Genomic DNA, 56,844 nt, shown 5'->3' with positions numbered 1-56,844 from the left:
CCGGTGCGGCATCGACCAGATGGTCGCGTCCACTCCTACAGACTCCGCAGAACGTCGATGAGTTGCAGCTTTTGGAACACTAATTGGAACTATCTGCGATCTCTGCTCGACTAATGAGGAGCCGTTTGATCAGCGGGCGGATCGTACCCTTACGGAGGGGTTCATGGGGGGCAGGGTTACACGTACGGTGCGGGTCATGCCAGTGGTGCTCGGCGTGGCGTTCGGTGTGTCGTTTCTGGTGCCGGCGACACCAGCCGCCGCCCACAACGAGCTGACCGGCAGCGACCCGCGCAACGGCGCCCGCGTGGCGACGGCACCTGCCCGGATCGAACTGCGGTTCCTCGCCAAGCCGTCACCGGCTTCGACGAAGATCACAATAACCGGACCGGACAATGTGGTCGCTGGCGGGACTCCCGCCTTCGACGGCAGCCGGGTGCGGGTGCCGTTCAAGCCGGCCGCCGCGGGGCTCTACATCGTCGGCTACCAGCTCGCGTCGTCCGACGGGCATCCGGTGAAGGGCGAGGTGCGGTTCACCCTGACCAGCGGCACCGCGGCGGACCCGTCCGCCTCGCCGTCGGCCGCCGCCAGCACCAGCCCGGTCGGGTCGCCCTCGGCTGGCGCGCCCGCCGTCGGCGCACCCTCCGCAGGGCCTACGTCGGCGACGTCCGGCAGTTCGACGGTGCCGGCGGCGTCGGAGCGGTCCGACTCCGGCAGTCGTTGGTGGCCCTGGGCGCTTGGCGGTTTGGTGCTGCTCGCTGCCCTCGCGGCCGGCCTCGTGTTCCGCCGCCGCCGACGGGTTCAGTGACCCTCTGCTACTCACCGCTCCTGGTGGTCAGGCGTGCGGGTCATCCTTTGCTCTGCACCCGCGGATGCGACGGCTACGGTCTGCGACCGGCGCCTATTGGGGTGCAGAGCAAAGGACAGGGCGATGCGGAGTTAGGTCGGCGACGCGCTCGTGAGGCGTCGACGAGCGACAATCAGACCAGGCGCAGGCGGGCGGCGCGGATCCGGGTCAGGGTGCGCTCGCGACCGAGCACCTCCAGCGACTCGAACAGCGGCAGGCCCACGGTGCGGCCGGTGACCGCGACCCGCACCGGCGCCTGCGTCTTGCCGAGCTTGAGGCCCCGCTCGGCGCCGACCGCCTCCAGCGTCGACTTCAGCGACTCGGCGTCCCACGACTCCAGTGCCTCGAACGCTGCGACCGCGTCGTCCAGCAGCTCGGCGGAGCCGTCCTTCATGGTCTTGGTCCAGGCGGCCTCGTCGATCAGCGGCGAGGCCAGGAAGAGGAAGTCGACGTTCGGCACGATCTCGCTGAGCACCGCGATGCGCGTCTGGGCCAGCGGCGCCACGGCGGCGAACGCGTCGGCGTCGAACTCCTCTGGCTGCCACGGCGGTGGCGGGATGGTCCCGGTGCCGGTCAGCCACGGCTGGCAGGCGTCGACGAACTCGGCCACCGGCAGCGCGCGAATGTACTCACCGTTGAACGCCCGCAGCTTCTTCTCGTCGAAGAACGCCGAGGAGAGGTTGACCTCGTCCAGCCGGAACTCGTCCTCGATCACCGACCAGGGGACGATCTCCCGGTCGCCGGAGGGGGCCCAGCCGAGCAGCATGAGGTAGTTGCGCATCGCGCCGGCGAGGTAACCCTCGTCGCGGTACGCCTCCAGGGCGACCTTGTCCCGGCGCTTGGAGAGCTTCTGCCGCTTCTCGTTGACCACCACCGGCACGTGCGCCCAGACCGGCGGCTTGACCCCGAGGGCTTCCCAGAGCAGCTGCTGCTTGGGGGTGTTGGGCAGGTGCTCCTCGGCCCGGATCACGTGGGTGATCCCCATGGTCATGTCGTCGACGACGTTGGCCAGCAGGAAGACCGGCGAGCCGTCGCCCCGGGCGATGACGAAGTCCTCGATGAGCTTGTTCTCGAAGGTGGGCTCACCGCGGATCAGGTCGACCACCACTGTCGTGCCCTCGTCCGGCGTACGGAAGCGCAGCGCGTGCCCCGGGCCCGGGCCGAGGCCACGGTCGCGGTGGTAGCCGTCGTAGCCCTGGTACTGCGAGCCGGTGCGGGCCTGCACGTCCTCGCGGGTGCAGTCGCAGTAGTAGGCGCGGCCCGACTCGTACAGGCGCGCGGCGGCGGCCCGGTGCTCGCCCGCATTCGCCGACTGGAAGTACGGGCCCTCGTAGCTGCCCCGGGAGATCCCGATCCAGTCCAGCGCGGAGAGGATGCCCTCGGTCCACTCGGGCTTGTTGCGCGCCGCGTCGGTGTCCTCGATGCGCAGCACGAACACGCCGCCCTGCTGCTTGGCGAAGATCCAGTTCTGCAGCGCCGAGCGGGCGCCGCCGACGTGGAACATACCGGTCGGGGAGGGGGCGAATCGCACACGTACTGTCACGTCCCCCAGCCTACGGCGGTACGCGACTGCTTTCCGCCACCGCCCCCAGGCTCACGGCACCGAGCGGATCTTGACGACCAGGGCGCTGCCGAGCACTGTGACCACGGCGGTGACCGCGTAGAGCGTGGGATAGCCACCCAGGTAGACCACGAGCGGGGCGGAGAGCGCCGGGCCGAGCACCTGCGGCGCCGAGTTGGCGATGTTGATGACTCCCAGGTCCTTGGCCCGGTCGGTGGCCCGGGGCAGCACCTGCGTGATCAACGCGGCGTCCACCGAGAGGTAGATGCCGTAGCCGGCGCCGAGCAGCAGCGCCGCGACGATGGCCATCGGCCAGACCGGCGCGACAGCGAGCAGCAGCGCCGCCACTGCCATGATCAGCCCGGAGACGATCACGTAGATCTTGCGCCGGCCGGACCGGTCGGACATCCGGCCGGCGACCACAGCGGTCAGCATCATCCCGAGCGTGTAGAGCAGGATCAGCACCAGCAGGCCGCCCTCGGGGTCGGGGTGGCGCACCCCGTCGCTGAGGAAGTACAGCAGGTAGAGGGTGCCCAGCGCGTTGCCCAACTGGACCAGGAACCGGGTGATCCAGGCCCAGGCGAAATCCGGGTGCCGGCGGGGGCTGATCCACATCGAGGCCAGCAGCGCCCGCGTCCGGATCGCCGGCCGATGCGTACGCGGCAGCGGCTCGTCGGGGGTGAGCAGCGCGAACGGCAGCGACAACAGCAGGATGGCCACGGCGATGGCCAGGTAGCCGGCGGTGTTGCCGGTGACCACTGCGGTGACCAGCACCGCGCCGAGCACCAACCCGAGCGCCTGCGGGATGCCCACCCAACCCGAGACCCCGCCGCGCTGACGCACCGGAACCCGGTCCGGGATGGCCGCGCTGAGGCTGGCCAGCATCGCGTTGAAGCAGACCTGCGCGGCGACCCAGCCGAGGGCGACCCCGAGGATGGTCCGCTGCTGGGCCAGCAGCACCAGGGCCGCCGCGCCCAGCACGGCCCCGCCCGCCGTCCAGATGTGCCGCCGACCGAACTCGCGGCCGGCGATGCGCAGGCAGGTCCGGTCGGAGAGTGCGCCAGCGAGGGGGTTGGCCAGCACCGCGGCCAGCGCACCGAGGCCGGTGACCACGGCCAGCATGTTCTCCTTGTCGCCGGGCGCGATCTGCTCGATCTGCTGCGGCAGCAGCACCTGGATGGGCGTGAAGAACGCCATCCACACGCCGAGGTTGGCCGCGAAGATCAAACCGATCCAGCTGCGCCGCACCGGCACCGTCGGTTCGGCGAGCGACGCCGGCAGCGACGCCGGCGTCGGGTCGAGGGTGGTCACCGCGTCGACCCCGGCCGGCTGGCCGCGATCACGTCCCGCAACCAGGTGTACGACGACTTCGGCGTACGGGTCTGGGTGGCGTAGTCGACGTGCACCAGACCGAAGCGCTTGGTGAACCCCTCGGCCCACTCCCAGTTGTCCAGCAACGACCAGACGAAGTACCCGCGGACGTCCACCCCGTCGTCGACGGCGGCCCGCACCGCGCGCAGGTGCCCGTCGAGGTACGCGATCCGCTCCGTGTCGGTCACCTGCCCGTCGGCGTCGGGTACGTCGTCGTACGCGCAGCCGCTCTCGGTGATCTCGATGGGTGGCAGCTCGTCGCCGTACGTGTCGCGCAGCCAGCCGAGCAGTTCGCGTAGCCCGTCGGGGGCCACCGGCCAGTCGAAGGCGGTACGTGGGTAGCCGTCCAGCGGCACGAGGTCGAACGGCAGGGGCGAGCCCTCCTCGGCAGCACGTACCCCGGTGGGGTTGTAGTAGTTGACCCCGAGCACGTCGAGCGGCGCGGCGATCGTGTCGAGGTCGCCGGGGTGGATGACGCTCGGGTCGAAGCCGGGCAGTTCCGGGTAGCCGCGGCCGAGCAGCGGGTCGGTGAAGAGCCGGTTGTGCAGCGCCTCGTACGCGGCCCCGGCGGCCCGGTCGGCGTCGCGGTCGCCGAGCACCCGCACCGGCGAGTAGTTGTTGGCGATCGCCACAGGGCTGGCGGTATGCGCCCGCAGCGCGGCGACCGCGAGTCCGTGCCCGAGCAGTTGGTGGTGGGCGACCGGGAAGGCGTCGAACAGCAGCATGCGGCCGGGGGCGTGCACGCCCATGCCGTAGCCGAGGCTCATGTGGATGAACGGCTCGTTCAGGGTGATCCAGAGCCGGACCCGGTCGCCGAGCCGGGCGGCGGTCTTCTCGGCGTACTCGGCGAACCGGGCGGCGGTGTCGCGGTGCAGCCAGCCGCCGGCGTCTTCGAGGGGTTGCGGCAGGTCCCAGTGGTAGAGGGTGGCGACCGGGTCGACGCCGGCGGCCAGCAACTCGTCCACCAGCCGGTCGTAGAAGTCCAGGCCGGCCGGGTTGGCCGGGCCGGCGCCGGTGGGCTGGACCCGGGGCCAGGCGATGGAGAACCGGTACGCGGAGACGCCCAGGCCGGCCAGCAGCGCCACGTCCTCGGTGCGCCGGTGGTAGTGGTCGCAGGCCACCTCGCCGCTGCTGCCGTCGCTGATCCGCCCGGGGGAGCGCGCGAAGGTGTCCCAGATGGACGGGGCTCGGCCGTCGGCAGTGGTGGCGCCCTCGATCTGGTGGGCCGATGTGGAGACGCCCCAGCGGAAGCCGGTGGGGAACTGGGGCAACGGTGCGGTCGACATGCGCCCTCCCGGTCAACGTGAAACGTGCTCGGGACTTTAGGGCGCTGTCGATGAATGCGCCATAGGCCGGCCTGGCGCATTCCGCAATGGTTGATCGGCGTGTCTTTTTCCGAACCCGTCCAGGTAAGTCCGATTTAACGCATAGAGTGCCGATATCGTGGGATGTCCTCACCGGAGGAAAGACGGAAATGATCCTCGTGGAACGCAGTGCGCACGTGGCGGCGCCAATTGAAGTGGTCTGGGATGTCGTGCAGCGGGCCGAGCAGTTGCCGGCCTGGCTGGCCGGGGTCCGCGCGGCCGAAGTGCTCTCGGGAGAGGGCTTCGGGCGGCGACAACTGGTCCAGGCGGGGCGCGGCTCGGCGCATGAGGCCGAGGTGATCGCCTACCAGGAGCCGACGCTGATCGGCTGGCGGGAACGGGCCAAGGGAGCGGGATCTCGCGCGGAGGCGCGCACCGAGATCTACGTCCAGCTCACCGGAGACGAGGAGGAGGGCGGGACCATCGTGCGCCTCATCGTGGTCCGCTGGCCGGCCGGCCCGGTCAAGGCGGCCCTGCTGCGCCTCGGACTGCGTCGGGTCGGCGCCGACCTGGAGGACTCGCTGGCCCGGCTCACCGACCTGGCCGCCGTCGGCTGACGAGAGCCCATCCTCCCGGCGTCACCCGCGACGGCGGTGGTCCGGATCCCCGCCAGGGCCCCCGGACCACCGCCGCTCCGTACACCGAAAGGGCCCGGCGCGGATGCGCCGGGCCCTCCTCAGTGGTGCTGGGTCAGCTGTCGCCGCCGGTCTCGCCGACCGGGGCGGCGTTGACGTCGTCGATCGCGTACTTCTTGGCGGCCTCGGCCGGAACCGTGGTCGCCACCGCGCCGCTGCGGGCGAGCTGCCGCAGCGTGGCCACCACGATCGACTCCGCGTCGACGTGGAAGTGCCGGCGCAGCGCGTGCCGGGTGTCCGACATGCCGAAACCGTCGGTGCCGAGCGACGTGTAGTCGCCGGGTACCCAGCGGGCGATCAGATCCGGTACCGCACGCATGAAGTCGCTGACCGCGACCTTCGGGCCGTCCGCGTCGGCCAGCTTCTGCTGGATGTACGGAACCTTCGCCTCGGCGCCCGGGTTGAGCAGGTTGTACTCCTCGGTCTCCACCGCGTCGCGGCGCAGCTCGGTCCACGAGGTCACCGACCAGACGTCCGCGCCCACACCCCAGTCCTGGGCGAGCAGCTGCTGGGCCTTGAGCGCCCACTGCATCCCCGTGCCCGAGGCGAGCAGGTTGGCCTTCGGGCCGTCGACCTGCGGTGCCGGCGAGTAGCGGTAGATGCCCTTGAGCAGGCCCTCCACGTCCACGTCGGCCGGCTCGGCCGGCTGGAGCGTCGGCTCGTTGTAGACAGTCAGGTAGTAGAAGACGTTTTCCTGCGCGTCCCCGTACATCCGGTGCAGACCCTGCTCCAGGATGTGCGCGATCTCGTACGCGAACGCCGGGTCGTACGCCACCACTGCCGGGTTGGTGGCCGCGATCAGCAGCGAGTGCCCGTCCTCGTGCTGAAGGCCCTCACCGTTGAGCGTGGTCCGACCCGCTGTGGCGCCGAGCAGGAAGCCCCGGGCCATCTGGTCGGCCGCAGCCCACAGCCCGTCGGCGGTCCGCTGGAACCCGAACATCGAGTAGAAGATGTACATCGGGATCATCGGCTCGTCGTGCGTGGCGTACGCCGAGCCGGCCGCGGTGAACGAGGCCACCGAACCGGCCTCGTTGATCCCCTCGTGCAGGATCTGCCCGGAGGTCGACTCCTTGTACGACAGGAACAGCTCGCGGTCGACCGAGGTGTAGCGCTGGCCGTGCGGCGAGTAGATCTTCGCGGTCGGGAAGATCGAGTCCAGACCGAAGGTGCGGGCCTCGTCCGGGATGATCGGCACCCAGCGCTTGCCGAACTCCTTGTCCTTCATCACGTCCTTGAGCAGACGGACGAAGGCCTGCGTGGTGGCCACCTTCTGCTTGCCCGAGCCGCGCTTGATGTCGGCGAACCGCTCCGGGCCGGGGATGGCCAGCCGCTTCGTGCTGGTCCGCCGGGACGGCAGGTACCCGCCGAGCTGCTCGCGCCGCTCCTTGAGGTACGTCAGCTCCTCGGACTTCTCGCCCGGGTGGAAGTACGGCGGCAGGTAGGGGTTGTCCTCCAGCGCCTTGTCCGGGATGTCCAGGTAGAGCCGGTCGCGGAAGGTCTTCAAGTCCTCCAGCGTCAGCTTCTTCATCTGGTGGGTCGCGTTGCGGCCCTCGAAGTGCGAGCCGAGGGTCCAGCCCTTGATCGTCTTCGCCAGGATGACGGTGGGCTGACCGGTGTGCTCGGTGGCCGCCTTGTAGGCCGCGTAGAGCTTGCGGTAGTCGTGCCCACCCCGCTTGAGGTTCCAGATCTCGTCGTCGCTGAGCGGCTCGACCATCTTGCGGGTCCGGGAGTCCCGGCCGAAGAAGTGCTCCCGCACGTACGCGCCGGACTCCGCCTTGTAGGTCTGGTAGTCGCCGTCGGTGGTGGTGTTCATCAGGTTGACCAACGCGCCGTCGGTGTCCGCGGCGAGCAGCGGGTCCCACTCACGACCCCAGACGACCTTGATGACGTTCCAGCCGGCACCCCGGAAGAACGCCTCCAGCTCCTGCATGACCTTGCCGTTGCCCCGGACCGGGCCGTCCAGCCGCTGCAGGTTGCAGTTGATCACGAAGGTGAGGTTGTCCAGCTCCTCGCGGGCGGCCACACCGATGGCGCCGAGCGTCTCCGGCTCGTCCATCTCGCCGTCGCCGAGGAACGCCCAGACGTGCTGCTGGGAGGTGTCCTTGATGCCGCGGTGCTGCAGGTACCTGTTGAACCGGGCCTGGTAGATCGCGTTCAGACCGCCGAGGCCCATCGAGACGGTGGGGAACTCCCAGAAGTCCGGCATCAGCCGAGGGTGCGGGTACGAGGGCAGCCCACCGCCGGGGTGCGACAGCTCCTGGCGGAACCCGTCGAGCTGGTGCTCGCTGAGCCGCCCCTCCAGGAACGCCCGCGCGTACATGCCGGGGGAGGCGTGGCCCTGGTAGAAGATCTGGTCGCCACCGCCCGGGTGGTTCTTGCCCCGGAAGAAGTGGTTGAAGCCCACCTCGTAGAGCGACGCCGAGCTGGCGAAGGTGGAGATGTGCCCGCCGACGCCGATCTCCGGGCGCTGCGCCCGGTGCACCAGCATGGCGGCGTTCCACCGGACGTACGCCCGGATCCGCCGCTCGACGTGCTCGTCACCCGGGAACCAGGGCTCGCGCTCGGACGGGATGGTGTTGATGTAATCGGTGGTGGTCAGGGGCGGAACCCCGACCTGGCGCTCACGGGCCCGCTCCAGCAGGCGCAGCATGACGTAGCGGGCGCGTTTGGCGCCGCGTTCGTCGATGACACCGTCAAGCGACTCGACCCATTCGCTTGTCTCTTCAGGGTCGATGTCCGGAAGCTGGCTCGGTAGGCCGTCGCTGATCACCGGGCGCTTGCGTTCCGTAGCCACAGGCGTTCCCTCGGTTGTGTGTGGGATAGGTCTCTAGCGCCATCCTGCCCCCTGGTGGCACCCCTCGTCACGTCTAGGTGCCCCCGACGCGATGCTGAACACAGGTACTCGCCGGTAACTTAGCGCGACGACCGGGTGGAACCTGAGGGGTTTGACCGCCACTCCTACCGTTGCCGACATGAACGGACGCCGTGTCGCGGTCGCCGCGAGCATGATCGTTGTCGGAGTGATCGGCCTGGTCGTCGGCGCGGTCGCCCTCGCCTCCGGCAGCCTGCCGATGGTCGGACTGGTGGCCGTCGGCGCCCTGGTGGCCGTGCTCGGCGTGGGCCTGCTGCGGGACGCGATCCGCGCGGCCCGTCTGAGCGGCCAGTCCGGAGGTCGTCGCCGTCGTCCGGACTCGGACGGCGGCGGGTACGGCTTCTACCCGGTGCCTGCCGGGGATGCCGGGAGCGGGCACGTCGGCCGCCAGCGGGACGGCGACCACGACAGCTCCGACGATACGGAGCCAGCCGGCAGCAGCGGCGATTCCGGGGGCGGCGATTCCGGGGGCGGCTGGTCCGGCTGGGGCTGGTCCGGCGGTGACTCCGGCGGCGGCTGGTCCGGCGGCGGCGACTCTGGCGGCGGCGGCGGTGGCGGCAGTTCCTGACCGCACCCTGCGGCAGAATGCGACGTATGCGCAGCGACGTGATCACCGTCCAGACCGGGTCCCGGCCGACCGTCCGGGACATCACCGCCGAGGCCCAGCAGTTCGTCTCGGGCGAGAGTGACGGCCTGCTGCACGTCTTCGTGCCGCACGCCACCGCCGGCCTGGCGATCATCGAGACCGGGTCGGGCTCCGACGACGACCTGCTCAGAGCCCTGGACGACCTGCTCCCCACCGACGGCCGCTGGCGGCACCGCCACGGCTCGCCCGGCCACGGCCGCGACCATGTGCTGCCGGCGTTCATCCCCCCGTACGCCACAGTGCCGGTGCTCGGCGGCCGGCTGGCGCTCGGCACCTGGCAGTCGATCTGCCTCGTCGACACCAACGGCGACAACCCGACCCGCCAGGTCCGCTTCTCCTTCCTCCCGGCCTGACCGCCGTCCCGGTCCGTCGTCCCGCGCCGCCCTATGCCTCAAGATCCGCACAACTTCCCCGAAACTGCTGCCTCAGCCCGTGGCGAGGCAACAAGTTCCCTCATGTTGCGCGGATCTTGAGGCGTCGGGCGGGTTACGGGCGAACTGTCTCCTGCTGGACGGTCTGCTGGCCAGGGTCCGTGGATGGCGTGGCAGTGCGGGCCGCTGACGGGAGCGGGTTGTCCGCCGTCTGGTGCAGGCCGGGCACGCGGTCCTCGATCACGAACGAGGCCCGTGTGTACGCGGGCGCGTCCGGCCGAGTGACGTACGGCAGCACGTCGAAGTCGGCCGTGAGCTGCCCCGGAGTGATCGTCGTGCGGACGTACCCCCGCAGGTTGTTCTGGAAGCGCAGGTGCGGGTTGAACGCGAACCACGGGTGCGAGCCGGAGACCGAGTCCGCGCCGTCGCCGGTCGAGGTGATCGACGAGCAGACCAGCTCGGTGCCGACCGTGCGTGAGGTCGGGTCGGAGTAATCCAGCTTGAGGTCGCTGGCCCAGTGGGCGTGCACGTCGCCGGTCAGCACCACCGGGTTGCGTACCCCGGCGCCGAGCCAGCCCCGGGTGATCCGGTCCCGGGAGGCGACGTAGCCGTCCCAGGCGTCCATGCTGGTAACGGTGAGCGGGCCCGCGTTGTTGTCCCGCTGGGCGAAGAAGACCTGCTGGCCCAGGATGTCCCACCGGGCGTCCGACCGGCGGAAGCCGTCCAGCAGCCACGCCTCCTGCTCCGCACCGGTGATGGAACGGGCCGGGTCCGACGCCGCCGCGCAGTCCCGGTAGCCGTCGCCGCAGGCCTGGTCGTCGCGGTACTGCCGGGTGTCGAGCATGTGGAACGTGGCCAGCCGCCCCCAGCGCACCCGCCGGTAGAGCTGCATGTCGATGCCCCGGGGGATCGAGGTGCGTCGTAGCGGCATGTTCTCGTAGTACGCCTGGAACGCCGCCGCCCGACGCGTGGGAAACTCGGGGTCCGGCGCCTCGGGCACCTCGTCGGCCCAGTTGTTCTCCACCTCGTGGTCGTCGAACACCACCACCCAGGGCGCCACCGCGTGCGCGGCCTGCAGGTCGGTGTCGGTCTTGTACTGGGCGTGCCGCTGCCGGTAGTTGGCCAGCGTCCGCGTCTCCGGTCCCTCATGGTCACGCGGGTTGCCACCCGGGATGTTGTACGTGTCCGGGGCGTATTCGTACTGGTAGTCGCCCAGGTGCAGGATCAGCTCCGGCTCGGTCTCGGCGAGGCGGCGGTAGGCGGTGAAGTAGCCGTGCTCGTACTGGGAGCAGGACGCGAAGCCCATCGCCAGGGCGGCCGGCATGCTCGACGGCGAGGGAGCGGTGCGAGTGCGCCCGATCGGCGAGAGGTGTCGCTCGGCGCGGAACCGGTAGAAGTATTCGCGCCCGGGCAGCAGGCCGGCCAGCTCCACGTGCACGCTGTGCGCCGAGCGGGTGCGGGCGACCGAAACCCCACGGCGCACCACGTGCCGGAACCGCTCGTCAGCGGCCAGCTCCCAGTGGACCGGTATGTCGCGGTCCGGCATGCCGCCGAGGCCGTCCTCGGCCAGTGGTTGCGGGGCCAGGCGGGTCCACAGCACGAACCCGTCGTGGTCGGGATCGCCGGAGGCCACACCGAGGGTGAACGGATAGGACAGCGGCCGGTGGGCCGCCGCCGCGCCGGCCGGCACCGGCAGCCCGGTGACCGCGCCCGCGGCGCCGAGTGCGGCGCCGGACAGCAGGATGGTACGTCGGGACAGTGACACGAAATCCTCCCCAGAATCCGATCTCTCGTGACCAGGGCGTGTTTCAGAAGGGCGGTCGAGCCGAGGGGGAGTCCAGGCGGCGGTCCGGCAAGGCGCGGTTTTGTTCGGATACCGGTGTTGTATCCGGACGAAACCGCAACGCCGCCGGTCGTCGCCTGGGCCCGCCGCAGGCCGGCTAATTCTTCTGAAACACGCCCTAGGGGAGCCTCGCGAGCGTTGGTGGCCGGGAGGTGACGACGAGGGCCCCGGCCCGTCGCCGGCAGTCGAACACCGATGATCGCGGTCGATCCGTCAGTGCCGGGCTTCAGTCCTCGCCGAGGAGTTTGATCGATGACCCGGCGGCGAGATGGCGTGCGTACGATGTGGCGGTGGCGCAGCAGGTCGTTCCCGCAACAGGTGAGCCGGTGGATCGGGCCGGTCTCGCCGCCGACGTGGTGCGGCGGATGGCGCACGTCACCGACGCTCTGCGACACCGGCAGGGCTCCGCGTTCGCCGAGTTGGGGCTCACCCCGGCGGCGGCCCGGGCGCTGCGGGAGTTGGACCCGGACCACCCGCTGCCGGCCCGTGATCTCGCCGGTCAGCTGGGTTGCGACCGGTCGAACGTGACGGTGCTGGTCGACAAGCTGGAGCAGGCCGGGCTGGTCGAGCGCCGCACCGACCCGACGGACCGGCGGCAGAAGACGCTGCTGGTGACCGGGGAGGGCCGGGTCGTGCGGGCCCGGGTGATCGAGGTAATGTCCGACTCCCGACTCCTGTCCGGGATGAGCGACGAGGAGCTTGGCACCCTTCGTGACCTGGTCTGGAAGGTGTCCGACGACGGCTGTCCGGAGTCCTGCGGGTCGGAGTGAGCGCACCCCCGCCGGCCGTGTCCCACTGGGCGAGCAGGGCTTCCGTCGGTAATGCTGTCCGACGTGACCACCCCGCAAGATCTCGACGACCGGTTCCGGGAGACGCTGGCGGCGCTGCCTGCCGCCGAGCGGCGGCGTGACCCCGCCGACCCGGTCACCGACGACGCCCCACTGACCGGCGCGCAGGTGCTGGACCTGTTCGACGCGCAGGTGACCAGCCGGCAGCTCGACCTGGCCGGCCGCTGGTTGCGCAGCTTCGGGGAGGGTTTCTACACGATCGGCTCGGCCGGGCACGAGGGCAACGCCGCGGTCGCCGCCGCGCTGCGTCCCACCGATCCGGCGCTGCTGCACTACCGCTCGGGCGCCTTCTACTGCCTCCGCACCTCCCAGGCCGCCGCTGACCCAGCGTTGGCCGCCGACCGAGCCCTGGCCGCTGACCCGTCGCGGGCCGCTGACCCGTCGCGGACCGTCGACTCCGGGCCGCCCGCCGGCCCCGAGTCGACAGTCGACGGGGGGCCGAACCCTGGCCCCGAGTCGACCGCCGATCGGGAGCTGTCCGAATCGGAGTCGCCCGGGACCGAACCGACCGTGGCCGCCAACGGGTTCGCGGCGTACGCCGACGCGGCCCGGGACGTGCTGCGCGGGATGGTCGCGTCCAGCCTTGAGCCGATCGCCGGGGGCCGGCACAAGGTGTTCGGCCGGGCCGACCTGGCCATCGTGCCGACCACCTCCACCATCGCCTCGCACCTGCCCCGCGCGGTCGGGATGGGACTGGCCGTGGAGCGGCTGCGCCGGCTGGACAGCGCCGGTCGGCGTACCGGCGCCGGGGTGCGGGTGGGCAGCGGCGCGGGCGCCGCGCACGCCCCCTGGCCACCGGACGCGATTGTGGTCTGCTCCTTCGGTGACGCCTCGGTCAACCACGCCAGCGCCACCGCCGCCTTCAACACCGCCGGGTGGTACGACCACGCCGGGCTGCGGATTCCGGTGCTCTTCGTCTGCGAGGACAACGGGCTGGGCATCAGCGTCCGCTCGCCGGAGGGCTGGGTCGAGGCGACCCTGCGGGCCAAGCCGGGCATCCGCTACTTCAGCGCCGACGGGGCCGACCCGGTGCGGACGTACGAGGTGGCGGCGGAGGCCGCGGCCTGGGTACGCCGCAACCGGCGGCCGGCCGTGCTGCACCTGCGCACCGTACGGCTGATGGGGCACGCCGGCGCGGACGCGGAGTCGGCGTACCGGAGCCCCGCCGAGCTGGCCGAGGACCTGGACCGGGACCCGGTGGCCGCCACCGCGCGGCTGCTGGTCGACGCCGGCGTGGCGACCGGCGAGGAGCTGCTGGCCCGGTACGACGAGACCGGCTGGCAGGTACGCCGGCTGGCCGAGGAGGTGCTGGGCGAGCCGAAGCTGGCCTCCGCGGCCGACGTGGTGTCGACGCTGGCACCCCGCCGTCCGGTGCGGGTGGCGCGGGCGGTGGCCGACGCCGCGGCGCGGGCCAGCGGACCGGGGGCGGGCGCCCGGGCCGAGGCGTTCGGCGGCAAGCCGCCGGAGCTGGCCGGGCCGATGACGCTGGCGCAGAGCATCAACGCCGCGCTCGCCGACGGGATGCTCGACCACCCGCAGATGGCGATCTTCGGGGAGGACGTGGCCGCGAAGGGCGGCGTGTACGGGGTGACGAAGGGGCTGCGCGACCGGTTCGGGGCGGCCCGGGTCTTCGACACCCTGCTCGACGAGACGTCGGTGCTCGGGCTGGGCCTGGGTGCCGGGCTGGCCGGGATGCTGCCGGTGCCGGAGATCCAGTACCTGGCGTACCTGCACAACGCCGAGGACCAGCTGCGCGGTGAGGCGGCCACGATGCGGTTCTTCTCGCAGGGGGCGTTCCGCAACCCGATGGTGGTGCGGGTGGCGGGCCTGGCGTACCAGGAGGGGTTCGGCGGGCACTTCCACAACGACAACTCGGTGGCCGTACTCCGGGATGTGCCCGGTCTGGTGATCGCGGTGCCGGCACGGCCGGACGATGCCGCGCCCATGCTGCGGACCTGTCTGGCGAGCGCGGCGGTGGACGGCAGTGTCTGCGTGTTCCTGGAACCGATCGCGCTCTACCACACCCGCGACCTGTACGCGGAAGGTGACGGAGAGTGGCTGGCCGGCTATCCGGAGCCGGGTGGGTGGGTGGCCGGGCACGTGCCGATCGGGCGGGCCCGGGTCTACCGGGTGGGCTCGGCGGACGACCTCACCATCATCACTTTCGGTAACGGGGTACGGATGTCGCTGCGGGCCGCGGCCGTCCTCGCCGAGGAGGGGGTGGGCACCCGCGTGGTGGATCTGCGCTGGCTCGCCCCGCTGCCGGTGGCCGACATCATCAGGGAGTCCTCGGCGACCGGCCGGGTGCTGGTGGTGGACGAGACGCGCCGCTCCGGCGGGGTGGGCGAGGGGGTGATCGCCGCGCTGGTCGACGCCGGATATGTCGGTGCCGCGCGTCGAGTGGCGGGAGTTGACTCGTTTGTACCATTAGGTCCGGCAGCACGTCACGTACTGGTCTCCGCGGAAGCCATTACCGACGGTGCCCGTACGCTGCTGGCACGGTAAATTCCGTTCCACCCGGTGCGCCACTTGCGCGCAGACCAACAACTGTGTGGACTTTGCCTGACGGCGTCGCAGCGACGCCGCGAGCAGGGACGAGATGAGGAGGCACGCGACAGTGAGCGCGACCGCTGGTCAGGCCGCCGACGGGGTACGCAGCCTGGCGGACCGGTTCGGAATCGAACCGGGGATGGTCGTCATGGAGATGGGGTACGACGACGACGTCGACCAGAATCTCCGAGACGCCCTGACCGACCGCTGTGGAGATCTGGTCGACGAGGACACCGACGAGGTGGTCGACGCGGTGCTGGTCTGGTACCGGGACGGCGACGGTGACCTCTTCGAGCTGCTCGTCGATGCCCTCGGCCCGCTGGCCGACAACGGCGTCGTGTGGCTGCTCACCCCGAAGGCAGGGCGCGAGGGGCACGTCGAGCCGAGCGAGGTCGCGGAGTCCGCGCCCACCGCCGGCCTTCAGCAGACCTCGACCGTCAACGCCGGCCGGGACTGGAGCGGCGCACGCCTGGTGCTGCGCCGAGGGGCCAAGGCCAAGAAGTAGCCGCCGCCGCTCTCGCTCGCCCGACGGTCCGCCCACCGCCGGGTAGCCGGCTGGTGCCGTTCACCCGACTCGACGCGAGGAGAGTTCGCATGCCCATCGAGGTTGGTGCCGAGGCACCGGACTTCGTGCTCAAGGACCAGAACAACCAGGAAGTCCGACTCTCGGACTTCCGGGGCAGGCGCAGCGTCCTGCTGGTCTTCTACCCGCTCGCCTTCACCGGCACCTGCCAGGGCGAGCTGGGCGAGGTGCGGGACAACCTCGGCGAGTACGTGAACGACGACGTCCAGGTGCTGACCATCAGCGTCGACTCGGCCTACAGCCACAAGATCTGGGCCGACCGTGAGGGCTACCAGTTCCCGATGCTGGCCGACTTCTGGCCGCACGGCGCCGTCGCCCAGGCGTACGGGGTCTTCAACGACGTGGCCGGCTTCGCCAACCGGGGCACCTTCGTCATCGACAGGACCGGCGTGGTCCGCTTCGCCGAGATGAACGGCCCGGGCGAGGCCCGCGACCAGCAGGGCTGGCGCAAGGCCATCGCTGAAGCGACCAGCTGACCGGGGTACGCCGTGCGCCCGGGTCGGTGGCGGGCAGGTAAGCTTGCCAGCCACCGGCCCGCCACACGGGCGATCCGGGCGCGTAGCTCAGTGGGAGAGCACCCGCCTTACAAGCGGGGGGTCGCAGGTTCGAAACCTGCCGCGCCCACACTCCGACCAGTAAGCGAAGAGGGCCACCGGATCACCGGTGGCCCTCTTCGTCTCAGTTGTCGTCTCAGTCGGCCTTCCAGAGCAGCCCGGCGACCTGTGCAGCCATGCCCTCGACCTGGACACCCCATGAAACTGAACGCCGTCCCCGCCGCTGCGCTGCCAAGGCATTTGACCAGTTCCCGAGCGGTTCGGAGCACATCAGGGCAGTCCTTTCGGGCGTCAACGCGACGCGGGGCGGGGCGACCTGAGATCGACTCGACGGCCAGTCCGCGGAGCAGGTGCGGCGACAGCGCCGCTCGCCCTCGGACCTCGGCGCCTGAACACTTTCTCGCCTGATCGGCAATGACAGGTTGAAGCGCCGACTTTGCCGAGGAGGGCCATGGCTTCGGATGCGGATTTGATAGGCCGGTCGCTGGATGGCGATGTCGACGCCTTCGTGGAGGTGGTCGAGCGTCATGAGGTCGCCGTCGGTTCTTACCTCGTTCGCCGGGCGGGGCGGGATGCGGCTGAGGACCTCCTGGGCGAGGTGTGGGTTGCGGCGTTCGAGTCGCGGCGGTTGTACGACCGGTCGTACAACGATGCGCGGCCGTGGCTGTACGGGGTGGCATTGAATCGCTTGCGGCGCTACTGGCGGTCCCGGCCGGCCGAGGACCTGGTCGCGGACGTACCGGACGTGGCTACTGAATGGGATCCGTGGTCGGCGGTGGACCTCGGCGTGGACGCCCGGGCGGTGCTCCGGTCGGCCCTGACGCGGCTCAAACCCGAAGAGCGGGAGGTCCTGAGGCTCGTCGCCTGGGAGGACCTGACCGCAGCCGACGCCGCGCGGGCACTCGGCATACCGGCCGGCACCGCGCGGCGGCTGCTGAGCCAGGCCAGGACGGCATTGCGCGACGCGCCGGGAGTGTCCGCGCTTCTGAAGGACCGCAACAGCGCGAAGGAGAGACACCGATGACAGACGAGCTCGATCTGGTCGGTGCGTTGGGCAGCGCAGAACCACTTCGCCCGGAGGCGTATCAGCGGGCGCGGGCGGTGCTGCGGGCGGCTATGGCCGACCCCGGAACCGTGCGGCTGCTGGGCGCGATATCAGCGGAGGACACGACTATGGAGGCGACTTCAACCATGGAAACGACGACAACCACGCGGGACCACGAATCCAGCCCGGCGATTCAGCGCCGCCGCCGGATCGGTATCGCGGGCCGACTGGGCATCGGCGCCGGGGTGGGGGTTGCCGCCGCGGCGGCAGTCGTCGCTGTGGTGCTCAACTCGCCGGCGACCGGGGGCTTGGAGGCCGGCAAGGATTCGTCGGCCGCCACCTCGGCTTCGACCACCGTCGACGGGTCCGCCGAGCGCGCACCGCTGATGACCCTGGCCGGCTCCATCACGACGATCACCCCGTCGGCGGGCGACGCGTGGCTGGTGAAGGCGACGCAGGTCCACGGCACCAAGACCATGCAGGTCGTCTACACGCTGTACACCGACGGTCACGCGATCTATACGGGCAACAGCGTGCAGGACATCAAGCGTGCGATCGCCCGTAACCAGGATCAGATGACGGACGGCGGGTACGCTCCGCTCCTCAAGGCAGCCGTCGCCGCGGCGGACATCAGCCCGGCCGACGGCCGGACCCAGATGCTCAAGGCGGCCAAGGATCCGCTGGTGGGCCTCGACCCCGCAGCGCAGAAGGCGGTGTGGGACAAGCAGCAGGCCGCCGCCCAGGTGATTATCAAGCAGAAGGGCGGCAACGCCGAGCCGAAGCCGTACAGCCCCCAGGCCGTTCAGCGGCACCTCGACAACGCCCTGTGGACGTTCAGCACCCAAGCGCTGTCCGCTGGCGACGGCAACACGCAGGTCCGGGCCGGTGTGTTGCGTCTGCTGTCCACCATCTCCGCGGTCAGCGTCAAGAACTCGACCACCCACGGCAAGGCCACGCTGACGATCACCGCTGGCCCCGAGGTGTTCGGCGGCGGGGTCAGCGAGGTGCTGACCATCGACGCCAAGACCGGCATGCTGGTCAAGGACGTCTCCACCGTGCCGGGCCTCCCCCAGTCCTCCACGACGTACGAATCCTCCCGCGTGACGAAGGCCGACCTGTAGGCCGGGAACTCCCACCCGCCAGCATTCCGGCAGACGGGCGTAACGCGCCCGGCGTTCGATAACGGTGCGGGCCGCCCAGAGGCGGCCCGCACCGTCCTTTTGGTTGTTCGCGCGGCCGAGGGTTGTGTGCACCTGGCAGAAGGCTGCTCACCATCCGGCTGGAGGGTCACCGTAGGAGGCGACCACCTCGGCCTCCGCCCGTTGGTCGGCCACCTCGCACACGATTATTCGGGGCGCAGCAGCCTGGCCAGGACGGTACGCAGCGCGTCGGCGGCCTCGCTCCGGGGCATCCGGCCGGCGTCGACTTCCTCGCCCGCGGCGTGGCCGATCTTGATAGTGATCGCGGCCAGCCAGGCGGCCGGGAGTCCTTTGTCGAACTCGCCGCTCGCCTGACCGCGCTGGATCACTCGGTTGATCCGGGCGGCGACCGGCGCGTGGCGTTCTTCGTCGACGTGCGGGCTTACCGGAATTGACGCGATCTGCTGGATGAGGGCCGGGTAGCGCCCGGCGGTCTGGGCGCCGGCCTCGAGGACGCGGATCAGCGCGTCCATAGCGGATCCGTTGTCTGGCTCGGCGGCGTCCATCGCGGCGACGGCCTCGTCGGTGATCCGTCGGACGACGGCTGCCATCAGGTGCTCGCGGGACGGGAAGTGGGCGTAGACAGTCTGCCGGGTCACCCCGGCGGCGCCGGCGATGGCGTCGAGGCTCGCGTCGGGTTGCGCGTCGAGCAGTCGGACCGCCGCGTCGAGGATCGTGCTGTTGTTGCGGCGGGCGTCGGCGCGTCGGTTGCGGTCTGCTGAGCCACTCATCTCTTACACCTTGCCAAAGTTCTCGGAGGTCGATATTTTACAAGCCGTAAAGGTTTGCCGAATCCCGAGCTGACGGTGGTGACATGGGCGTTTTCGCCGACATCGACCCGAAGGAGTTCATCGCCAACTTCTTCACCTCCTTCATGGGCGAGCTGGTTCACGGCGACGAGGATCCGGCAGTGGTCGTCGACCGGTACCACACGCCCGACATTGTGCAGGTCGCCGACGGCAACCTGATGGACCGCGCCAAGCTCATCGCGCACACCCGCCCGGCGCGGAAGCACCAGACCGACGCCCGGTGGGAGGTGCACGAGGCGATAGCGGACGGGGACCGGATCGCTGCCCGCTACACGCTGCATTTCCAGACCTCCAAGCGCGAGGGCAGTGTGGACGTCCACTTCTTCGGGCAGTTCGCGGTCGACGGGCGGATGCGCCGGGCGCACATGCTCACCCGCTCGGTCCCGGTAAAGGCCAACGGTGTCACCCCAGCCGAGGTCAGCTCGGAGCCCTCGCCACCGGAGGCGCCCGACCGAAGGCAGTCGCCGGCATGACCGTGAGCAGCTACCGGGTGATCGGGATGGCTTGCGGACACTGCGCAGGCTTCGTCACCGAGGAGATCGAACGGATTCCCGGTGTCACCGCCGTGGCGGTGGACGTCGAACGCGACACCGCCACGGTGACGAGCGATCGACCTCTCGACATCGCCGAGGTACGTGCCGCAGTCGAGGAAGCCGGCTACGAACTGCCCTGACGTCCGGCGGTACCGCAACTCCAGCCACCCCGGCGCATGCGATCCCCGGCAGCTCAGCAGTTAGGTTCTGGGTTGTGAAGACGACGTTCACGTCGGCCACCGCCATGATGGGCGGGTGCAGGACACCGTCGCAGTCGCGCTGATCACCTCACTGTCCACCCTGGCCGCCGCCGCCCTGACCGGGCTGGTCGGAGCGCTCAGCACCCGTCGGCAACTGGCCCACCAGCTCACCGTGGCCCGACAGGAGAGTGTCGAGCGCCGGGCGACGCGTCGGGGCGAGCTGCGGCGGGACGCGTACGTCGGGTTCCTGAGCGCCTGCGACCAGGCGTACCGGCAGTTGGACCGGCGGTGGCTCGACGTCGGCGGGGGTGAGCCGGTGCCCGGCTACGACGAGGCGTACGCGGCGATGCGCGCCGTGGACGAGGCGTACAACCTGGTGTTGCTGGAGGGCCCGGCGGAGGTCGCCGAGGCTGGCCGGGCCGTGTTGACCAGCCTCACCACTGAGTACGCCGACCAGCGGCGGTTCGGCGACGAGCCGGGCGACGGGAGCGCGCCACTGCGGGACCGGCACCGGGAGCGCTGGCTCGCGGCGATCGAGGTACGGACGAAGCGCCGGATCTCGTTCGTCGACGCCGTACGCCCGGTGCTGGATCCCGACGCCGCTCAGTAGCCGGTGGCCGGCGTGCGGCGGCCGTCGAGCCACCGTCGGGTCCGTCTGCGGGTGCCGTAGAGGACGGCCCCGGCGACGAGCACCGTCACCAGCCCCGTCCAGAGCCAGAACCGCCCGCCCACCCCGCCCGGTGGTTCTGCGTCGCGGACCCGTCCGCCGCGGATCACCTGATCGGCGATGTCGACGGCGTTCACCTGGGCGGGCGCGGTCAGCACGGTCCGTGGCGCGGTGGCACCGGGCGTGAGCGCCAACACCCGTACGCTGCTCACCTGCTCGGCCGTCGCGGGCGGCCCGGTCTGCTCCTCCAGTGGACGCTCGGGCGCGTCAGGGTCCTGCTGGTAGGCGGCCACCAGCGCGGAACCGTCCGGTGCCCAGCCGAGCAACCGGACGGAGACCGCCCCGGTCACCGCGGGCAGCCGTAGTGCCTTGCCGTCGCGCCCGGTGCGGGGGTCGACCTGGCGCAGGGTCCACTCGCCGGTGTCCGCCCGACGGGTGGCCAGCGTCAGCGTGGCACCGTCGGGGCTCCACGCACCCTTGCCGGCCAGCCAGGATTCGTCGGGCAGGGGGAACGAGGAGAGTTCCCGACCCTGCGCGTCGGCCACCGTGACAGTGCGGCCGTACTGGTAGGCGAGTCGGCCCGGGGCGGCGGCGACTGTCGACCCGAAGCGCGCCTCCTGCGCGCCGGACGCCAACGCCGTCCAGCGCCCACCGTCCAGGGGGACGATGCTCAGCACCGACGTGTAGGTGGCACCGTCGAAGGCGACGGGCACCTCGTCCCGGACGACCAGCGACGAGCCGTCGGCGGACCAGCCGACCGGCGTGCTCGCCACCGTGTCGGTGACGCTGGACCTGAGGTGCCGGGTCCGGCCGGTGCCCAGGTCGACGACGTCGACGCCGGGCTCGTCCTCTTCGCCGTCGGGTCGAGCGACGTGCTGGCCGTCGGGGGAGAGGTGCACCGTCTCGCCGGCCGCCGCCTCCCCACCCACACGCATGATCCGATAGTTGTCGGAGTCCGCGCCGACCAGCCCGACGATGCTCGTGTTGTTCCACCCGCGCAGGCGTGGCGCGGGGCCGGTGAAGACAACTGAGGCGGACCCGAGCCGGGGACGGTCGGTGACGTACAGCGTGCCGATCGGCGGCAGGCCGAGCCGGTCGGGCAGCGCGGCGTCCGCGGCGGCCGGGTCGAGGGCAGGTGTACGGGTCAGCGGCACCGTCACCCCGGCCAGCGCGAGCAGCACCACCGCCCCGGCGGCAGCGGCCAACCGGCGGCGGCGGGAACGACGGGCGGTGGCGAGAGCGCGCTCGTACACCGGGTAGGTGGGCACGTCCTCGGCGGTGGACCGCAGCGCCTCGCGGAGTCGGACGGTCATCGGGTGCTCCTCTCCGCGGTGTCCTGCACCAACTCCGGAGCGACGGCTCGTAGCCGGCGCAGGCCGTCGTGGCCGTGTCGCTTCACGGCACCGACCGAGCAGCCCAGCACCTCGGCGACCTGGGCCTCCGTCAGGTCCTCGTAGTAGCGCAGCACGATCACCGCCCGCTGCCGGGGGCTGAGCTGACGCAGCGCCGCGTTCAGGGTCAGCCGCAGTGTGGTGGCCTCGCTGTGATCCACGTCGGCCCGCTCGGTGGGCGTCGGCTCCAGCCGCTCGACCAGTCGACGGCGTCGCCACCAGGAGATCTGCTGGTGGTACATGGCGCGCCGCACGTACGCCTCCGGGTTGCCGTCGCGGACACGCCGCCAGTGCCGGTAGGTCCGGGCGAGGGCTGTCTGCACCAGATCCTCGGCGAGCTGGTGGTCACCGGTGAGCAGGTACGCGGTCCGGCACAACGCCGGCGAACGATGCACCACGAACTCGTGGAACGACTCGACCATGCCCACCCCCTCGCACAGGAGAAACGCCTCCCGTCCAGGAGATGGTTGAGGCCGGGCGGCGCCGGATGTGCGCGACGACGCCGCCCGGGTTCCTCAGCTGGTGAAGCCGCCGTCCACGTTCACCACCGCACCGGTCACGTAGCCGGCCTCGGGGCTGGCCAGGTGCGCGACAGTGGCGGCGATGTCGGCGGGGCGAGCGTACCGGCCGACGGCGGTGAATCCGCTGATCGCCGCCGCGTTCGGTCCGTCCGCCGGGTTGGCGTCGGTGTCCGTCGGCCCGGGGTTGACCAGGTTGACGGTGATGGCCCGTGGGCCCAGTTCACGGGCCAGGCCCCGGGTCAGCCCGACCAGAGCGGTCTTGCTCATCGCGTAGAGCGTCAACCCGGGAAAGACCGCCCGTTCACCGACGTTGCTGCCGATGCTGATGATCCGTCCACCGTCGCCAAGGTGCCGCAGTGCCGCCCGCGCGGCGACGTACGGTGCCCGGACGTTGACCGCGATCGTCTGCTCCACCTCTGCCGAGCCGAGCTCGTCCAGGGCGCCGACCAGGAACACCGCGGCATTGTTCACCAGGATGTCCAACCGACCCAGTTCGGCGGCCGTCCGGTCGACAGCGCCCTCCACGGCGACCGGGTCGGCGCCGTCCGCCTGGATCGCCAGCGCTCTGCGGCCCAGCGCCTCGATCTGCTTCACCACCATCGCGGCCCGCTCGGCGTCCTGCCGGTAGGTCAGCGCCACGTCGGCCCCGTCCTGTGCCAGGCGCAGGGCGATGCCGGCCCCGATGCCTCGGGAACCCCCGGTCACCAGGGCGACCTTGTCGTTGAGTGTCGTCGTCATGCAAACGATCATGTGGCCGAGCCGACCTCCTGTCTGGCGGTCATCGGACGCCTCGCTCCGACCGCCAGGTCCGATACCCGCGATCCTCGACGGCTTGCAACCCGGCGGGCGCCCACGGTCTTCGCAACTTCACGGATCCTGCTGCCTCGGCGGCCGGGCAGGCGGCAGGATCACCGAAGTTGCGCGGATCTTGCGAGGTGGGGGAGGGTGGGGCGGGGGATTCGGGGAGCGTGGTCGTGGAACTGGTAGGCATTGTCGCGGTGCTGTTCGACATGGATGGCACCCTTGTCGACTCCGACGCCGCCGTCGAGCGGGCCTGGGAACGGTGGGCCGCCGAGTACGCCGTCGACCCGGCGGCGGCGCTGGCGATCGCGCACGGCAGCCCCGCCGACCGGACCATCCGTCGGCTGCTGCCCGCGCTGGACGAGGCGGCGATCGCCGCTGCGGCGGCCCGGCAGTTGGCGTTGCAGTACGACGACCTGTCCGACGTGACTGCCACCCCCGGAGCGCACGAACTGCTGGACGCGTTGGCCCGGTTGGGTTTGCCCTGGGCGGTGGTGACCAGCGCCGACAGGCGGCTCGCCGAGGCCCGGCTCGGCGCCGCCGGCATCAAGGCGCCGGTGCTCGTCACGGTGGAGGACGTCAGCGTCGGCAAGCCGGACCCGGAGGGCTATCTGCGGGGCGCGGCGCTGCTGGGCGTACCCGTGGGGCGGTGCCTGGTCGTCGAGGACGCCGAGGTCGGCCTGCGGGCCGGGCGGGCGGCCGGGGCGATGACCGCCGCACTGAAGGGCCTCGACGGCGACCTGCGCCTGCCCGACCTGGCCCAACTGGCCCGCCAGTTGGAGTCCACGCCGACGGCACCCTGACCACTGTCAACCAGTGCGCCGTTGAGTCAGCGGCGGCGACCATCACCGCGGTTGCTCACCCGCAGGACCCGGTCGGCCATCGGCGGACGCTACCACCGCCGCATCGATGAACGCCACGACGGCCGCTGTGCCCGACGCCGGTTTACGGCGGCAGCGACGCGTACAGCTTGACCAGCTCCGCCAGGTAGTGCTCGGCGGACCAGCCCGTCGCCGCCGCCCGGCCGTCCCGGATCACGCCCGCGCGTAGCTCCCGCCCGGTCAGCAGCCGGGTGAGCAGCGCCCCGAACGCCACCGGGGTGGGCTCGGTGACCGGCCTGGTGGTGCCGGTGCCGGGCCGTTCGGCCAGCCGGGTGTCCACCATGGCCACCGGTAGTCCGTACGCCTCGGCCTCGGCGAGCACCAGACCCTGCGTGTCGGTGGTGGAGGCGAACGCCAGCACGTCCGCCGCCCGGTAGTGGGCGCCGACCCGGTGGCGTGGCACCGGTCGAAGCAGGTGCAGCGCGTCGCTGACGCCGTACCGGCGTGCCATCCGGCGGATCGCGAGCCGGTGCCGCCGGGCACCGAGCAGCACCAGCCGGGCGGCCGGCAACTCGCGGCGGACCTGGGCGAACGCGGCCAGCAGCAGATCCGGGTTCTTCTCCGGTGTGGCCCGGCCCACCGACAGCAGTACCGGCGCGTCCGCCGGGATGCCCAGCCGGGCCCGCAGTCGCCGCCGGTCGTCGGCGTCGGGATGCGGCGCGGCGGCCGGGGTCGGCAGGACCACGATCGGGGTACGCCCCGCCATCGCCGCCATCATCGTCGCGGTCTTCGCCGAAGGGGCGATCAGGACAGTGGTGTGGGCCAGCAGGGTTCGCCCGAGCGCCACCAGTCGGGCCTGTCGACCCGGCCCGGGGTGGGCGAGCGCCCACAGGTCCCGGGCCCGCCAACGCAGGCCCAGCCGCAGCCCGGCGTACGCGGCCCCGATCGGGATCTCCGGGTAGTGCGCGGCGTACGCGACGAGGTCGGTGTGCCAGGTCAGCACGGTCGGTACGCCCCGGGTGGCGGCCCAGCGCAGGCCGGCGACGCCGAGCGGACCGGTGGTGTGCACGTGCACCACGTCGGCCGGTGCGTGGGGTGGCCGGGGCAGCGCCAGCCGGTACGGCCGGGTCGGCACCGACAGCGAGGGCACCTCGCCCGGTTGGCGGCGATGCCGGGACAGTGGGCCGGGGCAGTACAGCACGACCCGGTACCCGGCGGCGCGCAGCAGCGCCACTGTGGTGCCGACCGAGGTGGCCACCCCCTCCGGGTTGGTGAGGTGGCTGTCGCTGACGTGGGCGATCCGCACTGTGCCATCGTGGCCGGGCCGCGCACCCCCGCCCACCCGTCCGCCCCGGGCGGGGAAACGGTTGGCGTGGCCGGGCGTGTTCTGCTGCACTACCCGCTGGCGACGACGAGGGGGAGACGCGGTGGAGTTGACGTTGACGCCGATGACGGCCCAGGAGCTGGACCGCCTGCTGGGGTCACTGGAGCAGGGGTACGCCGAGGACCTGGTGGCGCACCGGGGGATGACCCCGGAGGCGGCCCTGGAACGGTCGGTCAGCAAGATTCGGGAGTCGCTGCCGGCGGGCGCGGCCACCGACGGGGCGCTGCTGCGGGTGGGCCGGATCGGTGACACCGAGGTCGGCTGGATCTGGGTGACAGTGCCGACGGCCGCTGCCCCGGAACAGGCGTGGATCCACAACATCGAGGTGCACGAGGAACACCGGGGACACGGGTACGCGCGGCGGATGATCCAGCTCATCGAGGCCGAACTCACCCAGCTCGGCGTGCCCGAGCTGGGGCTGAACGTCTTCGGTACGAACGCCGTGGCGATCGGCCTCTACCGCAGTCTGGGCTTCGAGGTCACCTCGCAGCAGATGGCGAAGCGCCTCACCCCGGCGAGCTGAACCGGTCGGCGCCGACCCCGGGGGACGGGTCCCTTCGGCAGGACTGTTCACCTGCCCAGCGGGAAACCGGCGCGGACCGCACCTGGGGAGGAGCGACGGATGACGCACGGCGCCGGACTGACCATCGGTGTGCTGGGCTCGTACGGTGGGCGAAACCTCGGCGACGAGGCGATCCTCACCGGCCTGCTCACCGATCTGCGTACACAGGAACCGAACGCCCGGATCATCGTCTTCTCCCGGAACCCGGAGCACACCCGAGCCGCCCACCCGGATGTCGAAGCGGTGCCCTGGGAGGGCGTGAGCCGTACCGACTCGGCCCTGGTCCTGGCCCAGCTCGACCTGCTCATCCTGGGCGGCGGTGGCATCCTCTACGACCGGGAGGCCCGCCGCTACCTGCGGGTGGTCCGGGTCGCCCAGGAGCGGGGCCTGCCCCTGATCACGTACGCGGTGGGGGTCGGGCCGCTCAGCGACGGGGTGGACACCGGCATGGTCCGGGAGACGCTCTCCAGCGCGATCCAGGTGACCGTCCGGGACCAGGAGTCCCGGATGGTGCTGGAGGAGGCCGGCCTGCTGAACCCCATCACCGTCACCGCGGACCCGGCGTTCCTCCTGCAACCCGAGGAGTTCCCGGCCCACCTGCTGGCCGAGGAGGGTGTGCCGGTCGGCAAGCGGTTGGTCGGGATCAGCGTGCGGGAGCCGGGCCGCGCCGCCGAACGCCTCGACGTGGACGGTTACCACCGGCTGCTGGCCCAGATCGGTGACTTCCTGGTGCACCGGATCGACGCGTACGTGCTGTTCGTGCCGATGGAGCGCGACGACATTCGACATGCCCACGGGGTGCTGTCGCACATGGTCGCCGCCGAGCGGGGTCGAATCCTGCACGGCACCTACTCTCCGCAGCAGGTGCTGGGGTTGATGCGCCACTTCGACCTGGCCGTCGGCATGCGCCTGCACTTCCTGATCTTCGCGGCGATGGTCGGTACGCCGTTCCTGCCCCTGCCGTACGCCGGCAAGGTCTTCGACCTTGCCCAACGGCTCGGTGTGCCGGCGCTACGCGGCGTGGAACGCGAGGTCGAGGGGCCGCTGCTGGCCGAGGTCGACCGACTGTGGGACGAGCGGGAGCAACGCGCCGAGGCCACCGCACGGCGGGTGGCTGAGGTGTGCGATCAGGCGCGGGGCACCTCGGAGGTCACCCGCGGCGTGTTGGAGAGCCTGCGCAGCCAGTCCTTCACCCGGGTCTGAGCGGGGCGGGTCACACCGCCGGGCCGGTCCACCGGTAGCGCCACTCGCGGGCCTCCTCGCGGGCGGTCTCCAACTCGTAGATCTGCGCGTCGGCCAGCCCACCGGAGCCGAGGTGGTGGTGGGTCAGCGGCGGACGGCCGTTGCTGTCCAGTTCGACGGTGATGGTCTCCCCGTCCGCCGTGCCGCCGACGAGAAGGATCTGCACGGATGAAGCCATGCGCCCATCCTGCCCGGCGTGACGCCTGCCCGCAGCGGATAGCGGGGCAGCGGGGGATCCCGGCCCGTGACTAGGGTCGGTGGATGGAGCAGACGATCGATCCCACGCTCGGTCCGGTGCTCGCCCGCACCGGCGACGAGCGCGCCGTCCTGACCTCGTTCCTCGACTTCCACCGGGCCGTGCTGCTGCGCAAACTGCGCGGTCTCTCCGACGCCGACGCCCGCCGCCGGCTGGTGCCCTCGGCGACCACGCTCGTCGGGCTGGTCAAGCACCTGACCCTGGTCGAGCGGAACTGGTTCCCGACCCTGCTTGCCCCCGAGCCCGGCGACGTCTACCTGACCTCGGAGGAGGACGCCGTCGCCAGCTTCACGCTCGACGAGCAGGAGACCATCGTCGGGCTCACCGAGGCGTACGAGCGGGCCTGCGCCCGTTCCCGGGAGGTCGCCGCGAGCGTCGACCTCGACCACGTGGTGCCGCACCCGCAGCTCGGCGAGGTGTCGGTGCGCTGGATCCTGGTGCACATGATCGAGGAGACGGCCCGGCACGCGGGCCACGCCGACATCCTGCGCGAGCTGACCGACGGCGAGTGCGGCGCACTCTGAACCCGGGGTGGGCGCAGGCCGTCGGCGGTCAACCGGTGGGCAACAGGCCCGGCGGGTACTCCATCCCGTCATGCGTGCAGGCCGCAGCGGCAACCCGCGCCGCATACCGGGCGGCACGCGGCAGTGGCTCGCCGCGCAACCGGGCGGCGATCAGGCCGGCCGCGAAGGCGTCGCCGGCCCCGTTGCTGTCCACCACCGGCTTTTCCGGGGCGGCGGGCGGCACGGGCACCGCCGTTCCGTCGCCCGGGTACAGTTCGGCGCCGTCCGCGCCGCGGGTCACCACCACCGTCCGGGGCGCCAGCGTGCCGGCGAGCGACGCGGCCCGGTCGCCCAACCGCACCGTGCTCAGCAGCACCAGGTCGGCGACCTCGGCGAACGGCCGATGGTAGGTGTTCTCGCCGTCCCAGTCGTGCAGGTCGGTGGAGAGGGCCACGCCCGCCGGAGCGGCGGCCCGCACGGCGGGCAGCAACGGCACCACCCAATCCATGATCGAAAGGTGTACGTGCCGGGCGTCGCGGACCAGCGCGGCCAGCTCGGTGGCGGGAAACGGTGGAACGCCCTGCCATGGGCGCGGGTCGTACAACGACGTGCGCCGCCCGCCCGGGTCCACCAGGTTCACCGATCGGCGGGTGCCGCCCCGGTGCTCGGCCAGCAGCGCCGGCACCTCGGCCCGGGTCAACGCCGCCCGGACCAGCTCACCGGCCGGGTCCGCACCGAGGGTGTCGACAACCAGTACGCGCAGGCCGAGCGCCCGGGCGGCCAGCGCCACCCCGGCCCCGGTGTTGCCGATCCGCAGCTCGATCGGCTCGACGGTGTGGGAATCGGCAGCCGGCAGCGGCAGCGCGGGCACCCGCACCCGCACGTCCACCCCGAGCCCGCCAAGAACCAGCAGATCGATCACGAAGCCGACGCTAGCCCGTTACCGCTCGCACCTCCAGCGCCCCGCGATCTTGCGGTTTCTGTTGCGACAAAAGGCGCATCGTTCGCAGAACGCCAACACGAACTGCAAGATCGCGCAGGTGGGGGGCGTCGGTCCGGTCAGCGGGGCCGCCTATCCTGGGGGCGGGCGGCGACTAGGGGGAGCAGGTGCTGGTCATCCACGGGCTGTGGTTGCCCGGCGAGAGCTCGACCGGCGGCCTCGCCGTCTGGGCCGAGGACAGCACCGCACCGATTCCCGCTGCGCGTTCGGGCCGACCGGCCCGGGAACGCCAGCACCCCTTCGCCGCCGGGCACACCGACCTCGCCGCCGCCCTCGCCGACACCGCCGAGCCGACCCGGCCGGACACCGCGCTGCTCACCCTGCCCACCCTGGCGGGCGCGCCGACCGACTCACCCGAGCTGATCCGGGCCACCGTCGCACCCGCGGCCCGCGGCCGGCTCACAGTGGCCGGGTGGCGGGTCCCCATCCTGGTGTACGCCCCGGACGACGCCCTGTCGCTGCTACAAGCCCTGGACGACATCCCGGCGGTGCCCGGTGCCACCCTGCGGCACCTCGCCGAGCTGGCCGACTTCGCCGCCGACCTGGTGACCCGTGGCCGCGTCCTCCCCGGCGTGCGCACGACGACGGGCGACCAGCCGCCCGGCGGGGCCGCGATGTCGGGCGACCAGACGGCAGGCCGCCAGACGGCCGGCGCCGGCGTCACGGCGGCGTCGGGTGCTGCCGAGCAGGTGCCCGCGCAGGCGGTGTGGCGTCCGCTGCTGACCGGCACCGACGCCGCCTGGGCGCGGGCGCTGGCGCTGGCCCTGCCACCCGCCGCCCGAGCCGCAGTCCTGCCGCCCGCTACCGAGCTGACCGCCGCCGCGCTGGTCGCGGATGCGCTCGACGCGCTGACCGACGCCGCCGCGCGGGCTGCGCTGGCGACCACCACGCTGGCCCGAGGGCTGCGCCCGGGCGGCCCGGCACCGGCCTGGTTGGCCGCGCTCGCCGGCCCGCAGCGGGACTTCACCATCGACCCGGCCGGGTTGGCCGCCCTCGCCGCCGAACTGGACGCGTGGCAGCGCGACGCCGCCGGTGGCCCGGTGCGGGCCAGTTTCCGCCTGGTGGAACCGGCCCCCGACGAGGTCACCGAACCGATCCTGGCCACCCGGGCGGTGCCCGCCGACAGCGCGCCGGTGCCGGTGCCCGCCGAGAACGTGCCGGTGCCGGTCGGGTCGGCCGGCGGCGGGCGCTGGCGGCTGGAGTTCGGGTTGCAGGCCGCGGACGAGCCCGGCCTGCACGTCGACGCCGCGGAGATCTGGCGGGCGCCGCACACGCTCGGCGGCCTGGCCGGCCGGACCGCCAGCCCGCAGGAGACGCTCCTCGCCGAGCTGGGCCGGGCCAGCCGGCTCTGGCCGGACCTGGACGCCGCGCTGCGGACCGCCGCCCCGGAGGCGATGGAACTGGACGTCGAGGGGGCGCACCGGTTCCTCAGCGCGGGCGCCCCGGTGCTGCACGCTGCCGGTTTCGGGGTGCTGCTGCCGTCGTGGTGGCAGCGTCCGTCGGCGCGCCTGGGTGCTCGACTGAAGGCGCGCAGCCGTACCGCGCCGGGCACTGTGGGTGGCGCCGATGCCGGGGTCGGTCTGGACGCCCTGGTCGACTACCGCTGGGAGATCGCGCTCGGGGACCAGCCGCTCTCCGCCGAGGAGTTGGCAACGCTGGCCGAGATGAAGACCCCGCTGGTACGGCTGCGCGGCCGGTGGGTGGAACTGGACCCGGGGCGGCTCGCCGCCGGCCTCCGCCTGCTCCGCTCCTCGGGCGAGTTGACAGTCGCCGACCTGCTCCGGCTCGGGCTGGCCGACGGCGACGCCACCGGCGCGCTGCCGGTGCTGGAGGTGACAGCCGACGGGGCGCTGGGCGACCTGCTCGCCGGCGCGGTCGAGCGGCGGCTCACCCCGCTGGACCCGCCGCCGGGCTTTCAGGGAACGCTGCGGCCGTACCAGCAGCGCGGGCTGGCCTGGCTGGCCTTCCTGCGCTCGCTCGGCCTGGGTGGTGTGCTCGCCGACGACATGGGGCTGGGCAAGACTGTGCAACTGCTCGCGCTGCTCGCCGGGGACCCGCCGGAGGCCGGGCCGACCCTGCTGGTCTGTCCGATGTCGCTGGTCGGCAACTGGCAGCGGGAGGCGGCGCGGTTCACCCCGGGGCTGCGGGTGCACGTACACCATGGTGCCGAGCGGGCGCGGGGGGCGGAGTTCACAGCGGCCGCGCACGGCGCGGACCTGGTCCTCACCACCTACTCGGTGGCTGCCCGCGACGCCGCCGACCTGGCCGGCATCGACTGGCACCGGGTGGTGGTGGACGAGGCGCAGGCGATCAAGAACGCGTCGACCCGGCAGGCCGAGGCGGTTCGCGCGCTGCCCGCCCGGCAACGGGTGGCGGTGACCGGTACGCCGGTGGAGAACCGCCTCGCCGACCTCTGGTCGATCATGCAGTTCGCCAACCCGGGCCTGCTCGGGCCGGCCGCGACGTTCCGCAAGCGGTTCGCCGAGCCGATCGAGCGGCACGGCGACGCCGAGGCCGCGGAGCGGCTACGCCGGATCACCGGCCCGTTCGTGTTGCGCCGGCTCAAGACCGACTCGTCGATCATCTCGGACCTGCCGGAGAAGCTGGAGATGGAGGTGCTCTGCAACCTCACCGCCGAGCAGGCCGCGCTGTACCGGGTGGTGGTCGACGACATGCTCGCCCGGATCGAGACCAGCGACGGCATCGAGCGTCGCGGCCTGGTGCTGGCCACCATGACCCGGCTCAAGCAGGTCTGCAACCACCCCGCCCAGCTGCTGCGCGACGGCTCGCCGCTGGAGGGCCGCTCCGGAAAGCTGGCCCGGCTCACCGAGATCCTGGAGGAGGTGTTGGCGGCGGGGGAGCGGGCGCTGCTCTTCACCCAGTACGCCGAGTTCGGTGCGATGTTGCGCGGTCACCTGTCGGCGCGGTTCGGCCGGGAGGTGCTGTTCCTGCACGGTGGTCTCGGCAAGGCCGAGCGGGACGCCCTGGTGCAGCGTTTCCAGTCGGCGGAGGGTCCGCCGCTGTTCGTCCTGTCACTCAAGGCCGGCGGCACCGGGTTGACCCTGACCGCCGCGAACCACGTCGTGCACGTGGACCGGTGGTGGAACCCGGCGGTCGAGGACCAGGCCACCGACCGGGCGTTCCGGATCGGGCAGCGCCGACGTGTGCAGGTCCGCAAGTTCGTCTGCGCCGGCACGGTCGAGGAGAAGGTGGCCGCGCTGATCGCCGACAAGCGCAGCCTCGCCGAGCGGGTGGTCGGCACCGGCGAACAGTGGATCACCGAGCTGTCCACCGGCCAGCTGCGGGACCTGTTCGCCCTGGAAGCCGGCGCGGTGGTGGAGTGAGCGAGCGGAGCGAGCGAACCATCAGGCACAGCAGCGTTCTGTCGCACGTCGGCGCGGAGCGCAGCGGAGCGCTGGCGTGAGCACGGACCGGTTCGCCGACTACGGACGTCCGCGTCGGGTCGACGGGGGCCTGCGGGCGCGCAGCGCCCGGGGCGCGATCGGCCGGTCCTGGTGGTCGCGGCGTTTCCTGGAGGTGTTGGAGTCGTTCGCGCTCGGCACCCGGCTGACCCGGGGCCGGTCGTACGCGAGGGCCGGTCAGGTGCTCACCCTCGACATCGGACCCGGGCGGGTCAGCGCGGTGGTGCAGGGTTCCCGGCCGCAGCCGTACCAGGTGTCGATCGCGCTGGAGCCGTTCCCGGCGGCGCTCTGGTCCCGAATCGAGGACGAGCTGGCCGGGCAGGCGTTCTTCAGCGCCCGGCTGCTCGCCGGGGACCTCCCCGACGAGTTGGAGGAGCTGTTCGCCGCCGTCGGCGCGCCGCTCTTCCCGACCGCCGTGGACGAGTTGACCCAGCGCTGCAACTGCCCCGACTTCGCGGTGCCGTGCAAGCACCTCGCGGCGACGTTCTACCTGTTGGCCGAGGCGTTCGACGCCGACCCGTTCGAGCTGCTGCACTGGCGCGGCCGGTCCCGCGCGGAGTTGCTCGACGCACTCCGCGCCCGGCGGGCCGCGACCACCGGTGCCGCCCTGCCAGCCGACCCACCGTCCGAACCGGATGGTGTCGTGTCGACAGTGGAGTCCCCGGCGCCGGTCGGCGCCGCCCGCGCGCTCGCCGGGCTGTCGGCGACGCCGCTGGCGGAGACGGCGGATCGCTTCTGGTCGGCGCCGGTGCCGCTGCCGGATCGGCCGCCCCGACTGGTGACCGGCACCGACCTGCTGCTGCGCCAGCTCGGCGCCCCGGCCCCGGCCATCGGTGGGCCGGGACTGCTCGAACGGTTGCGACGCGCGTACCGGGCGTTCGGCCCGGCCGACCGGTGAGCCGTCACGTCCACCGGCGGCGGAACCGCCACATGATCGCCGCGTTGGCCACCAGCACCACCGCGCAGATCGCGCCGGTCAGTCGACCGGCGAACACGGCTATCGCCGGCAGCGACGCCCACAGCACGATGGTCAACAACATCAGATAGCGGCCCCTGCGGGCCCGGGCCCGATGGTCCAGCCGGTTGAAGAAGGCCGGGTCACTTTCCCGGAGCTGACGGGTGATCTGGTCGAATCTGCGCTGATCCTCTTTGCTGAGCATGGCGCTGCCTTCCCCTCACGCGTTCAGCGGTTCGGCGGCATACCCGCTGCGGTGGCGGCTCACGCTCACCCGCTGTTGCTACTTTTCCTCCACGCGAGCGCGCTTCACGTCCGGCTTACCTGAACCTTAAGTTTGCCTGTGGTGGTGAACGGTGCCGAAAGTGTCGGGTACGGCGGTGTGGTCCGGTCCGTGCACGGCTGCCGCGCGTACGCCCTGCTGGGAAGGTCTGCGAACCGGTACGCCCCACCGCGCGCCGCCGCTGTCGCACTGAGCGCTGTCTTAAGTGCCCTCACGAGTGGGTTCCGGCCGCCTTGAAGGGCCCTGGGGCCTTGGTTACCTTGCCGTAGCAACCCCCCTCAGGCAACAGTCGCCGCACCTGCCGCACCTGCCCGGTAGCAGCTTTCGGCGCTCATCAGAAATCGGGATTGGTACATGGCCGACCAGAATGTGCCACCACGTCGACCGCGGGACGACCGCGGTTGGGACGGACATCAGCACCCCAGCGCTGACGGCTACGGCGACCCCCACCCGCCCGCGCCCTACGGCTACGACTCGCCCAACCCCTACCAGGGCGGCTACGCCGCGCAGGCCGACCCGCGTGAGCAGTACGCCGGGCAGCCCGCGCCCGCCCCGCGGGGTCCGCAGTGGGTCGGCCCGGAGGGCCTGGGCCGCCCGGCCCCGGCGCGACCGGCCGGCACCGGACTGCCCACCCTCGACGATGACGACGAGTCGGGCCGCAAGGTCGGCCGACGTAAGGCGATGGTGGCCCTCGGCGGTACCGCCGCCGTCGTCGCCGGTGGCGCGGCGCTCGCCATGACCCCGCAGATCCGTGGCCTCTTCGGCGACGAGGCGGCGGCTGGCGACGCGACCGGCAGCACGGTGACCGATGGCACCGCGGCGCGGCCCAGCGGCCAGCAGCCCAGCACTGTGCGTACCTACACCGAGCAGAACGAGAGCTACATGGGCTCCCGGGCCGGTGAGGCGCTGAAGAAGAACGCGCCCGCCGGTGGGCGGACCTTCTCCGGCCCCGCCGCCGCCGCGGCGGCGACCAAGGTGACAGTGAAGACGGTGCTGTCCAAGGACCCGATCCTGCACCTGGCCCGGCGCGCCACCTTCGGCGTGACGCCCGGGGTGGTCGCCGACATCAAGCGCGAGGGCATGGACGCCTGGATCCGCGCCCAGCTGGACCCGGACAAGTTGGAGCCGAGCAAGGGTGAGCTGAAGCTCGCCGAGCTGCCGACCCAGAAGCTCTCCGTGCAGCAGCTGCGCGACCAGCGGGACAACCTCAACGAGCAGGGCGCCAACCCGGAGCGGGAGATGGTCGACGCGACCATCGCCCGGCAGATCTGGTCCAAGCGCCAGCTGTTCGAGGTGATGGTCGACTTCTGGAACGACTTCCTGCACGTCGCGGCGGACTTCGACGGCGGCGAGGTGTACCGCAACTCGTTCGACCAGGACGTCGTGCGCAAGCACGCGCTGGGCAGCTACCCGGAGATGCTGATCGCCGCGAACAAGCACCCGGCGCTGCTGATCTACCTGAACCAGAAGGACTCCCGCAAGGACGCGATCAACGAGAACCTCGCCCGGGAGAACCTCGAGCTCTACTCGGTCGGCGTCGACGGCGGTTACAAGGAGCCGGACGTCCGGCAGGCCGCCATGTTGCAGACCGGCCGCGGTGTCGACGACAAGGGCAAGTACGTCTTCCGCCCCGAGCAGCACTACGTCGGCAAGGTGAAGATCCTCGGCTTCACCCACGCGAACAACTCGGCCGACCCGAAGAAGGCCGAAGCGGCGATCGACGCGTACATCACCTACATCGCGACGCACCCGTCGACAGCGAAGTACGTGGCGCAGAGCCTCGCCACCCGGTTTGTCTCGGACACCCCGCCGAAGTCCCTCGTGGACCGGCTGGCCAAGACGTACACCACCAACAAGGGCATGATCAAGCCGGTCCTGATGACGCTGTTCTGCTCCTCGGAGTTCTGGGCCGGTGTGGGCCAGAAGGTGCGTCGGCCGATGGAGTACCTGGTCGCCACGTACCGCGCCCTCGGCGTCTCGCCGGAGGCGTCGCCGAAGCACAACAACGGCGACAGCAAGCGCACCGCGTACGCCCGTGGGCTGCGCCAGATCCACGACAAGATGCGCGAGCTGGGCCAGTACCCGATGGGCCAGCCCACTCCGGACGGCTACCCGGACGTCTACGTCGCCTGGACCTCGGCCGGTGCCATGGTCAACGGCTGGAACGAGGCGGGCGAGATCCTCGCCGGCTACCGCACCACCTTCACGTACACGGCGCCGGAGAAGCTGGTCGCCAAGCCGCCGGCGACGGCCGGGGCGTACGTGGACGCGCTCTCCCAGCGGCTGGTGGGCCAGAAGTTGAGCACGCGGGAGAAGAACCTCATCCTCGGCGTGGCCGGTGTGGCGGCGACCGCCAAGGTCGACGCCACGTTCAACGGGGCCATCACCGCCGTCGCGCGGGCGATCCTCGCTTCCCCCCAGCACCACCTCCGGTGAGGCACCCGATGGAGAAGACTGTGTACAACTCTTTCCCCCTGCACCCCGAATGCCCCGACGTGCGACGGCTGGCCGACAACCCGGCCGAGGCGTTGCTGCGCGCCGAGGCGGACATCGTCGCCGCCGAGAACGCCGCCGAGTTCGACAGGTACCGCACCCTGGAGAACCTGGAGGAAGCCCAGCAGGACGGGCGGGGCGTGACCCGGCGGACCTTCGTCGCCGGTGCCGCGGCCACCGCCACCGCGCTGGCCACCGCCCAGTTCGTCACCACCTCGGCGTCGTTCGCGGCGACCAAGACCGGCACCCTGATCCACGTCTTCCTCTACGGCGGGCTGGACGGGCTGAGCCTTGTCGCGCCGGACAACGACCCGACGCTCAACAAGGCCCGCCCCGACCTGCTGCTCGGCAACGACTCGCTGGCCCTGGGCCGCGGCTTCAAGATGACCAGCGCGTTCAAGCCGCTGGAGAAGTGGCTCTCGGCCGGGCAGCTGGGCTTCATCCCGGCGGTCTCCGACGAGCGGCTGTCCCGCAGCCACTTCCAGGCCGCGGACGCCTGCAACCTGGGCGGCCTGCCCAACGAGACCGGCGGCCGGGGTTGGCTCGACGGTCTGGTCGACAACCTGGGCAAGGGCACCGCGTTCCGCAGCGTCGGCGTCGGCAGCACGCTGCCCCGCTCGCTGGTCGGCAACAACGGCGCACTCTCGCTGAACAGCGTCGGCTCCCTGCGCCTCAACGGTGACGAGCGGTTCCGCGCCGCCACCGAGAAGGCCATCAAGGGGCTCTTCACCGGGATCAACCACCCGGTCGAGGAGGCCGTGCAGGAGGGCATGGGCGCGCTGGCCACCGCCCAGAAGCTCGCCGCGAAGCCGTACCAGCCCGCCGAGGGCGTCAAGTACGAGGGCGTCGGCAACGCCTTCCAGCAACTCGCCCAGTTGATCAAGGGCGGCGCCAACGTGCGGGTCGCCACTGTCGGTATGGGCGGCTACGACACCCACGAGAACCAGGGCACCCGCGAGGGCGGCCAGCTGTACCGCCGGCTGAACGAGCTGGCCAGCGCGATGGCCGCCTTCTTCACCGACCTCGGCCCGAAGGCCGCCGACGTGACGATCATGGTGTCCAGCGAGTTCGGCCGTCGGGTCGGCTCCAACACCGGCGGCACCGACCACGGGCACGGCGGCGTTGTCACGGTGCTCTCCGGCAAGAAGCTGGCCGGTTCGCTGCTCGGCACCTGGAACGGCCTGGACAAGCTGGACTCCGGTGACGTGCCGGAGTACAACAACATGTTCAACGTCTACGGCGCGGTGGCGCAGGGCCGGTTCGGGCTCACCAACGCGGAGGTCGACAAGGTCTTCCCCCGCCAGAAGTACGCCCCGATGAAGCTGTACGCGTGACGTATTCGCACACCCACGCCGCCGGCCGTCGTACCGGGACCTCGTCCCGGCACGGCGGCCGGTCGGCTGCGCCCGTACCCCCGCAGATCCCGGACCGGCGCGGGCCCGGCGGCCGACGGCTGCTGGGCGTGCTGCTCCTGGTCGGCCTGCTCGCCAGCGTGCTGCCCTGGTGGCTGGGCACCCCCGCCGGATCGCTGCGGACCACAGCGGCCACCGTCACCGCGGCGGGCCGGATCACGGGCCTGGTCGCCGGCTACCTGCTGCTGGTGCAGGTGCTGATGATGAGCCGACTGCCGGTGCTGGAACGGTGGATCGGCGGCGAGCAGACGGCCCGCTGGCACCGGGACATCGGTGCCACCCTGCTGGTCACCGTGCTGGCGCACATGTCGCTGATCCTCGTCGGCTACGCCGACCTGCGTAAGCAGTCGGTCCTCGCCGAGGTCGGCACGTTGCTCGGCGACTACGAGGACATGGTCTCGGCGTTCGTCGCCACCGGCATCATGATGCTTGTCGGGTTCAGCAGCATCCGGGCGATCCGGCGGGCGTTGCCGTACGAGATGTGGCACCTGCTGCACCTGTCCAGCTACCTGGTCCTACTGCTCGGCTTCGGCCACCAGTTCACCCACGGCGCGCAGCTGTACCGGCCCGGCCCGGTGCGAACCGGCTGGATCGCGCTGTACCTGCTGGTGGTCGCCGCCCTGCTCTGGGGTCGTGTGATCGCGCCGCTGGTGTTCAACCTGCGCTACAAGCTGCGGGTCGCCGACGTGGTCGCCGAGAGCCCCGACACCATCTCCATCTATCTCACGGGTGAGCGGCTCGGCCGGCTGGCGATGCTCGGCGGCCAACACTTCCGCTGGCGGTTCCTCACCCGGGGCTGCTGGTGGCAGTCGCACCCGTTCTCCGTCTCCGCCGCGGCCAACGGCCGCTGGCTGCGGGTCACCGTCAAGGTGGTCGGCACCCACACCGCCGACCTGCGCGACCTGGAACCGGGCACCCGGGTCTGGGCCGAAGGCCCGTCGGGCACCTTCACCGCCGCGCACCGGCTCCGCGAGCGGGCGCTGCTGATCGCCGGCGGCAGCGGCATCACGCCGATCCGGGCCATGCTGGAGGAGTTGCCGCCGGGCGCGGCGCTGATCTACCGGGCCCGGACACCGGCCGACGTGCTGCTCAGCCGCGAGTTGGACTGGCTGGCCCAGGAACGCGACACCTCCGTCTGGTACGTCATCGGCTCCCGCGACGACCCCGGCCCCCGCCAACTGATGAGCCCGGACGGGTTGCGGCAACTGGTGCCCGACGTGGCGCGGCGCGACGTCTACCTGTGCGGGCCACCCGGTTTGGTGGAACAGTCGGTGCGGGCGCTGCGGCGGGCCGGCGTGCCCCGACGGCAGATCCACCTGGCCACGTTCGAGCTGTAGGAAGGGCATCCCCATGCGTCGCGCGCTCCTCGCGATCACCGGCCTGGCCGCCAGCACCACCGCGCTTGTGGTGTTCAAGGGCTCGCCGAGCACCAGCCAGGTCGCCCAGAACCTGCCGACCGCCCAGCCGGTCAACCCCTCCGGGCCGGGCACCGATCCCGGCACCGCAGCGGGTGCGCCGGGCACCGACCCGGCGGGCGCAGCGCCGACGTCGTCGGGAAGCGCCAAGCCGTCAACGTCGCCCAAGCCCGGCAAGACCACCGCCCGCCCGTCGGGCACCAGGACGACGAAGGCCCCCAGCGCTCCGCGGACCACCACCAAGGCGCCCCAGTCGACCACCCGCCGGGTCACCGGCAACGGCTTCCAGAACGAGTACGGGTACGTGCAGGTGCAGATTGTCGTCTCGGGTAACCGGATCGTCGAGGCCGTCGCGCTGTCGCTGCCCAGCGGCGGTGAGTCCGACATCCACAGTGGCGACGTCCGCAACTCCTACGACGGCAGTGGCGGCCAGGTGGTGCAGAAGCAGAACGCCAGCCTCAACACCGTCTCCGGGGCCACCGAGACCAGCAACTCCTACAAGCAGTCGCTGCGGTCCGCCATCGAGCAGGCATTCTGACGTGCGGGCCACGCTGACCCGACCCGGGCTGTGCCGGGTCGAACAGATCATGGGTACGACGATCACCCTGGACCTCGCCGACGACCTGCCACCGGCGACGCTGCGCCAGTTGGCGGACGAGGTCTTCGCCTGGATGCACGAGGTGGACGCGCGATTCAGCACCTACAAGCCGGACAGCGAGGTGTGCCGCTTCGACAGGGGTGAGGTGCTGCTCTCCGAGGCGTCCGCGGACCTGCGGTACGTGCTGGAGACCTGCGCCGACCTGTGGGGCGCCACCGACGGATTCTTCGACGCGTACGCCACCGGTCGACTCGACCCGTCCGGCTTCGTCAAGGGCTGGGCCGCTCAGATCGCCTCGGACCGCCTGGTCGCCGCCGGTGCCGTCAACCACTGCGTGAACGCCGGCGGCGACGTACGGGTGCGGGGTTTGTCGCCGTCCGGGGAGCCGTGGCGCATCGGCATCCGGCACCCGTGGGACGCGATGGCGGCCTGCCTGGTGCTCACCGGGACCGACCTGGCCGTGGCCACGTCCGGCGTCTACGAGCGGGGACGGCACGTGCTGGACCCGCGCCGGGGCGCGCCGGCCAGTGGGCTGCGCTCGGTGACTGTGGTCGGCACCGACCTTGGGGTGGCCGACGCGTACGCCACCGCCGCCCTCGCCATGGGCACCCCCGGCCTCAACTGGCTGAACCGCCTGGACGACCACACCCACGCGGCGATAACCGACAACGCCCGCCAGTACCACTCAGTCGCCCTCCCGCTGACCGACTAGCGGAGGGGGCGGTGGGTGCCGGCTGGGCGGGAGCCGGTGGGGCGTGGGCGGCCGGGGCGGGAGCCGGACGGTCGGGTGCCGGCCCACCGGCGTCCTGGGTGGCTGCGCCGGGGCGGCTCGGTGCCGCCGGGGTGAGGCGCTCTGTCGTTGCTGGACATCGTTCCCCCGTTCGTGGCGCGCGTTCGCACCGTCCCCCTGTCAACGAGGACCGGCGCCTCGGCGACGCTGTCGGGCACCGGATCGAATCGTCGATCCGGCCGCTTTCACATGCCTCGCCGGGGCAGCGGCAGGTGACCGGGGAGCAGGTCGGGGGCGAGCGTCACCCCGGTGGCCCGCAGCGCCCCGATCAACGTGTTCTGTACGAGGTAGGAATCCGGCAGCTGCCAGCGCGCCTGCTCGGGGGCGACCGCCCAGCGGACCGTGCCCTCCGGCAGCCGGGTGGGCGGCGCGGGGATCCACGAGCCCGGCCCGTGCCGGACCACGTGGAAGCAGTGCTCCAACTCCGGTCGGAGCGGATCGCCGGGGCGGACCAGGAACATCCACCTCCCGGTGGGCGTGACAAGCACCGGCCCGCGTACGCCGGTGCCGGCCGGGTGGATCTGGACCGCATCGAGCACGTGCCGGCCGAGGTGGGCGGGCACCTCCAGCACGTCGAAGGCCCGGCCGGTGGGCAGCAGCACCCCGTGCGGTCGGCTCCGCCACCAGGTCGCCACCCGGGCCGGGTCGGCGCTGGCGGCCATTTCCCAGTTCTCCAGGGCGGGGTGGCAGCCCACTGTGGGACAGCCGGCCCGGCCGCAGACGAAGCGGCTGCGGGCCAGACAGGCACCCGGGGTGACCTCCCAGCCGTGTACGGCGTACCGGATGGCGACCCGGCGCAGCCGGACGCGTTCCAGCGGCGACAGTTCGGCGACGCGTGGTCCGACATTCCCCCACATGTGTGCCAACTCCTCTCGTCGGGCCCGGCGTTCGCCAGGTCGCATGTCGAGCACCGTCACTGCCGTAACCCACGATCGTTGAGGTTGACGAACGGCTCGTGCAACTTGCACGAAAAGTACGAGGACCAGCTGTACGGCTGACGTACATCCTGTGCGACCAGGCAAAACCTGAAAGTGAACAGAAGTCGCCGCACCCGCGGACATCGCCCCGACTCGATTGGTCGTCGGTGGCAGGGGAGGATGGGGAGATGGACGAGCTACCCATAGGACGGCGAGTTGCCTACTGGCGGGGGCGACGCAAGATGTCGCAGCAGGTCTTCGCGGACCGGCTGGGCAAGTCCAAGAGCTGGGTGGACAAGGTCGAACGCGGCGTCCGCCGGTTGGACAAGTTCTCCGTCCTCTACGAGATCGCCGACATCCTCCAGATGGATGTGCAGCTGCTCATGGGCAAGGATCCGGAGCGGCGCGCCGACGCCCTCAACTGCATCGACCAGGTCGAGGTGCAGGAGATCCGGGCGGCGCTGGAACGCTACGACTCGATGAGCGCGTATTTCGACGCGGCGCCGTACCCGCCGCCGATGGACGACATGCGCAAGGCCGTCAACCACGCCTGGCTCACCTACCAGTACGGCCGCTACGGGATGCTCACCCGGGCGCTGCCGAAGCTGCTGCGCGACGCCCAGGCGGCCGACGCCGCCTACGGCGGTGACCGGGCCGCCGAGGCGGCCCACCTGCTCGGGCAGGTCTACCAGATCGCCTCCTCCGTGCTGCGCAAGCTCGGCGAGTGCGAGCTCGCCTGGTTGGCCGCCGACCGGTCCATGGCGGTGGCCCAGCGGGCCGACGACCCGCTGCTGGCCGGGATCGCCACCACCCGGGTGTGCAACGCCCTGGTCGCGATGGGGCGGGCCCGTCCCGCGCTGGAGCTGAACGTCCAGATCGCCAACCGACTGGCACCGGGTGGGAGCAACGAGGTCTCCCCGGCCCGGCTCTCCGTCTACGGGATGCTGCTGCTCCAGGGCGCGATGGCAGCGTCCCGCATCGGCGACTCGGCCAGCGTCGACGACCTGATCAACTGCGCGCAGGAGGCCGCCACCCTGCTCGGCGGCGACCACAACCACTACTGGACGTCGTTCGGTCCGACCAATGTCGAACTGCACCGGGCCGCCGCCGCGGTGGAGCTGGGCGACGGGGGGCGGGCCGTGGAGGTGCACCAGCTGCGCATCGCGGAGCCCTCGTTCAACGCGCTGCTGCCCGAGCGTCGCGCCCACCACCTGCTCGACATCGCCCGCGGGTACGCCCAGCTGGGTGACGTGGCGAACGCCGGCGAGATGCTGCTGCTCGGTGATCGGCTCGCTCCGTCGGAGATCCGCTGCCGGCCGATCGCGCACGAGGTGATGTCCGACATCCTCCGTCGCACACGTGGTGCGCCGCCTTCTCCGGTAGCGGAGTTGGCTGAGCACATGGGAGTAGGGGTATGAGCGCGGAGCCGGTGTGATGGCCGGTGCAGCGCGCAACAGCGGGCGCCGCGAGGTGCTCTACGTCATCGCCTGCGGTTCGCCGCTGGCCCGGCACGTCGGCCGTCTGGTCGACCTGGCCCAACAGGACGGTTGGGACGTCTGCGTGGTCACCACGCCGGACGGCGCGAAGTTCATCGACCAGCCGGCCCTGATCCGGCAGACCGGCCACCCGGTGCGGACGCACTACAAGAATCCCGGTGACCCGGACGTGTTGCCGCCCGCCGACGCCATGATCGTCTGCCCGGCCACCGTCAACACCGTCAACAAGTGGGCGGCCGGGATCACCGACACCCTGGCGCTCGGGTTGTTGGTCGAGGCCCAGGGCAAGGGTGTCCCCATCGTCGCGGTGCCGTACACCAACGCGGCGATGGCCTGCCATCCGGCGTTCCGTGCCGGGGTGGCCCGGCTGGCCGAGTGGGGCGTCACTGTGCTCTTCGGCGACGATGTGATCGCCCTGCATCCACCCGGAACGGGGGAACAGCACACGCACACCTTCCCCTGGGCGATGCCGCTGGCGGCGTTGCAGACCGTCTCCTGGAGCGCCGCGTAGCGCCTCCGGCAGACCTCCCGCGCGACGTGGCCGGGCCGGGTGTGACCGCCCGGTGGCCTCCACGCCGGTAAGCTGGCCCGCCGTGAGCACAAGCGGATCCGCTTCCACTGTCAGCGACGTGGTGGCCGAGCTGGAACGGCGCTTTCCGCCAGTCTGGGCGGAAGAGTGGGACCGGGTGGGCCTGGTGCTCGGCGAGCCGGCCGCCCCGGTCCGCCGGGTGCTCTGCGTGGTCGACGTGGTGCCCGAAACCGTCGACGAAGCCCTCGCCGCCGACGCGGACATGATCGTCGCGCATCATCCGCTGCTGCTGCGCGGGGTGTCGTCGGTTGCGGCGACGACCTTCAAGGGGCGGATCATCCACCGGTTGATCCGGGCCGGGGTGGCGCTCTACGCGGCACACACCAACGCCGACGTGGCCTCCCCGGGCGTCTCCGACGCCCTCGCCGCCCGCTTCGGGCTCACCGACCTCCGCCCGCTCCAGCGGCCCGTGCCCGGTTCGCCCGCCCACGGCGACGACAGGGGTTTCGGCCGGATCGGCGAGCTGCCCCAGCCGATGACTCTCGCCGAACTGACCCGGCACGCCGCCTCGGTGCTCCCCGTCACGTCCTGGGGAGTTCGCGCGGCGGGGGATCCCGGGCGTATGGTTCGTACCCTCGCCGTCAGCGGCGGGTCGGGGGACAGCTTCCTCGGCGCCGCGACCGCCGCCGGGGTGGACGCGTTCCTCACCGCCGACCTGCGGCACCACCCGGCCGGCGAGCACCTCGCCGCCGATGGTCCCGCCCTGATCGACGCCGCCCACTGGGCGACCGAACGACCGTGGCTGGACGACCTGGCCGCCTTCCTCCGGGAGGCGCTGGACGTCGAGACGCTGGTGTCCGACCTGGACACCGACCCGTGGACCGTGCACGCCGCCGCACCCGTTGTGGACGACAAGGAGCCCGACCGTGAAGGCTGACCCTCAGGTGCAGCGCCGCCTGCTCGACCTCCAGGCGATCGACACCAACCTCGCCCAGCTCGCCCACCGTCGGCGGTCGCTGCCTGAGCGGGCCGAGCTGGAGTCGCTGGCCCGGGAGTTGTCGTCGATGGAGGACGAGCGGGTCCGCGCCCAGGTGGCGGTGGACGACCTGGACCGGGACATCGCCCGGTTGGAGAAGGACGTCGAGCAGGTCCGGGCCCGCAAGGAGAAGGACGAGAACCGGCTGGCCGCCGGCACCGGCCCGGCCCGAGAGCTGGAGGCGCTCCAGCATGAGCTGGTCTCGCTGAAGCGCCGCCAGGGCGACCTTGAGGACGCCGAGCTGGAGCTGATGGAGCAGCGGGAAACCGCGCAGGGCGTCCTGGACGGCGTGGAGCAGCGACTGGCCGAGACCCGGGACAAGCGGGCCGCGACCGAGCAGCGCCGCGACGAAGCGCTGGCCGAGATCGCCAAGGAGGAGGAGTTCAAGCGGGGGGCCCGTCAGCCGCTCGCCGCCGACCTCCCGAGCGACCTGGTCAACCTCTACGACAAGATCCGCGAGGACACCGGGTTGGGTGCCGCGCTGCTCACCGCGGGCCGCTGCGGCGGGTGCCGCCTGGACCTGTCCGGCGCCGACCTGGCCCGGATCCGCAAGGCCGCCCCCGACGACGTGGTCCGCTGCGAGGACTGCCGACGGATCATGGTCCGTACCAACGAGTCGGGCCTGTAGGTCGTGGCGCCACGCGTGGTCTCCATCGAGGCCGACGGTGGGTCCCGGGGCAATCCCGGCCCGGCCGGCTACGGCGCGGTGGTCCGCGACCCGGAGACCGGTGAGGTGCTCGCCGAGCGATCCGAGTCGCTCGGCACGGCCACCAACAACGTCGCCGAGTACCAGGGCCTGATCGCCGGGCTGACCGCCGCCGCCGAACTCGGCGCCGCCGAGGTGGACGTCCGGATGGACTCCAAGCTGGTGGTCGAGCAGATGTGCGGCCGGTGGCAGATCAAGCACCCCGGCCTGCGGCCCCTCGCCGCCCAGGCCGCCGCGCTGGTGGGTCGGTTCAGCGCGGTCCGGTTCAGCTGGATCCCACGCGAGCAGAACCGGCACGCCGACGCCCTCGCCAACGCCGCCATGGACGCAGCCGCTGGTCGTCCCCCGGCGACCGCGGCCCCCGCCCGTCCCGCGGCGGCAGGCACCGAGCAGCCCGCGGGGACACCCGCGACCGGCAGCGACCCGGCCACCGCGCCGGCCTCCTGGGAGCCACGGCCGACCTTCACCGCCACCCGGCTCATCCTGGTCCGGCACGGCGAGACCCCGTACACCGAGCAGAAGCGCTACTCCGGGCGCGGCGACGTGCCGCTCTCCGAGCGCGGCCGGGCCCAGGCCCGGGCCACCGCCGCCCGGGTGGCCGAGCTGGCGCCGTCCGTCGCGGCCGTGCTCAGCTCACCGTTGTCCCGGTGTACGGCCACCGCGGCGTCGATCGCCGGGGCGCTCGGTGACGTGCCGGTCCGCACCGAGGACGACCTGATCGAGTGCGACTTCGGCCAGTGGGAGGGGCGCACCTTCGCCGAGGTGCGCCAGCAGTGGCCGGGGGAGATGGACGCCTGGCTCGCCTCACCCCGGATCGCGCCGCCGGGCGGGGAGTCGTTCACCCACGTCGCCGAACGCGCGCACCGCGTCATCTCCGGGCTGCTCACCGCGTACCCCGGTGAGACAGTGGTGGTCGTCTCGCACGTCTCGCCGATCAAGCTGGTGCTGCGCGACGCCCTCGCGGCCGGTGACGGCTTCCTGCACCGGCTCTTCCTGGACGCGGCCGGCATCTCGGTGCTCGACATGTGGCCCGACGGCGGCGTGGCCGTGCGCACCGTCAACGACACCGCCCACCTCTCCGCTCTCTGAGCCGTTCACCCTTCGGCTGGTTGGGCGCGCCGTTCGGCGCACCCGGTCGGCCGTTGGGCGCAGCACCTCCCAGGCGGGCACAGTGACCGCCGTCACAGAGTCGTAGCCTCCGGCCGTTACAGCCAATGCCTCGACTCCCCGGAGGTGTGTCAGATGACTGCACCCGAACCGGAGGCGCCCACCACGGCGCCGTCCAGGGCGAAGGACCACAGCCCCTGGAACTGGTTGCTCTTCATCCCCATCGTGGTGCCGCTGATCCCGGCGTTCTTCAATGGCGACTCGCCCCGGGTCTTCGGCTTCCCACGCTTCTACTGGCTGCAACTGGCCTTCATCCTGCTCGGCGTCGGCACCACCACGTTGGTCTACCAGATGACGAAGAAGCGGGGTGGTTCCTGATGTGGCGTGACCATCTCACCGAAATCATCGTCTTCTCCGTGCTGTTCCTCCTGGTCAGCGTGATGGGCTTCGTGGCCGCCCGGTGGCGGGCACCGAAGGACATGGCGCACCTGGACGAGTGGGGGCTGGGCGGGCGCAGCTTCGGCGGCTGGATCACCTGGTTCCTGGTCGGCGGTGACCTCTACACCGCGTACACCTTCGTGGCGGTGCCGGCGTTGATGTTCGGTGCCGGCGCGGCCGGGTTCTTCGCCGTGCCGTACACCATCGTCATCTACCCGCTGGTCTTCCTGGTGCTGGTGCGGCTCTGGTCGGTGTCGCACCGGCACGGGTTCGTCACGCCGGCCGACTTCGTCCGCAACCGGTTCGACTCGCCGGTGCTGGCGCTGCTGATCGCGATCACCGGCATCGTCGCCACCATGCCGTACATCGCGTTGCAGCTCGTCGGCATCGAGGCGGTGCTCAAGACGATGGGCGTCACCGGCGACAACGCACTGGCCCGACACCTGCCGATCATCATCGCGTTCGCCATCCTGGCCGCCTACACGTACCAGTCGGGGTTGCGCGCGCCCGCGCTGATCGCGTTCGTCAAGGACAGCCTGATCTACATCGTGATCCTGGTGGCGGTCGTCTACCTGCCGTACAAGCTGGGCGGCTGGGGTGACATCTTCGCCGCCGCCGACGCGAAGTTCGACGCCTCACCCAACCCGAACGACGGCATCCTGCTCAACGGCAACAACCAGCTTCAGTACGTGACGCTGGCCCTCGGCTCGGCGTTGGCGCTGTTCCTCTACCCGCACAGCATCACCGGTGTGCTGGCCAGCAGGAACCGCGACGTGATCAAGCGGAACATGTCGGCGCTGCCCGCGTACAGCCTGCTGCTCGGGTTGATCGCGCTGCTCGGCTACATGGCCATCGCGGCCGGTGTGAAGCCGCTGCCCGGCAACTCGGCCGGCTCGGTGGACAACAACACCATCGTCCCGCTGCTGTTCGACCAGCAGTTCCCGGACTGGTTCGCCGGTGTCGCGTACGCGGCGATCGGCATCGGCGCGCTGGTGCCCGCGGCGATCATGTCGATCGCGGCGGCGAACCTGTTCACCCGCAACATCTACAAGGAGTACCTGAAGCGGGACGCCTCCCCGGCCCAGGAGGCGAACGTCTCGAAGATCACCTCACTGGTGGTGAAGGTCGGCGCGGTGGCCTGCATCGTCTTCCTCGACCCGCAGTTCTCCATCGACCTCCAGCTGATCGGTGGCGTGATCATCCTGCAGACGCTGCCGGCGGTGGCGCTGGGCCTCTACACCCGCTGGTTCCACCGCACCGGCCTGATCGTCGGCTGGGTAGCCGGCATGGGGTTGGGCATGTGGATGCTCTACCAGGTGGCCAGCCCGACCCGGAAGCACTTCGGCGGCTCGGCGTTCCCGCTGTCGGAGTTCGGGTTCGACACCACCCGGACGATCTACGTCGGCATCGTCGCGGTGGCGGTCAACCTGGCCGTGGCGGCGCTGGTGACGCTCGTTTTGCGGGCCGCGAAGGTCGAGGAAGGGGCCGACGGCACCGAGCCGGACGACTACTTCGCCGACGAGGGCGACCCCCGGGTCACCCCGGGCACCGACCGCGACGCCGACTCGGCCCGCGAGCCGGTCGCCTGACCTCAGGTACGAACGCCCGGGTGCCGACGTGGGTCGGTGCCCGGGCGTCCGAGAGGTGGAGGGCCTGCTCAGCTTCTACGAAGCGAGGCTTTCGGAGCGAGGGATCCGGCGGCCGTACTGATCCGACAGCCATCGACGGCAGTTGGCCGCACCAACCCGCACGGTCGTCGTCGTGGGGCGGACGCCCCGACCAGCGTGATGACTCACAGGCATCATGATGCCTGCGAGTCATCAACCTGTCCCGCGCTGTCCTCGCCTCCTCGCCTCCTCGCCTCCTCGCGCCCCGCGTCCCCCGCGTCGATCTTGCAGTTATGGTGCCCGGCCGGTGGTGATTCACGCTGTTTGTCCCCCACCACAAGTGCAAGATCGACGAGGCGGGTTGGGGTAGGGCGCGGCGGGTGGGGTGGGGTGGGGTGGGTGGGAGTGGGAGTGGGAGTGGGGTGGGGTTAGCGGGGGCGGTTGCGGTTTATCAGGGCCTGGTTCAGGCGGGCTAGGAGGGCTGCCAGCATGGCTCGGTCCTCGCCACTCCAGTCGGCCAGCATGTCGCCGTAGAGCCGGGTGCGGGCGGCCTGGACGACGGCCATCCGTTGTAGGCCGGCCGGGGTGGGGGAGATGACAGTGCCGCGGCCGTCGGACGGGTCCGGGGTGCGGGTGATCAGGCCGTCGCGCTGAAGCGCTGACACCTGCCGGGTGACCGTCGAGCCGTCCAGGTTGAGCCGGGCGGCGAGCGCCGAGACGTTCTGCGGGCCGGCGTCGGCCAGGTGGCGCAGGATGACGTACGCCGCGCGGTCCAGGACCCGGTGCTCGGCGGTGCCGGTGGCCCGCCGGGTGGCCTCGCCGAAGCGCATCAGCAGGGCCACCTCGGTCTCGATCCGGCCGAGGGTGCTCTCGTCATGGTCGTCGCTCATAGCTGTATGATACAGAATAAGTACCTGTACGATACAGCTACCTGAGGAGTCGGAGTGGATCGGCGTTCCGAACCGAACCGCAGTGCCATCTACGCCACCACGCTGGTGGCATTCCTCGCCATCGCCGGCATCGCCGTCGTCGACCCGATCCTGCCCGCCATCGGCGAGGCGATCGGGGTCACCGCCTGGCAGGTCGAGCTGCTGTTCACCGCGTACATCGCGGTCATGGCCCTTGGCATGATCCCGGCGACCCTCGCGAGCGGCCGGTTCGGCTTCAAGCCGGTGCTCATCACCGGCGTCTCCGTGGTCGGCCTCGCCGCGATCCTCGCCTCGTTCAGCGACAACATCGTCCAGTTGTCCGTGCTGCGCGGCGTCTGGGGGCTGGGCAACGCGATGTTCTTCGCCACCGCCATGGTGGTGCTGGTCAACCTGGCCGTCGACCGGGAATGGGTGGTGGGCCTCTTCGAGACCGCACTCGGTCTCGGGTTCGCCGTCGGACCGCTGATCGGTGGCCTGCTCGGTGAGGTCAGCTGGCGGCTGCCGTTCTTCGTCTGCGGCGTCTTCATGGTCCTCGCCCTCGGCGTGGCCTCCCGCAAACTCCGCGAACCCACCAACCGGCAGGCCCCGGTACGCGTCGGCCAGATCTTCGCCACCTACCGCCGGCCCGCGTTCATCGCCCTCTGCGTGGTCACCGCCGCGTACAACTTCGTGTTCTTCGTGGTGCTCGGCTACACGCCGCTCTTCCTCGGCCTGGACGTCATCCCGTTGGGGCTCGCCTTCACCGGCTGGGGGCTCGGCCTGGCCGCCGGCATCATGGTGATCGGTCACCGGCTGGCCCACCGCATCGGCGCGGTACAGACCGTCGGCGTGGCCATCGCCGGCCTCCTGGCCTGCATGGTCCTCTTCGCCACCTCCAGCAGCACCGCCGAGGCGCTCGTGGTCCTGGTGCTCGCCGGACTCTGCATGGGGCTCGCCAACGCCAACCTCACCGACCTGGCGCTCGGCCTCGGCTCCAGCGACCGGCGCGTCGCCAGCGGCGCGTTCAATCTGGTCCGCTGGGGTGCCGCCGCGCCGGCGCCGATCATCTCCGGCAAGCTCGCCGAGCAGTCGCTGTCGCTGCCGTTCTGGGTCGGCTTCGGGGTGCTCGCCGTCGGCGTGCTGGTCTACCTGGCCTTCGCACACGTGATGGCCGCCGGCTACGGCGAGCGGGTGCTCTGGTCCCGTTGGAATCGCGCCGCCGCGGAGACCGAACACACCGCCGAGGAGCCGGTAGGCGAGGCCTACTGACCACGGCCCCTGCTCCCAAGATCCGCGCAGTTTCGGGGAAACTGCTGCCTCGCCGCCGGTTGAGGCAGCACTTTCCCCGAAGTTGCGTGGATCTTGGCCTCGGGCGCCCGTCAGTTCAGGGCGCGCCAGAGCAGGTAGAGGCCGATCGTCGTACCGAACACCACGATCACCGTCTTGAGCACCACCGACGGCAGCCGACGGACCAGCCGGGCGCCCGCGTACCCCCCAATCAGGGTGGCCGGCGCGACCACCGCGACGGCCGCCCAGTTCAAGGGGCCGAACAGGGCGAACACCACGAGCGTCGTCAACCCCACCACCGCGGAGAGCAGATTCTTGATCGCGCTCACCCGGGCCAGTGTCGCGTCCAGCACCAGGGCCAGCCCGGCCACCAGCATCACCCCGAGCGCCGCACCGAAGTAACCGCCGTACACGGCGCCGAGCCCGACCATCGCCTGCACCGTGACCGTCCGCCGGCGTGGCGACAGGTCCCGGGGGTGACCGACGAGCCGGCGCAGCGGGTCCTGGAAGGCCAGGACCGCTGTCGCGCCGAGGACCAGAAAGGGTACGACCAGCTCGAACGCGCGGGCCGGAGTGGCCAACAGCAGCAACGCCCCGAGAATCGTGCCGACGATGGTGGTAGGCACCAGCGTGGCCAGCGCGCGGGGACGCGGCAGGTCCTGCCGGCTGCCCGCCACGCTGGCCAGGTACCCGGGGAAGACCGCGACGGAGTTGCTGACGTTCGCCGGAACCGGGGGCAACCCGATCGCGATCATCGCCGGAAAGGTGATCAGCGAACCACCACCGGCCACCGCGTTGACAGTGCCAGCGGCGAGACCGGCGGCGAGCAGCAGCGCGGCGTGGGAGAGATCCATAGCCCCACGAGGCTAGCCGTTGCCCTACGGCACGCATTCGCCGGATCGTTCTTGAGCTGCGCGATCTTGCTCGGGCGGGGCGGCAATACCGGCAGCACGCTCGTCGTTAGGATGAGAGCGCGACGGACGAGTCGACCGGGCGGCCGCGTCGGCGGGCTTCGGCCCGCCGCCGAGGAACGTCCGGACTCCACAGGGCAGGGTGGTTGTTAACGGCAACCCGGGGCGACCCGCGGGAAAGTGCCACAGAAAACAGACCGCCGACCCCAACGGGGACGGTAAGGGTGAAACGGTGGGGTAAGAGCCCACCAGCACCCCGGGTGACCGGGGTGGCTCGGTAAACCCCACCCGGAGCAAGGCCAAGCAAGGGCCGTCACCGCAAGATGACGACCCGGCGCAGACGCTTGAGGGCTGCCCGCCCGATGTCTGCGGGTAGGCCGCTGGAGCCTGCCGGCAACGGCAGGCCGAGATGGATGGCCGCCGCCGGCGCAAACCCCTCAGGGTACGCGCCGCGCACAGAATCCGGCGTACAGGTCGACTCGTCCGTCGCCCACCAGGCCAGCCGCCCGTAAGGGTTGGCTGACCTGGCATTTCTTCGGGTGCTGTTGGTCGTCGTCGGTCGTCATTGGTCGGTGCTCGACGGCCCAGTAACGGCCCCAGACGGCCCAGCGACGGCCAGTAGGAGCGGCCTCCGGTGGGCTGTCATTGACTTCTTGCAACCACATGGCATCTTGCCCAGTGGAGGTGGCTGTGGCGCAGTGGTGGGAGCTGGCTATACCTGGAGCAGGCGCGGTCGTTGCGGGTCTGGTAGGTGCCTTGATTCAGTCAAGGTCGTCTGTTCGGGTTTTGAAGCAGCAGCAGCAGGCTGAACAGGAACGAGCCGTAGCTCTACAGCTCCGGGAGGACGATCGCCGATGGGTAGAGCAGCGCAAATCGCTTTACACCGCAACGCTGGCAGCGTTCACAGAGTGGGTGCGCGACGTCCGTGATTGGGGCGGCACACCATTCCCTGGGGAGTCAGCGGAGGAAGCTCATCGAAACTACCTCGCCCGCAGAACCTTTCACTACCGGCAGGCAGCGAACCAACTGGATCCCGTGATGATGGAGGTAGAGCTGCTGGCTGGCCAATCGGTGCAAGGAGCCGCCGAAGCGCTCTACGCACAGCTTATTGCAGTCGAGGCGGTGCGCGTAGGCGACGAACCTCCAACGGGTTCCACGATGCTGGCCGAAGTCGAGCGGCGGTTCGAGGCACTCAAGGTAGCGATGAGGGCTGACCTGGGTGTAGCTGAGTCCAGAGCGGTAGAAGTCAGGCACGAGAGCCGTACCTAACGCCAAGTGCTTACGCTGCCTCCTTGCTGCGCTTCACGGTGCCACTACCCTCTCGGGTTGGCTATGCCTTGCACCTGGTCAGACGTCGTCACCAGTGAAGCCAGTCGCATACCACCGGCAACGCCGCCCCCGCGCCGGGCCGAACCTTGGCAAGCTGGGCGACGACACTATCCCCCGGCAGGCAGGAGGATCCCGGTGACCCCGACCCGTGACTACGACGACGAGCCCATGACCGACGACGAGCTGCAAGACGCCGCCATGCACATCGCCGACCAGTTCAGCGACCACGACCGCCGGTTCCTCGCGCTCATGAGCCCCCAAGACCGGGCCGGCCACGAGCGGGCCCTGTGGATGCTTTACCACTGGAACGTTGATCATTCCGCGCATGATCCGGATCATGCTCTTGCGCCCTCAGGCAAGATACAAGCAGTCCCTGCTCACACTCCTCAGTTGACTTTTGTCAGATAATGGCGCACTACCCACTCTCGACATTGATGCGGGTATCGTGCTGCCATGATCGTTCATGAGGTCGAGGGCGTCTCCTCCGAGAAGGCATCTGAACTGCTCCGGCAGTACATGTCCGAACGACACAGATATGTTGATTTTGCTTCCTCGATGGAACGCCTCCTTGGCCAACTCTTGAGTTACGCAAACAACCATGTCGAGATCAATGCGCGCGCCAAGGATCCGGAGAGTTTGCAGAAAAAGCTATCCGTTAAGAGTTACGACAGCTTGCAGCTCATACCGGACCTCGCCGGAATTCGGATTGTTACCAGCTATACTTCCGACCTACGAGCCATCTGCGCAATAATTAGGTCTGAATTCGACGTGATCGAAGAGGTGCCCCACGGATTTGGGAAACCAGACGCGTTTGGCTACGCGAGTCAGCACATGATTGTGCGACTAAAGGGCAACCGGTCAACCTTGGCCGAATGGATCACAATGGCGGACCTTAATTGTGAAATCCAGGTACGCACTATCATGCAGCACGCCTGGGCATCGATTAGCCATGCCCTAGACTACAAGACAGACCAAGAAATCCCAGATGAAGTAAGGCGAAAGTTGCACCAAGTGGCTGCCCTAATCGAGGTAAGTGACAGCCTATTCGATTCTTTCCGAGCGGACGTAGAGGCCCTGCGGGAGCACTATGCCACCGTTTCTTCAGTCGAAGAGTGGAAGCTTCTACCCGTTAACCACGACGCTCTTGAGGCAACGTTGGGCAACATTTCGATTGCCGGGATTGCGGCTAAGATTGAGTCGTTGCATGCACCCGTGAACGAACCGAGGGATTTCGGGAGCCTTGACGCCAGCCAAAAAGGTGCTGTTTCAATCGATATCTCATCAATCGCAGAGCACGCAGGCCTTCTGGGGATTAAGACTATCGGAGAACTAGATGCTGCGCTAAATCAACCCCGCGCCATCCAGGTCTGGGCAGACTTTCTCCCGAGCTACGCGAAGGCGAGGGCGAAAAGGGGCAAAGAATTTCCAATTTACCCCTTGAGGCACGAGTTCGTGATTGCACTAACATTAAGGATGCTTTACAACCGTGAGGCAAAGCAGGGCGGTAGTCGGGCGGCGCAAAAGCCTTCGGCAGATTCGACGACAGTCGCCCAGCAGAGAAGAAAGCCGACCGCTAAGAACTAGTTCAACGGCGCCGCCATCCCGTCTGCCTGTCCCGTCACGGCTGATGCTTGACACTCGCGTCCCACCTGATGCTTGACATGATCAGCGTTTGGCTTCTTGATCGCGTGTTGTTGCGGTAGCACTCGATCTGGGAGCCGGGATTGGCACTGGTGGAGATGTCGATCGTGGAACAGCGGTATCAGGCCGTGATGGCGGTCCTGGCTGGTGATCCGGTAGTGGACGTGGCCGAGGAGGTCGGGGTGTCGCGGCAGAGCGTGCATGGGTGGCTGCGCCGTTATGCCGACGAGGGCCTGGTCGGCTTGCAGGACCGGTCTCATCGCCCGGACGGGTGTGCTCATCAGGCGTCGCCGGAGGTGGAGGCGTTGGTGTGCGAGCTGCGCCGACACCACCCGAAATGGGGGTCGCGGCGGATCGCGTTCGAGTTGGGCCGTCATGGTTGTCCCGAGCCGGTGCCGTCGCGGATGACGGTCTATCGGATCCTGATTCGTCACGGTTTGATGACCCCGGCCAAGCGTCGTCGGGGCCGTAAGGACTACGTGCGTTGGGAACGTGATCGGCCGATGGAGCTGTGGCAGATGGACATCGTCGGCGGGATCTTCCTGGCCGACGGTTCGGAGGCCAAGGTCGTCACCGGCGTTGATGACCATTCCCGGTATTGCGTGATCGCTTCGGTGGTGCGGCGGGCCACCGGCCGTGCGGTCTGTCTCGCGTTCGCCGAGGCGCTGCGGGAGTTCGGCGTGCCCGAGGAAGTGCTGACCGACAATGGCAAGCAATTCACCGCCCGGTTCGGCAACGGCGGTGAGGTGATGTTCGACCGGATCTGTCGGGAGAACGGCATCGTGCACCGGCTCACCCAGCCCGCGACACCGACCACCACGGGCAAGGTGGAACGGTTCCACCAGAGCCTGCGGCGCGAGCTGCTTGATGACGTGCCGGTCTGGCCGGACATCGACACCGCTCAGGCGGCGATCACCGTGTTCCGGCACGAATACAACACCGACCGGCCGCATCAGTCCCTCGACATGGCGTTTCCCGCCAGCCGCTTCCGGCCGGCCGAACCCGGTGTGGTGCCGGTCAAGTTGCCCGCCTCGGTGACGACACCGGTCGAACCGCCGGCCTGGTCGGAGCTGGTCATCGCCCCGTAGCCGGTGGAGCACTGGTCGCCGTCAGCGGTGGAGTTCGACCGGGTCGTTCCACCGTCAGGCAATCTGCAGGTGGCCGGGAAACAGTTCTGGCTCGGCCCGGTCCGCTCCGGAGTCACGGTGACGTTCTGGGCCGACACCGACGTCATCCACCTGCTGATCGCCGGCGCCCGGATCAAGTCAGTGCGTTCGCACCTGTCGGTCGCCGACCTCGCTGCTCTGATGCGCCAGGGCGGCCGCCCGGCCGGTCCGCCACCGCTGCCGCCGGCCGAGCAGGGTGAAGCGGTCGAGGTGGACCGGACCGTGAATCGGGCCGGCAGCGTGTCGCTGGGTCAGCACCTGGTCCTAGCCGCGGAAATCCTCGGCGGCCGCCGGGTCGGGGTCCGCATCGAAGCAGCGACGCTGAGCTTCTTCGACCTCGACACCCGTCAGCTGCTGCGGACCCGACCAAACCCGCTGGCCCCGGCTGACATCAGCCGGTTGCGGGGTGTCCGCCCCGCTGGCCCGCCACCACAACCAGCAACCGGACCAGTGCCCGTTCAACGCAGGGCGTCGAACTCCGGCGTGGTCATGGTCGTCGGACAGAAAGTCGCTCTCGGCCGAACCCACGCCGGCAAGACCGTCACGATCGAGGTCACCGACACCGACCTGACCATCCACACCGACGCCGGACCCCGCACTGTCAGACGCACCAACGACCAACCCGTCCGTAGCATCAAAGCCCACCGACCCCGCAAGATCGCTTCTGCTGTGGCCACGACTGGCCCGGCACCGGCCGATGATGGGATAGCCCATGACTTCGCCTGAGCACGCCGTCCTGGTCACCTACGCCTTGTCCGACGATCGGTTCGGGGAGGAAATGGAACGCAAGGCGATCTATGCACTCCAGGCTCGCCTGAAGGAAGCGATCGGGGCCGCTGACGCCGGAGAGTTCGACGGCAACCTGGTCGGTGGCGGCGAAGTCGAACTCTACGCATACGGCCCCGACGCAAACCGGCTCTTCGCCGCGATGGAACCACAGCTACGAGCCTTTCCCGCCAGACCAGCACACGCCGTGCTGCGCTTCGGCGAGGCAGACGACCCAACGGCCGTCGAGCAACGCATTGATCTATAACGTCCGAAGCAAGGAACCTAGACCAACCGTCAAGCAACACCTGGGACGGATCCGTCAAGCATCAGGTGGGGCTAGACACGTGGGCTAGACACGTGGGGCTAGCCACGTGGGGCTAGACACGTGGGGCTAGACACGTGGGGCTAGACAGTTGGCACAGACAACTCGGTTACAAGATCTGTGCAGTTCTTCTGGCCTCGTCTGTCCGCGTTCGTGACCTCCTATTGGAGTCGCTTGCGCATTGCGTGAATGACCTCGTTGGCGAGAACGTTAACTGCAAGAATGTATAGGGAATACGATTCGCGTTCGTTGCCTCCTTCTCTAAACCGCTTCGCCGCCGTAAGCTCTACCAGATCCTCAGGCTTAGCATTCCCGAGCATGACCTCGTGCAA

53 protein-coding genes, 1 tRNA gene, 1 other RNA gene and 1 pseudogene (1 of these 56 cut by a window edge) are annotated in these 56,844 nt (G+C 70.7%); 39 read left to right on the top strand and 17 right to left on the bottom strand.

Going from position 1 to position 56,844, the window contains the following annotated elements; genetic code table 11:
- Positions 1-196 precede the first annotated feature (196 nt).
- Positions 197-805, top strand: a complete 609-nt coding sequence (locus IW249_RS01355; RefSeq protein WP_231392371.1) for a copper resistance CopC family protein — start codon at positions 197-199, stop codon at positions 803-805.
- 172 nt (positions 806-977) lie between these two features.
- On the opposite strand, the gene gltX is transcribed toward IW249_RS01355, so the two are convergent.
- From gltX to IW249_RS01340, 3 genes are read right to left on the bottom strand one after another with little or no spacing between them, the layout of a single operon-like run.
- Positions 978-2,387 carry a glutamate--tRNA ligase gene (gene gltX / locus IW249_RS01350; protein WP_307788487.1) on the bottom strand — a complete coding sequence of 470 codons (1,410 nt, stop codon included), beginning with the start codon at positions 2,385-2,387 and terminating at the stop codon, positions 978-980.
- A 51-nt stretch (positions 2,388-2,438) separates the two neighbouring features.
- Positions 2,439-3,716, bottom strand: a complete 1,278-nt coding sequence (locus IW249_RS01345; RefSeq protein WP_196919135.1) for an MFS transporter — start codon at positions 3,714-3,716, stop codon at positions 2,439-2,441.
- Entirely contained in the window at positions 3,713-5,062 is a 1,350-nt protein-coding gene (locus IW249_RS01340) for a GH1 family beta-glucosidase (RefSeq protein ID WP_196919134.1), read from the bottom strand. Before IW249_RS01340 ends, IW249_RS01345 begins: the two co-directional genes overlap by 4 nt.
- 188 nt (positions 5,063-5,250) lie before the next feature.
- Between IW249_RS01340 and IW249_RS01335 the strand changes: the two genes are divergently transcribed.
- Positions 5,251-5,697: an SRPBCC family protein gene (locus IW249_RS01335; RefSeq protein WP_030488771.1), complete on the top strand. Its 447-nt coding sequence runs from the start codon at positions 5,251-5,253 to the stop codon at positions 5,695-5,697.
- A gap of 133 nt (positions 5,698-5,830) precedes the next feature.
- On the opposite strand, the gene aceE is transcribed toward IW249_RS01335, so the two are convergent.
- Complete coding sequence (aceE, locus tag IW249_RS01330) at positions 5,831-8,569, bottom strand: pyruvate dehydrogenase (acetyl-transferring), homodimeric type (protein WP_196919133.1); 2,739 nt, start codon at positions 8,567-8,569, stop codon at positions 5,831-5,833.
- Positions 8,570-8,747: 178 nt separating this feature from the next.
- On the opposite strand from aceE, the gene IW249_RS01325 reads away from it, so the two are divergent.
- Together IW249_RS01325 and IW249_RS01320 are read left to right on the top strand one after the other, a co-directional pair.
- Positions 8,748-9,215, top strand: a complete 468-nt coding sequence (locus tag IW249_RS01325) for a hypothetical protein (protein ID WP_196919132.1) — start codon at positions 8,748-8,750, stop codon at positions 9,213-9,215.
- A 26-nt stretch (positions 9,216-9,241) separates the two neighbouring features.
- A complete protein-coding gene (locus tag IW249_RS01320; protein ID WP_196919131.1) occupies positions 9,242-9,646 on the top strand; it encodes a secondary thiamine-phosphate synthase enzyme YjbQ in 405 nt (134 codons plus the stop codon).
- A 133-nt stretch (positions 9,647-9,779) separates the two neighbouring features.
- On the opposite strand, the gene IW249_RS01315 is transcribed toward IW249_RS01320, so the two are convergent.
- Entirely contained in the window at positions 9,780-11,429 is a 1,650-nt protein-coding gene (locus tag IW249_RS01315; protein WP_196919130.1) for an alkaline phosphatase D family protein, read from the bottom strand.
- A 368-nt stretch (positions 11,430-11,797) separates the two neighbouring features.
- Between IW249_RS01315 and IW249_RS01310 the strand changes: the two genes are divergently transcribed.
- The 7 genes from IW249_RS01310 to IW249_RS01280 all read left to right on the top strand — a co-directional run bounded on the left by IW249_RS01310 (position 11,798) and on the right by IW249_RS01280 (position 18,208).
- Positions 11,798-12,277, top strand: coding sequence for a MarR family winged helix-turn-helix transcriptional regulator (locus IW249_RS01310; protein WP_372432921.1), 480 nt, complete (start codon positions 11,798-11,800; stop codon positions 12,275-12,277).
- 51 nt (positions 12,278-12,328) lie between these two features.
- Positions 12,329-14,860 carry a thiamine pyrophosphate-dependent enzyme gene (locus tag IW249_RS01305; RefSeq protein WP_196919129.1) on the top strand — a complete coding sequence of 844 codons (2,532 nt, stop codon included), beginning with the start codon at positions 12,329-12,331 and terminating at the stop codon, positions 14,858-14,860.
- 112 nt (positions 14,861-14,972) lie between these two features.
- Entirely contained in the window at positions 14,973-15,410 is a 438-nt protein-coding gene (locus tag IW249_RS01300; RefSeq protein WP_196919128.1) for a DUF3052 domain-containing protein, read from the top strand.
- A gap of 89 nt (positions 15,411-15,499) precedes the next feature.
- On the top strand, positions 15,500-15,964 hold the full coding sequence (locus tag IW249_RS01295) for a peroxiredoxin (RefSeq protein ID WP_196919126.1): 465 nt from the start codon (positions 15,500-15,502) through the stop codon (positions 15,962-15,964).
- Positions 15,965-16,040: 76 nt separating this feature from the next.
- Positions 16,041-16,112 (top strand) — tRNA-Val (locus tag IW249_RS01290).
- A 381-nt stretch (positions 16,113-16,493) separates the two neighbouring features.
- On the top strand, positions 16,494-17,066 hold the full coding sequence (locus IW249_RS01285; RefSeq protein WP_196919124.1) for an RNA polymerase sigma factor: 573 nt from the start codon (positions 16,494-16,496) through the stop codon (positions 17,064-17,066).
- 110 nt (positions 17,067-17,176) lie between these two features.
- Positions 17,177-18,208, top strand: coding sequence for a hypothetical protein (locus IW249_RS01280; protein WP_196919123.1), 1,032 nt, complete (start codon positions 17,177-17,179; stop codon positions 18,206-18,208).
- A gap of 224 nt (positions 18,209-18,432) precedes the next feature.
- Here IW249_RS01280 and IW249_RS01275 read toward each other — a convergent pair whose 3' ends face one another.
- Positions 18,433-19,017: a TetR/AcrR family transcriptional regulator gene (locus tag IW249_RS01275; RefSeq protein WP_196919121.1), complete on the bottom strand. Its 585-nt coding sequence runs from the start codon at positions 19,015-19,017 to the stop codon at positions 18,433-18,435.
- An 83-nt stretch (positions 19,018-19,100) separates the two neighbouring features.
- On the opposite strand from IW249_RS01275, the gene IW249_RS01270 reads away from it, so the two are divergent.
- The 3 genes from IW249_RS01270 to IW249_RS01260 all read left to right on the top strand — a co-directional run bounded on the left by IW249_RS01270 (position 19,101) and on the right by IW249_RS01260 (position 20,438).
- A complete protein-coding gene (locus tag IW249_RS01270) occupies positions 19,101-19,568 on the top strand; it encodes a nuclear transport factor 2 family protein (protein WP_196919120.1) in 468 nt (155 codons plus the stop codon).
- Complete coding sequence (locus tag IW249_RS01265; RefSeq protein ID WP_196919118.1) at positions 19,565-19,768, top strand: heavy-metal-associated domain-containing protein; 204 nt, start codon at positions 19,565-19,567, stop codon at positions 19,766-19,768. Before IW249_RS01270 ends, IW249_RS01265 begins: the two co-directional genes overlap by 4 nt.
- Before the next feature lie 115 nt (positions 19,769-19,883).
- Positions 19,884-20,438, top strand: coding sequence for a hypothetical protein (locus IW249_RS01260; RefSeq protein WP_196919117.1), 555 nt, complete (start codon positions 19,884-19,886; stop codon positions 20,436-20,438).
- Here IW249_RS01260 and IW249_RS01255 read toward each other — a convergent pair.
- The 3 genes from IW249_RS01255 to IW249_RS01245 all read right to left on the bottom strand — a co-directional run bounded on the left by IW249_RS01255 (position 20,432) and on the right by IW249_RS01245 (position 23,145).
- Entirely contained in the window at positions 20,432-21,808 is a 1,377-nt protein-coding gene (locus IW249_RS01255) for a hypothetical protein (protein WP_196919115.1), read from the bottom strand. The genes IW249_RS01260 and IW249_RS01255 overlap by 7 nt on opposite strands.
- A complete protein-coding gene (locus tag IW249_RS01250; protein ID WP_196919114.1) occupies positions 21,805-22,308 on the bottom strand; it encodes a SigE family RNA polymerase sigma factor in 504 nt (167 codons plus the stop codon). Before IW249_RS01250 ends, IW249_RS01255 begins: the two co-directional genes overlap by 4 nt.
- Before the next feature lie 93 nt (positions 22,309-22,401).
- Positions 22,402-23,145 carry an SDR family NAD(P)-dependent oxidoreductase gene (locus tag IW249_RS01245; RefSeq protein ID WP_196919112.1) on the bottom strand — a complete coding sequence of 248 codons (744 nt, stop codon included), beginning with the start codon at positions 23,143-23,145 and terminating at the stop codon, positions 22,402-22,404.
- Positions 23,146-23,381: 236 nt separating this feature from the next.
- On the opposite strand from IW249_RS01245, the gene IW249_RS01240 reads away from it, so the two are divergent.
- The gene (locus IW249_RS01240; protein WP_196919110.1) at positions 23,382-24,011 is read left to right on the top strand and encodes an HAD-IA family hydrolase; all 630 of its coding nucleotides are present in this window, start codon (positions 23,382-23,384) and stop codon (positions 24,009-24,011) included.
- A 142-nt stretch (positions 24,012-24,153) separates the two neighbouring features.
- Here the strand turns inward: IW249_RS01240 and IW249_RS01235 are convergent, their stop codons facing one another.
- A complete protein-coding gene (locus tag IW249_RS01235; RefSeq protein ID WP_196919108.1) occupies positions 24,154-25,335 on the bottom strand; it encodes a glycosyltransferase in 1,182 nt (393 codons plus the stop codon).
- Between the two features lie 121 nt (positions 25,336-25,456).
- Here IW249_RS01235 and IW249_RS01230 point away from each other — a divergent pair, with 121 nt between their 5' ends.
- A complete protein-coding gene (locus tag IW249_RS01230) occupies positions 25,457-25,936 on the top strand; it encodes a GNAT family N-acetyltransferase (RefSeq protein WP_307788486.1) in 480 nt (159 codons plus the stop codon).
- Positions 25,937-26,035: 99 nt separating this feature from the next.
- A complete protein-coding gene (locus IW249_RS01225; RefSeq protein WP_196919106.1) occupies positions 26,036-27,178 on the top strand; it encodes a polysaccharide pyruvyl transferase family protein in 1,143 nt (380 codons plus the stop codon).
- A gap of 10 nt (positions 27,179-27,188) precedes the next feature.
- Here IW249_RS01225 and IW249_RS01220 read toward each other — a convergent pair whose 3' ends face one another.
- Entirely contained in the window at positions 27,189-27,395 is a 207-nt protein-coding gene (locus IW249_RS01220; protein WP_196919104.1) for a DUF8847 domain-containing protein, read from the bottom strand.
- An 83-nt stretch (positions 27,396-27,478) separates the two neighbouring features.
- On the opposite strand from IW249_RS01220, the gene IW249_RS01215 reads away from it, so the two are divergent.
- Positions 27,479-27,997: a DinB family protein gene (locus IW249_RS01215; protein ID WP_196919102.1), complete on the top strand. Its 519-nt coding sequence runs from the start codon at positions 27,479-27,481 to the stop codon at positions 27,995-27,997.
- 28 nt (positions 27,998-28,025) lie between these two features.
- Here the strand turns inward: IW249_RS01215 and IW249_RS01210 are convergent, their stop codons facing one another.
- On the bottom strand, positions 28,026-28,898 hold the full coding sequence (locus tag IW249_RS01210) for a carbohydrate kinase family protein (RefSeq protein WP_196919100.1): 873 nt from the start codon (positions 28,896-28,898) through the stop codon (positions 28,026-28,028).
- 185 nt (positions 28,899-29,083) lie between these two features.
- Between IW249_RS01210 and IW249_RS01205 the strand changes: the two genes are divergently transcribed.
- Positions 29,084-32,320: a DEAD/DEAH box helicase gene (locus IW249_RS01205; protein ID WP_196919098.1), complete on the top strand. Its 3,237-nt coding sequence runs from the start codon at positions 29,084-29,086 to the stop codon at positions 32,318-32,320.
- 76 nt (positions 32,321-32,396) lie between these two features.
- Positions 32,397-33,296 (top strand): SWIM zinc finger family protein, encoded by a 900-nt coding sequence (locus IW249_RS01200; protein ID WP_196919097.1) that lies wholly within the window; start codon positions 32,397-32,399, stop codon positions 33,294-33,296.
- Between the two features lie 4 nt (positions 33,297-33,300).
- Here the strand turns inward: IW249_RS01200 and IW249_RS01195 are convergent, their stop codons facing one another.
- Complete coding sequence (locus IW249_RS01195) at positions 33,301-33,558, bottom strand: DUF3040 domain-containing protein (RefSeq protein ID WP_091409372.1); 258 nt, start codon at positions 33,556-33,558, stop codon at positions 33,301-33,303.
- A 432-nt stretch (positions 33,559-33,990) separates the two neighbouring features.
- Here IW249_RS01195 and IW249_RS01190 point away from each other — a divergent pair, with 432 nt between their 5' ends.
- Genes IW249_RS01190 through IW249_RS01170 form a run of 5 tightly spaced genes read left to right on the top strand, consistent with a single transcriptional unit; the run spans position 33,991 to position 40,266 of the window.
- Positions 33,991-36,072: a DUF1800 domain-containing protein gene (locus IW249_RS01190; protein WP_196919095.1), complete on the top strand. Its 2,082-nt coding sequence runs from the start codon at positions 33,991-33,993 to the stop codon at positions 36,070-36,072.
- Positions 36,073-36,080: 8 nt separating this feature from the next.
- Positions 36,081-37,463, top strand: coding sequence for a DUF1501 domain-containing protein (locus tag IW249_RS01185; protein WP_196919094.1), 1,383 nt, complete (start codon positions 36,081-36,083; stop codon positions 37,461-37,463).
- Positions 37,460-38,878, top strand: coding sequence for a ferredoxin reductase family protein (locus IW249_RS01180; protein WP_196919092.1), 1,419 nt, complete (start codon positions 37,460-37,462; stop codon positions 38,876-38,878). The genes IW249_RS01185 and IW249_RS01180 overlap by 4 nt, the downstream gene beginning before the upstream one ends.
- 13 nt (positions 38,879-38,891) lie before the next feature.
- Positions 38,892-39,494: an FMN-binding protein gene (locus IW249_RS01175; protein WP_196919085.1), complete on the top strand. Its 603-nt coding sequence runs from the start codon at positions 38,892-38,894 to the stop codon at positions 39,492-39,494.
- Positions 39,495-39,543: 49 nt separating this feature from the next.
- Positions 39,544-40,266: an FAD:protein FMN transferase gene (locus IW249_RS01170; RefSeq protein WP_196924578.1), complete on the top strand. Its 723-nt coding sequence runs from the start codon at positions 39,544-39,546 to the stop codon at positions 40,264-40,266.
- Positions 40,267-40,529: 263 nt separating this feature from the next.
- On the opposite strand, the gene IW249_RS01165 is transcribed toward IW249_RS01170, so the two are convergent.
- A complete protein-coding gene (locus IW249_RS01165; protein ID WP_196924577.1) occupies positions 40,530-41,201 on the bottom strand; it encodes a bifunctional DNA primase/polymerase in 672 nt (223 codons plus the stop codon).
- Positions 41,202-41,449: 248 nt separating this feature from the next.
- On the opposite strand from IW249_RS01165, the gene IW249_RS01160 reads away from it, so the two are divergent.
- The 7 genes from IW249_RS01160 (at position 41,450) to mctP (ending at position 48,162) form a co-directional block, all read left to right on the top strand.
- Positions 41,450-42,679 (top strand): helix-turn-helix domain-containing protein, encoded by a 1,230-nt coding sequence (locus tag IW249_RS01160; RefSeq protein ID WP_196919084.1) that lies wholly within the window; start codon positions 41,450-41,452, stop codon positions 42,677-42,679.
- A gap of 16 nt (positions 42,680-42,695) precedes the next feature.
- A complete protein-coding gene (locus IW249_RS01155; RefSeq protein ID WP_196919082.1) occupies positions 42,696-43,268 on the top strand; it encodes a flavoprotein in 573 nt (190 codons plus the stop codon).
- Positions 43,269-43,386: 118 nt separating this feature from the next.
- Positions 43,387-44,223 carry a Nif3-like dinuclear metal center hexameric protein gene (locus tag IW249_RS01150; protein WP_372433022.1) on the top strand — a complete coding sequence of 279 codons (837 nt, stop codon included), beginning with the start codon at positions 43,387-43,389 and terminating at the stop codon, positions 44,221-44,223.
- The gene (locus tag IW249_RS01145; protein ID WP_196919074.1) at positions 44,213-44,950 is read left to right on the top strand and encodes a zinc ribbon domain-containing protein; all 738 of its coding nucleotides are present in this window, start codon (positions 44,213-44,215) and stop codon (positions 44,948-44,950) included. The genes IW249_RS01150 and IW249_RS01145 overlap by 11 nt, the downstream gene beginning before the upstream one ends.
- A 3-nt stretch (positions 44,951-44,953) precedes the next feature.
- Positions 44,954-46,117 (top strand): bifunctional RNase H/acid phosphatase, encoded by a 1,164-nt coding sequence (locus tag IW249_RS01140; RefSeq protein ID WP_196919073.1) that lies wholly within the window; start codon positions 44,954-44,956, stop codon positions 46,115-46,117.
- Positions 46,118-46,270: 153 nt separating this feature from the next.
- On the top strand, positions 46,271-46,513 hold the full coding sequence (locus IW249_RS01135) for a DUF3311 domain-containing protein (RefSeq protein WP_196919071.1): 243 nt from the start codon (positions 46,271-46,273) through the stop codon (positions 46,511-46,513).
- Positions 46,513-48,162 (top strand): monocarboxylate uptake permease MctP, encoded by a 1,650-nt coding sequence (gene mctP / locus IW249_RS01130; protein ID WP_196919069.1) that lies wholly within the window; start codon positions 46,513-46,515, stop codon positions 48,160-48,162. The genes IW249_RS01135 and mctP overlap by 1 nt, the downstream gene beginning before the upstream one ends.
- A gap of 446 nt (positions 48,163-48,608) precedes the next feature.
- Here mctP and IW249_RS01125 read toward each other — a convergent pair whose 3' ends face one another.
- Positions 48,609-49,070: a MarR family winged helix-turn-helix transcriptional regulator gene (locus IW249_RS01125; RefSeq protein ID WP_196919067.1), complete on the bottom strand. Its 462-nt coding sequence runs from the start codon at positions 49,068-49,070 to the stop codon at positions 48,609-48,611.
- Between the two features lie 54 nt (positions 49,071-49,124).
- Here IW249_RS01125 and IW249_RS01120 point away from each other — a divergent pair, with 54 nt between their 5' ends.
- A complete protein-coding gene (locus IW249_RS01120; protein ID WP_196919065.1) occupies positions 49,125-50,357 on the top strand; it encodes an MFS transporter in 1,233 nt (410 codons plus the stop codon).
- Between the two features lie 110 nt (positions 50,358-50,467).
- Here the strand turns inward: IW249_RS01120 and IW249_RS01115 are convergent, their stop codons facing one another.
- Positions 50,468-51,229 (bottom strand): sulfite exporter TauE/SafE family protein, encoded by a 762-nt coding sequence (locus IW249_RS01115; protein WP_196919064.1) that lies wholly within the window; start codon positions 51,227-51,229, stop codon positions 50,468-50,470.
- A gap of 127 nt (positions 51,230-51,356) precedes the next feature.
- Between IW249_RS01115 and rnpB the strand changes: the two genes are divergently transcribed.
- From rnpB to IW249_RS01080, 6 genes and pseudogenes are all read left to right on the top strand, one after another.
- Positions 51,357-51,772: RNase P RNA component class A (gene rnpB, locus IW249_RS01110), an RNA gene on the top strand.
- Between the two features lie 300 nt (positions 51,773-52,072).
- A complete protein-coding gene (locus IW249_RS01105) occupies positions 52,073-52,555 on the top strand; it encodes a hypothetical protein (protein ID WP_196919062.1) in 483 nt (160 codons plus the stop codon).
- Between the two features lie 195 nt (positions 52,556-52,750).
- Positions 52,751-53,023, top strand: a complete 273-nt coding sequence (locus IW249_RS01100; RefSeq protein ID WP_196919061.1) for a hypothetical protein — start codon at positions 52,751-52,753, stop codon at positions 53,021-53,023.
- A gap of 45 nt (positions 53,024-53,068) precedes the next feature.
- Positions 53,069-54,199: a GTP pyrophosphokinase gene (locus IW249_RS01095; protein WP_196919059.1), complete on the top strand. Its 1,131-nt coding sequence runs from the start codon at positions 53,069-53,071 to the stop codon at positions 54,197-54,199.
- 155 nt (positions 54,200-54,354) lie between these two features.
- Positions 54,355-56,148, top strand: a pseudogene (locus IW249_RS35140) (IS481 family transposase).
- Complete coding sequence (locus IW249_RS01080; protein WP_196919053.1) at positions 56,135-56,455, top strand: hypothetical protein; 321 nt, start codon at positions 56,135-56,137, stop codon at positions 56,453-56,455. The pseudogene IW249_RS35140 and the gene IW249_RS01080 overlap by 14 nt, the downstream one beginning before the upstream one ends.
- Positions 56,456-56,673: 218 nt before the next feature.
- Here IW249_RS01080 and IW249_RS01075 read toward each other — a convergent pair whose 3' ends face one another.
- Positions 56,674-56,844 carry the 3' end of a hypothetical protein gene (locus tag IW249_RS01075; protein WP_196919052.1) on the bottom strand. 285 nt of this gene lie beyond the right edge of the window, so only the last 171 of its 456 coding nucleotides appear in the window; the start codon falls outside the window, past its right edge — the gene reads right to left on this strand; its stop codon occupies positions 56,674-56,676.

Source organism: Micromonospora vinacea (assembly GCF_015751785.1).
GTDB classification, from domain to species: domain Bacteria; phylum Actinomycetota; class Actinomycetes; order Mycobacteriales; family Micromonosporaceae; genus Micromonospora; species Micromonospora vinacea.
The sequence above is the reverse complement of the archived record's forward strand: the minus strand, read 5'-3'. Positions and strand labels throughout refer to the sequence as shown.

Coding starts and splice junctions, on each gene's coding strand:
- IW249_RS01355 (WP_231392371.1), top strand. CDS start 197: ATGCCAGTGGTGCTCGGCGTGGCGTTCGGTGTGTCGTTTCTGGTGCCG.
- IW249_RS01340 (WP_196919134.1), bottom strand. CDS start 5,062: ATGTCGACCGCACCGTTGCCCCAGTTCCCCACCGGCTTCCGCTGGGGC.
- IW249_RS01335 (WP_030488771.1), top strand. CDS start 5,251: ATGATCCTCGTGGAACGCAGTGCGCACGTGGCGGCGCCAATTGAAGTG.
- IW249_RS01325 (WP_196919132.1), top strand. CDS start 8,748: ATGAACGGACGCCGTGTCGCGGTCGCCGCGAGCATGATCGTTGTCGGA.
- IW249_RS01320 (WP_196919131.1), top strand. CDS start 9,242: ATGCGCAGCGACGTGATCACCGTCCAGACCGGGTCCCGGCCGACCGTC.
- IW249_RS01305 (WP_196919129.1), top strand. CDS start 12,329: ATGCTGTCCGACGTGACCACCCCGCAAGATCTCGACGACCGGTTCCGG.
- IW249_RS01295 (WP_196919126.1), top strand. CDS start 15,500: ATGCCCATCGAGGTTGGTGCCGAGGCACCGGACTTCGTGCTCAAGGAC.
- IW249_RS01285 (WP_196919124.1), top strand. CDS start 16,494: ATGGCTTCGGATGCGGATTTGATAGGCCGGTCGCTGGATGGCGATGTC.
- IW249_RS01275 (WP_196919121.1), bottom strand. CDS start 19,017: ATGAGTGGCTCAGCAGACCGCAACCGACGCGCCGACGCCCGCCGCAAC.
- IW249_RS01270 (WP_196919120.1), top strand. CDS start 19,101: ATGGGCGTTTTCGCCGACATCGACCCGAAGGAGTTCATCGCCAACTTC.
- IW249_RS01265 (WP_196919118.1), top strand. CDS start 19,565: ATGACCGTGAGCAGCTACCGGGTGATCGGGATGGCTTGCGGACACTGC.
- IW249_RS01255 (WP_196919115.1), bottom strand. CDS start 21,808: ATGACCGTCCGACTCCGCGAGGCGCTGCGGTCCACCGCCGAGGACGTG.
- IW249_RS01250 (WP_196919114.1), bottom strand. CDS start 22,308: ATGGTCGAGTCGTTCCACGAGTTCGTGGTGCATCGTTCGCCGGCGTTG.
- IW249_RS01245 (WP_196919112.1), bottom strand. CDS start 23,145: ATGACGACGACACTCAACGACAAGGTCGCCCTGGTGACCGGGGGTTCC.
- IW249_RS01225 (WP_196919106.1), top strand. CDS start 26,036: ATGACGCACGGCGCCGGACTGACCATCGGTGTGCTGGGCTCGTACGGT.
- IW249_RS01220 (WP_196919104.1), bottom strand. CDS start 27,395: ATGGCTTCATCCGTGCAGATCCTTCTCGTCGGCGGCACGGCGGACGGG.
- IW249_RS01215 (WP_196919102.1), top strand. CDS start 27,479: ATGGAGCAGACGATCGATCCCACGCTCGGTCCGGTGCTCGCCCGCACC.
- IW249_RS01195 (WP_091409372.1), bottom strand. CDS start 33,558: ATGCTCAGCAAAGAGGATCAGCGCAGATTCGACCAGATCACCCGTCAG.
- IW249_RS01190 (WP_196919095.1), top strand. CDS start 33,991: ATGGCCGACCAGAATGTGCCACCACGTCGACCGCGGGACGACCGCGGT.
- IW249_RS01185 (WP_196919094.1), top strand. CDS start 36,081: ATGGAGAAGACTGTGTACAACTCTTTCCCCCTGCACCCCGAATGCCCC.
- IW249_RS01175 (WP_196919085.1), top strand. CDS start 38,892: ATGCGTCGCGCGCTCCTCGCGATCACCGGCCTGGCCGCCAGCACCACC.
- IW249_RS01170 (WP_196924578.1), top strand. CDS start 39,544: ATGGGTACGACGATCACCCTGGACCTCGCCGACGACCTGCCACCGGCG.
- IW249_RS01165 (WP_196924577.1), bottom strand. CDS start 41,201: ATGTGGGGGAATGTCGGACCACGCGTCGCCGAACTGTCGCCGCTGGAA.
- IW249_RS01160 (WP_196919084.1), top strand. CDS start 41,450: ATGGACGAGCTACCCATAGGACGGCGAGTTGCCTACTGGCGGGGGCGA.
- IW249_RS01155 (WP_196919082.1), top strand. CDS start 42,696: ATGGCCGGTGCAGCGCGCAACAGCGGGCGCCGCGAGGTGCTCTACGTC.
- IW249_RS01135 (WP_196919071.1), top strand. CDS start 46,271: ATGACTGCACCCGAACCGGAGGCGCCCACCACGGCGCCGTCCAGGGCG.
- mctP (WP_196919069.1), top strand. CDS start 46,513: ATGTGGCGTGACCATCTCACCGAAATCATCGTCTTCTCCGTGCTGTTC.
- IW249_RS01125 (WP_196919067.1), bottom strand. CDS start 49,070: ATGAGCGACGACCATGACGAGAGCACCCTCGGCCGGATCGAGACCGAG.
- IW249_RS01115 (WP_196919064.1), bottom strand. CDS start 51,229: ATGGATCTCTCCCACGCCGCGCTGCTGCTCGCCGCCGGTCTCGCCGCT.
- IW249_RS01095 (WP_196919059.1), top strand. CDS start 53,069: ATGATCGTTCATGAGGTCGAGGGCGTCTCCTCCGAGAAGGCATCTGAA.
- IW249_RS01080 (WP_196919053.1), top strand. CDS start 56,135: ATGACTTCGCCTGAGCACGCCGTCCTGGTCACCTACGCCTTGTCCGAC.